Origin of the sequence: Microbacterium martis (genome assembly GCF_047246685.1) — a bacterium.
GTDB lineage: Bacteria > Actinomycetota > Actinomycetes > Actinomycetales > Microbacteriaceae > Microbacterium.
On sequence record NZ_JBFOKT010000004.1, the window covers coordinates 34,247 to 90,625 of the forward strand.

At 70.9% G+C, this 56,379-nt stretch carries 51 protein-coding genes and 1 tRNA gene (1 of these 52 running past the window's edge); 20 read left to right on the forward strand and 32 right to left on the reverse strand.

Features of this window, described 5'->3' with window-relative positions; genetic code table 11:
- Positions 1–101 precede the first annotated feature (101 nt).
- Entirely contained in the window at positions 102–470 is a 369-nt protein-coding gene (locus AB3M90_RS15145; RefSeq protein ID WP_412953464.1) for a LysM peptidoglycan-binding domain-containing protein, read from the reverse strand.
- Between the two features lie 288 nt (positions 471–758).
- On the opposite strand from AB3M90_RS15145, the gene lexA reads away from it, so the two are divergent.
- Entirely contained in the window at positions 759–1,445 is a 687-nt protein-coding gene (lexA, locus tag AB3M90_RS15150; RefSeq protein WP_412953467.1) for a transcriptional repressor LexA, read from the forward strand.
- Between the two features lie 11 nt (positions 1,446–1,456).
- Here lexA and metE read toward each other — a convergent pair whose 3' ends face one another.
- Positions 1,457–3,766: a 5-methyltetrahydropteroyltriglutamate--homocysteine S-methyltransferase gene (metE, locus tag AB3M90_RS15155; protein ID WP_412953469.1), complete on the reverse strand. Its 2,310-nt coding sequence runs from the start codon at positions 3,764–3,766 to the stop codon at positions 1,457–1,459.
- Positions 3,767–3,796: 30 nt separating this feature from the next.
- A complete protein-coding gene (locus AB3M90_RS15160) occupies positions 3,797–4,744 on the reverse strand; it encodes a methylenetetrahydrofolate reductase (protein WP_412953472.1) in 948 nt (315 codons plus the stop codon).
- A 188-nt stretch (positions 4,745–4,932) separates the two neighbouring features.
- On the opposite strand from AB3M90_RS15160, the gene AB3M90_RS15165 reads away from it, so the two are divergent.
- On the forward strand, positions 4,933–6,798 hold the full coding sequence (locus AB3M90_RS15165; RefSeq protein WP_412953475.1) for a S9 family peptidase: 1,866 nt from the start codon (positions 4,933–4,935) through the stop codon (positions 6,796–6,798).
- A gap of 8 nt (positions 6,799–6,806) precedes the next feature.
- On the opposite strand, the gene smpB is transcribed toward AB3M90_RS15165, so the two are convergent.
- The 3 genes from smpB to ftsE all read right to left on the reverse strand — a co-directional run bounded on the left by smpB (position 6,807) and on the right by ftsE (position 9,324).
- A complete protein-coding gene (gene smpB, locus AB3M90_RS15170) occupies positions 6,807–7,283 on the reverse strand; it encodes an SsrA-binding protein SmpB (RefSeq protein ID WP_412953478.1) in 477 nt (158 codons plus the stop codon).
- 77 nt (positions 7,284–7,360) lie between these two features.
- On the reverse strand, positions 7,361–8,275 hold the full coding sequence (ftsX, locus tag AB3M90_RS15175) for a permease-like cell division protein FtsX (RefSeq protein WP_412953481.1): 915 nt from the start codon (positions 8,273–8,275) through the stop codon (positions 7,361–7,363).
- Positions 8,272–9,324 (reverse strand): cell division ATP-binding protein FtsE, encoded by a 1,053-nt coding sequence (gene ftsE, locus AB3M90_RS15180; RefSeq protein ID WP_412953484.1) that lies wholly within the window; start codon positions 9,322–9,324, stop codon positions 8,272–8,274. Before ftsE ends, ftsX begins: the two co-directional genes overlap by 4 nt.
- Before the next feature lie 175 nt (positions 9,325–9,499).
- Between ftsE and AB3M90_RS15185 the strand changes: the two genes are divergently transcribed.
- Positions 9,500–10,531 (forward strand): DUF2510 domain-containing protein, encoded by a 1,032-nt coding sequence (locus AB3M90_RS15185; RefSeq protein ID WP_412953487.1) that lies wholly within the window; start codon positions 9,500–9,502, stop codon positions 10,529–10,531.
- A gap of 41 nt (positions 10,532–10,572) precedes the next feature.
- Positions 10,573–11,454, forward strand: a complete 882-nt coding sequence (locus AB3M90_RS15190; RefSeq protein WP_412953489.1) for a septum formation family protein — start codon at positions 10,573–10,575, stop codon at positions 11,452–11,454.
- Positions 11,455–11,475: 21 nt separating this feature from the next.
- Here the strand turns inward: AB3M90_RS15190 and prfB are convergent, their stop codons facing one another.
- Positions 11,476–12,585, reverse strand: a complete 1,110-nt coding sequence (gene prfB, locus AB3M90_RS15195; RefSeq protein WP_412953492.1) for a peptide chain release factor 2 — start codon at positions 12,583–12,585, stop codon at positions 11,476–11,478.
- A gap of 119 nt (positions 12,586–12,704) precedes the next feature.
- Here prfB and AB3M90_RS15200 point away from each other — a divergent pair, with 119 nt between their 5' ends.
- From AB3M90_RS15200 to AB3M90_RS15210, 3 genes are all read left to right on the forward strand, one after another.
- On the forward strand, positions 12,705–13,943 hold the full coding sequence (locus AB3M90_RS15200; protein ID WP_412953878.1) for an MFS transporter: 1,239 nt from the start codon (positions 12,705–12,707) through the stop codon (positions 13,941–13,943).
- Between the two features lie 101 nt (positions 13,944–14,044).
- Entirely contained in the window at positions 14,045–15,598 is a 1,554-nt protein-coding gene (locus AB3M90_RS15205; RefSeq protein ID WP_412953495.1) for an FAD-dependent monooxygenase, read from the forward strand.
- Between the two features lie 128 nt (positions 15,599–15,726).
- Positions 15,727–16,479, forward strand: a complete 753-nt coding sequence (locus tag AB3M90_RS15210) for an SDR family oxidoreductase (RefSeq protein ID WP_412953498.1) — start codon at positions 15,727–15,729, stop codon at positions 16,477–16,479.
- A 106-nt stretch (positions 16,480–16,585) separates the two neighbouring features.
- On the opposite strand, the gene AB3M90_RS15215 is transcribed toward AB3M90_RS15210, so the two are convergent.
- From AB3M90_RS15215 to AB3M90_RS15260, 10 genes are all read right to left on the reverse strand, one after another.
- Positions 16,586–16,921, reverse strand: coding sequence for a DUF2716 domain-containing protein (locus AB3M90_RS15215; protein WP_412953501.1), 336 nt, complete (start codon positions 16,919–16,921; stop codon positions 16,586–16,588).
- A 306-nt stretch (positions 16,922–17,227) separates the two neighbouring features.
- Positions 17,228–17,650: a pilus assembly protein TadG-related protein gene (locus AB3M90_RS15220; RefSeq protein ID WP_412953503.1), complete on the reverse strand. Its 423-nt coding sequence runs from the start codon at positions 17,648–17,650 to the stop codon at positions 17,228–17,230.
- The gene (locus tag AB3M90_RS15225) at positions 17,647–18,102 is read right to left on the reverse strand and encodes a TadE family protein (RefSeq protein ID WP_412953506.1); all 456 of its coding nucleotides are present in this window, start codon (positions 18,100–18,102) and stop codon (positions 17,647–17,649) included. Before AB3M90_RS15225 ends, AB3M90_RS15220 begins: the two co-directional genes overlap by 4 nt.
- Positions 18,071–18,472 (reverse strand): TadE family protein, encoded by a 402-nt coding sequence (locus AB3M90_RS15230; protein ID WP_412953508.1) that lies wholly within the window; start codon positions 18,470–18,472, stop codon positions 18,071–18,073. The genes AB3M90_RS15225 and AB3M90_RS15230 overlap by 32 nt, the downstream gene beginning before the upstream one ends.
- A 1-nt stretch (position 18,473) precedes the next feature.
- Entirely contained in the window at positions 18,474–18,695 is a 222-nt protein-coding gene (locus tag AB3M90_RS15235; RefSeq protein ID WP_412953511.1) for a hypothetical protein, read from the reverse strand.
- 21 nt (positions 18,696–18,716) lie between these two features.
- A complete protein-coding gene (locus tag AB3M90_RS15240) occupies positions 18,717–19,655 on the reverse strand; it encodes a type II secretion system F family protein (RefSeq protein WP_412953514.1) in 939 nt (312 codons plus the stop codon).
- Positions 19,652–20,509, reverse strand: coding sequence for a type II secretion system F family protein (locus AB3M90_RS15245; RefSeq protein WP_412953517.1), 858 nt, complete (start codon positions 20,507–20,509; stop codon positions 19,652–19,654). The genes AB3M90_RS15240 and AB3M90_RS15245 overlap by 4 nt, the downstream gene beginning before the upstream one ends.
- Positions 20,506–21,642, reverse strand: coding sequence for a TadA family conjugal transfer-associated ATPase (locus tag AB3M90_RS15250; RefSeq protein WP_412953519.1), 1,137 nt, complete (start codon positions 21,640–21,642; stop codon positions 20,506–20,508). The genes AB3M90_RS15245 and AB3M90_RS15250 overlap by 4 nt, the downstream gene beginning before the upstream one ends.
- Before the next feature lie 58 nt (positions 21,643–21,700).
- Entirely contained in the window at positions 21,701–23,671 is a 1,971-nt protein-coding gene (locus tag AB3M90_RS15255) for a pre-toxin TG domain-containing protein (RefSeq protein WP_412953522.1), read from the reverse strand.
- A 10-nt stretch (positions 23,672–23,681) separates the two neighbouring features.
- On the reverse strand, positions 23,682–26,531 hold the full coding sequence (locus tag AB3M90_RS15260; RefSeq protein WP_412953525.1) for a hypothetical protein: 2,850 nt from the start codon (positions 26,529–26,531) through the stop codon (positions 23,682–23,684).
- Positions 26,532–26,689: 158 nt separating this feature from the next.
- Between AB3M90_RS15260 and AB3M90_RS15265 the strand changes: the two genes are divergently transcribed.
- The 5 genes from AB3M90_RS15265 to AB3M90_RS15285 all read left to right on the forward strand — a co-directional run bounded on the left by AB3M90_RS15265 (position 26,690) and on the right by AB3M90_RS15285 (position 29,856).
- Entirely contained in the window at positions 26,690–27,493 is an 804-nt protein-coding gene (locus tag AB3M90_RS15265) for a glycosyltransferase family 2 protein (protein ID WP_412953528.1), read from the forward strand.
- The gene (locus tag AB3M90_RS15270; RefSeq protein WP_412953530.1) at positions 27,490–28,323 is read left to right on the forward strand and encodes an endonuclease/exonuclease/phosphatase family protein; all 834 of its coding nucleotides are present in this window, start codon (positions 27,490–27,492) and stop codon (positions 28,321–28,323) included. The genes AB3M90_RS15265 and AB3M90_RS15270 overlap by 4 nt, the downstream gene beginning before the upstream one ends.
- A complete protein-coding gene (locus AB3M90_RS15275; protein WP_412953533.1) occupies positions 28,320–28,901 on the forward strand; it encodes a DUF2238 domain-containing protein in 582 nt (193 codons plus the stop codon). Before AB3M90_RS15270 ends, AB3M90_RS15275 begins: the two co-directional genes overlap by 4 nt.
- 18 nt (positions 28,902–28,919) lie before the next feature.
- A tRNA-Leu gene (locus AB3M90_RS15280) sits at positions 28,920–29,001 on the forward strand.
- Between the two features lie 75 nt (positions 29,002–29,076).
- Positions 29,077–29,856 (forward strand): DedA family protein, encoded by a 780-nt coding sequence (locus tag AB3M90_RS15285; RefSeq protein ID WP_412953536.1) that lies wholly within the window; start codon positions 29,077–29,079, stop codon positions 29,854–29,856.
- Between the two features lie 18 nt (positions 29,857–29,874).
- On the opposite strand, the gene ku is transcribed toward AB3M90_RS15285, so the two are convergent.
- Positions 29,875–30,720 (reverse strand): non-homologous end joining protein Ku, encoded by an 846-nt coding sequence (gene ku, locus AB3M90_RS15290; protein WP_412953539.1) that lies wholly within the window; start codon positions 30,718–30,720, stop codon positions 29,875–29,877.
- A gap of 90 nt (positions 30,721–30,810) precedes the next feature.
- Between ku and ligD the strand changes: the two genes are divergently transcribed.
- Positions 30,811–32,805 (forward strand): non-homologous end-joining DNA ligase, encoded by a 1,995-nt coding sequence (ligD, locus tag AB3M90_RS15295; protein ID WP_412953542.1) that lies wholly within the window; start codon positions 30,811–30,813, stop codon positions 32,803–32,805.
- Between the two features lie 4 nt (positions 32,806–32,809).
- Here the strand turns inward: ligD and AB3M90_RS15300 are convergent, their stop codons facing one another.
- From AB3M90_RS15300 to murI, 4 genes are all read right to left on the reverse strand, one after another.
- Positions 32,810–33,730, reverse strand: a complete 921-nt coding sequence (locus tag AB3M90_RS15300; protein WP_412953545.1) for a cation diffusion facilitator family transporter — start codon at positions 33,728–33,730, stop codon at positions 32,810–32,812.
- A gap of 103 nt (positions 33,731–33,833) precedes the next feature.
- The gene (gene rdgB, locus AB3M90_RS15305; protein WP_412953548.1) at positions 33,834–34,433 is read right to left on the reverse strand and encodes an RdgB/HAM1 family non-canonical purine NTP pyrophosphatase; all 600 of its coding nucleotides are present in this window, start codon (positions 34,431–34,433) and stop codon (positions 33,834–33,836) included.
- Positions 34,430–35,167, reverse strand: a complete 738-nt coding sequence (gene rph / locus AB3M90_RS15310; protein ID WP_412953551.1) for a ribonuclease PH — start codon at positions 35,165–35,167, stop codon at positions 34,430–34,432. Before rph ends, rdgB begins: the two co-directional genes overlap by 4 nt.
- A 32-nt stretch (positions 35,168–35,199) precedes the next feature.
- Positions 35,200–36,036 carry a glutamate racemase gene (gene murI, locus AB3M90_RS15315; protein WP_412953554.1) on the reverse strand — a complete coding sequence of 279 codons (837 nt, stop codon included), beginning with the start codon at positions 36,034–36,036 and terminating at the stop codon, positions 35,200–35,202.
- A 98-nt stretch (positions 36,037–36,134) separates the two neighbouring features.
- On the opposite strand from murI, the gene AB3M90_RS15320 reads away from it, so the two are divergent.
- A complete protein-coding gene (locus AB3M90_RS15320; protein WP_412953557.1) occupies positions 36,135–37,460 on the forward strand; it encodes a nicotinate phosphoribosyltransferase in 1,326 nt (441 codons plus the stop codon).
- A 4-nt stretch (positions 37,461–37,464) separates the two neighbouring features.
- On the opposite strand, the gene AB3M90_RS15325 is transcribed toward AB3M90_RS15320, so the two are convergent.
- The 3 genes from AB3M90_RS15325 to AB3M90_RS15335 are packed head-to-tail and all read right to left on the reverse strand — an operon-like array spanning position 37,465 to position 41,076.
- Entirely contained in the window at positions 37,465–37,731 is a 267-nt protein-coding gene (locus AB3M90_RS15325) for a DUF3039 domain-containing protein (protein WP_028503536.1), read from the reverse strand.
- Between the two features lie 40 nt (positions 37,732–37,771).
- Positions 37,772–39,337 (reverse strand): hypothetical protein, encoded by a 1,566-nt coding sequence (locus AB3M90_RS15330; protein WP_412953561.1) that lies wholly within the window; start codon positions 39,335–39,337, stop codon positions 37,772–37,774.
- On the reverse strand, positions 39,313–41,076 hold the full coding sequence (locus AB3M90_RS15335; RefSeq protein ID WP_412953563.1) for an ABC transporter ATP-binding protein: 1,764 nt from the start codon (positions 41,074–41,076) through the stop codon (positions 39,313–39,315). The genes AB3M90_RS15330 and AB3M90_RS15335 overlap by 25 nt, the downstream gene beginning before the upstream one ends.
- 248 nt (positions 41,077–41,324) lie before the next feature.
- On the opposite strand from AB3M90_RS15335, the gene AB3M90_RS15340 reads away from it, so the two are divergent.
- Together AB3M90_RS15340 and AB3M90_RS15345 are read left to right on the forward strand one after the other, a co-directional pair.
- Positions 41,325–42,017, forward strand: a complete 693-nt coding sequence (locus tag AB3M90_RS15340; protein WP_412953565.1) for a phosphocholine cytidylyltransferase family protein — start codon at positions 41,325–41,327, stop codon at positions 42,015–42,017.
- Positions 42,018–42,100: 83 nt separating this feature from the next.
- On the forward strand, positions 42,101–43,093 hold the full coding sequence (locus tag AB3M90_RS15345) for a hypothetical protein (RefSeq protein WP_412953568.1): 993 nt from the start codon (positions 42,101–42,103) through the stop codon (positions 43,091–43,093).
- A 52-nt stretch (positions 43,094–43,145) separates the two neighbouring features.
- Here AB3M90_RS15345 and AB3M90_RS15350 read toward each other — a convergent pair whose 3' ends face one another.
- Positions 43,146–43,505, reverse strand: a complete 360-nt coding sequence (locus tag AB3M90_RS15350; protein WP_412953570.1) for a hypothetical protein — start codon at positions 43,503–43,505, stop codon at positions 43,146–43,148.
- A gap of 174 nt (positions 43,506–43,679) precedes the next feature.
- Here AB3M90_RS15350 and AB3M90_RS15355 point away from each other — a divergent pair, with 174 nt between their 5' ends.
- Together AB3M90_RS15355 and AB3M90_RS15360 are read left to right on the forward strand one after the other, a co-directional pair.
- Positions 43,680–45,293, forward strand: coding sequence for an acyl-CoA carboxylase subunit beta (locus AB3M90_RS15355; RefSeq protein ID WP_412953572.1), 1,614 nt, complete (start codon positions 43,680–43,682; stop codon positions 45,291–45,293).
- Positions 45,290–45,538 carry an acyl-CoA carboxylase subunit epsilon gene (locus AB3M90_RS15360; RefSeq protein ID WP_412953574.1) on the forward strand — a complete coding sequence of 83 codons (249 nt, stop codon included), beginning with the start codon at positions 45,290–45,292 and terminating at the stop codon, positions 45,536–45,538. The genes AB3M90_RS15355 and AB3M90_RS15360 overlap by 4 nt, the downstream gene beginning before the upstream one ends.
- 18 nt (positions 45,539–45,556) lie before the next feature.
- On the opposite strand, the gene AB3M90_RS15365 is transcribed toward AB3M90_RS15360, so the two are convergent.
- From AB3M90_RS15365 to AB3M90_RS15390, 6 genes are all read right to left on the reverse strand, one after another.
- Positions 45,557–48,592 carry an alpha-mannosidase gene (locus AB3M90_RS15365; protein ID WP_412953576.1) on the reverse strand — a complete coding sequence of 1,012 codons (3,036 nt, stop codon included), beginning with the start codon at positions 48,590–48,592 and terminating at the stop codon, positions 45,557–45,559.
- Between the two features lie 82 nt (positions 48,593–48,674).
- On the reverse strand, positions 48,675–49,874 hold the full coding sequence (locus AB3M90_RS15370) for an ROK family transcriptional regulator (RefSeq protein WP_412953880.1): 1,200 nt from the start codon (positions 49,872–49,874) through the stop codon (positions 48,675–48,677).
- Positions 49,875–50,126: 252 nt separating this feature from the next.
- On the reverse strand, positions 50,127–51,134 hold the full coding sequence (locus tag AB3M90_RS15375) for a hypothetical protein (protein ID WP_412953578.1): 1,008 nt from the start codon (positions 51,132–51,134) through the stop codon (positions 50,127–50,129).
- Positions 51,131–52,363, reverse strand: coding sequence for a sensor histidine kinase (locus tag AB3M90_RS15380; protein WP_412953581.1), 1,233 nt, complete (start codon positions 52,361–52,363; stop codon positions 51,131–51,133). Before AB3M90_RS15380 ends, AB3M90_RS15375 begins: the two co-directional genes overlap by 4 nt.
- Positions 52,353–53,012, reverse strand: coding sequence for a response regulator (locus AB3M90_RS15385; protein ID WP_412953583.1), 660 nt, complete (start codon positions 53,010–53,012; stop codon positions 52,353–52,355). Before AB3M90_RS15385 ends, AB3M90_RS15380 begins: the two co-directional genes overlap by 11 nt.
- Positions 53,013–53,053: 41 nt before the next feature.
- Positions 53,054–54,313 (reverse strand): class I SAM-dependent RNA methyltransferase, encoded by a 1,260-nt coding sequence (locus tag AB3M90_RS15390; protein WP_412953584.1) that lies wholly within the window; start codon positions 54,311–54,313, stop codon positions 53,054–53,056.
- Positions 54,314–54,336: 23 nt separating this feature from the next.
- Here AB3M90_RS15390 and AB3M90_RS15395 point away from each other — a divergent pair, with 23 nt between their 5' ends.
- Together AB3M90_RS15395 and AB3M90_RS15400 are read left to right on the forward strand one after the other, a co-directional pair.
- Complete coding sequence (locus AB3M90_RS15395) at positions 54,337–54,975, forward strand: Maf family protein (RefSeq protein WP_412953883.1); 639 nt, start codon at positions 54,337–54,339, stop codon at positions 54,973–54,975.
- 78 nt (positions 54,976–55,053) lie between these two features.
- Positions 55,054–56,379 carry the 5' portion of an acetyl/propionyl/methylcrotonyl-CoA carboxylase subunit alpha gene (locus tag AB3M90_RS15400; protein WP_412953587.1) on the forward strand. 441 nt of this gene lie beyond the right edge of the window, so only the first 1,326 of its 1,767 coding nucleotides appear in the window; it begins with the start codon at positions 55,054–55,056; its stop codon lies beyond the right edge, outside the window.

The following is a 56,379-nucleotide window of genomic DNA, read 5'->3' on the forward strand; positions in this document are numbered from 1 at the left end:
TCGAAGGAGGGTTCCTGAGCCTGTCGAAGGAGGGTTCCTGAGCCTGTCGAAGGAGGGTTCCTGAGCCTGTCGAAGGAGGGTTCCTGAGCCTGTCGAAGGACTCAGTCCGCGTACTCCGCGGGGATCGCCAGTTCCTGACCGATCCGGAGCTCGCCGCCGCGCAGCATGTTGAGGCGGGAGATCTCTCCGATGACGTCGCGCGGGTCGGCCGACGGGGCGACCGCGCTGGCGATGGACCACAGGGTGTCACCCGGGAGCACCGTGACGGTCTCGAAGGAGACGACAGCGGCCTGCTCGCCGGAGGCGAGGGCGCTTCCGCCACTGAGTGCGGCGAGTCCGATGCCGACGGCGAGAGGGACCGCTGCGAAGGCCAGGAGAACGGCACGACCACGTGCGGTCAGACGCAGCCGCGACCGCGCCGCCGGGCGCGCCGGGATGACCGCTGCGGTGCTGAGGCTGATGCTGCTCATGTCTGGCTCCTTGCCTGTTCTCGTCGACTCGGCCGACGATGACGTGGGCGTAGCGTTCGCATCCGCGTCTCGGCCGGGAGCCGTGGATGCGAAGCTACGTTCCGAAGATATCTTCGAGTTCGAACATCTGTCAACTGTTCTTCGAAACCGGGTTCGAGAATCCTGCGACACGCTCGAACAGATCTTCCAGATCGCGCGATTTCTCGGATACGGTTTCGATACGAACACCCCACCACGGGCCTCCGACATTCGAAGCGGAACGGTCGGAACGCGTACTGAAGGAGCACGATGAGCGAGAACTCAGCCCCCGAGCAGGAGGCCCCTCGGACGCGCCGGCGGAAGAGCCTCAGCCCGAAGCAGATGGCGATCCTCGAGGTCATCCAGACCGCCATCGCTCATCACGGGTACCCGCCCAGCATGCGAGAGATCGGCGACGCCGTCGGGCTCAAGTCGCTCTCGAGCGTGACCCACCAGCTCGGTCAGCTGGAGCTGAGCGGCTACCTGCGCCGCGACCCGGGGAAGACCCGCGCCATGGAGGTGCTGATCGATCTCCCCGGCACGAGCGGCGAGAACCCGGCCGACGTCGCCACCCCCGTCGGCGATGCGGCCCTCGTCCCGCTGGTCGGCCGCATCGCCGCCGGCGTCCCGATCACCGCCGAGCAGCAGGTCGAGGAGATCTTCCCCCTCCCCCGTCAGCTGGTGGGCAAGGGAGACCTCTTCATGCTGAAGGTGTCGGGCGACTCTATGATCGACGCGGCCATCTGCGACGGCGACTGGGTGGTCGTGCGATCGCAGAACAACGCCGAGAACGGCGAGATCGTCGCCGCGATGCTCGATGACGAGGCGACGGTGAAGACGTTCCGCCGGCGCGACGGGCACACCTGGCTACTACCCAGGAACTCCGCGTTCGAGCCGATCCTGGGCGATGAGGCCACGGTCCTCGGCAAGGTCGTCGCCGTGCTGCGCACTGTCTGAGGCGTCACCGCTCAGACGACCGCGCCGACCTCCGCTCGGACACGACGGGTCGCCTCGACGATGTTCCGCAGCGACGCCGTGGTCTCGTCATAGCCTCGCGTCTTCAGCCCGCAGTCGGGATTGACCCACAGGTGACGCGTCGGGATCTCCTCGACCGCGCGCCGCAGCAGCGACTCGACCTCGTCGACCGTCGGCACGCGCGGCGAGTGGATGTCGTAGACGCCCGGGCCGATGCCGCGATCGAACCCCGCCTCGGCGATGTCGGCCACGACCTCCATGCGACTGCGGGCCGCCTCGATCGAGGTGACGTCGGCATCGAGCGCGCGGATCGCGTCGATCACCACCCCGAACTCCGAGTAGCAGAGATGCGTGTGCACCTGGGTGGCGGCGGCGGCGCCCCCGGTGGCCAGCCGGAACGACCGCACGGACCAGTCGAGGTAAGCCGGCTGGTCGGCCCTCTTCAGCGGAAGCAGCTCGCGCAGAGCCGGCTCGTCGACCTGGATGACGGCTATTCCGGCCGCCTCCAGATCGGCGATCTCCTCCCGGAGGGCGAGCGCGACCTGGTCGGCCGTCTCGGCGAGCGGCTGATCGTCGCGGACGAACGACCAGGCGAGGATGGTCACCGGCCCCGTCAGCATGCCCTTCAGGTGCGCGGTCGTCAGCGACTGCGCGAAGGCCGACCAGGCGACGGTGATCGGCGCCGGGCGTGAGACGTCGCCCCACAGGATCGAGGGACGGGTGGCGCGTGAGCCGTACGACTGCACCCAGCCGTGCTCGGTCACCGCGAAGCCGTCGAGGTTCTCGGCGAAGTACTGCACCATGTCGTTGCGCTCGGGCTCGCCGTGCACGAGCACGTCGAGGCCCAGTTCCTCCTGCAGAGCCACGACGCTCGAGATCTCGCGCCGCAGGAACTCGTCGTAGTCCTCCCGGGAGATCTCACCGCGGGTGAATCGGGCCCGAGCCCGTCGGATCTCGCCGGTCTGCGGGAAGGATCCGATCGTGGTGAGGGGAAGCACCGGCAGACCGAGGGCCTCCTGCGCCGTCTCTCGTTCGGCCGACGCCACACGCGCGAAGTCGGCCTCGGTGAGCTCGCGGCCGCGCACCGCTCCGTCCCGCACCCCGGGCGCGTGCAGGCGGTCGGACAGAGCGGCGGAGGCCGCGTCGAGCTCGTCGGCGATCGCCGCGCGACCTGCGGAGAGACCGCGCGCGAGCACGCCGATCTGCTCGACCTTCTGGTCGGCGAACGCGAGCCACGAGACCAGGCGCGGGTCGAGCCGGCTCTCGTCGGCGACGTCGTGCGGCAGGTGCAGGAGCGACGTCGAGGTTCCGGCCGAGACCGGAGCGCCCAGACCCCGCAGCTCTTCGAGCCGGTCGAACGCCGCCGCGAGGTCGCCGCGCCAGATGTTGTGGCCGTCGACCACACCACCCACGAGCGTCTTGCCCGCGAGCCCCTCGGCGGCCTCCGGGATCCCGCCGCGGACCAGATCGACCGCGATCGCCTCGATCGGGGCCGCCGCGAGCACGGGGAACACGGCTCCGAGCTCGGCGTACGGCGCCGCGACCAGGATCGACGGACGCTCGGACGCCTCCCCGAGGACCGACAGCGCGGATGCCGCGGCATCCGCCAGCTGCTCGGTCGAGGCGGGCAGCGACTCGCTCACGAGCGCCGGCTCGTCGAGCTGCACCCACTCGGCGCCGGCCGCCCGCAGCCGTCCGAGCAGCTCGACGTACACCGGTACGAGATCGTCGAGTCGTGAGAGCGGGTCGAAGCCGTCAGGCGCGTCGTCCGACGCCTTCGCGAGCGCGAGCAGGGTCACCGGCCCCACGACGACGGGCCGCGTGACGAAGCCGGCCGCCACCGCCTCCGCGACCTCGCGCACGAGGCGCTCGCTGGAGAGGGAGAACACGGTGTCGGGCCCGATCTCGGGCACCAGGTAGTGATAGTTCGAGTCGAACCACTTCGTCATCTCGAGCGGGGCGCGATCGCCCTCGCCGCGGGCGATGGTGAAATACGCCGCGAGGCCGATCGTGCCGTCGGCCGACCGCAGGTCCTCGAAGCGGGCGGGGATCGCCCCCACCGTCGCCGCGGCGTCGAGCACCTGGTCGTAGAACGAGAAGGACTCGGGGATCGAGGAGTCGCCGCGCCCGAGACCGAGGGAGGCGAGACGGTCGCGGGTGGCCGCGCGCAGCTCGGCGGCGGCGCGCTCGAGCTCGGAGAGGTCGGTGCGACCGGCCCAGAACGCCTCGACGGCCTTCTTCAGTTCGCGACGGCGGCCGATGCGGGGATAGCCCAGGATGGTGCCCTCAGGGAATGCGGTCATGATGTGTCCTTTCGGCGGGGGTCGAGGGGATCAGTGCCGCAGGGCCGGGAGGATCCCGGCTTCCGCGAGCACGCTGAGCACGGTCTCGTGCTGGTTGAAGGCGTAGAGGTGCACGCCCGGTGCGCCGCCGGCGACGACGTCGCGGGCGAGGCGGGCGGCCCATTCGATGCCGATCTCGCGGCGCCCCTCCGGTGTCGGTTCGACGTCGAGGGCGACCGCGAGCTCGCTCGGGAGGTCTTCTCCCGTGAGTTCGAGCACGCGCCGCAGTCGCGCGGGCGAGGTGATGGGCATGATGCCCGGCAGGATCGGGATCGTCACGCCGGCGCGGCGCGCCCGCTCCACGAACGCCAGGTAGTCGTCGGGGTGGAAGAACAGCTGCGTGATGGCGAAGGTCGCGCCCGCCGCCTGCTTCGCGAGCAGCGACTCCACGTCGTGGGCGGGGCGGGTCGACCGCGGATGGCCCGTCGGGAACGCCGCCACCGCGATGTTCACCCGGCGTCGGGGGTCGACCCGGACGGCGCCCGGCAGGCCGGGCACCGGCGACTCCCGGTAAGGAGCGCGCTCGGCCTGGACGCGGTCGATGAGCTGCACCAGCTGAGCCGCGCTCTCGAGATCGCCGAGGAACCCCTCCGTCCTCCCGGCGGGCGGATCGCCGCGCAGGGCGAGGAAGCTCAGGATGCCGGCGTCGAGGAACTCGCGGATCAGAGCCGCCGCCCCGGTGTAGGTGTTGCCGACGCAGGTGAGGTGCGCGAGCGGCTCGACATCGGTGTGCTCGCGGATGAAGCGGAGCACGTCGAGCGAGCGTCCGCCGGCGGATCCGCCCGCGCCGTAGGTGACGGAGAGGAAGCTCGGCCCCGCCGCGGCGAGGTGGCGGACGGTCTGCTGCAGCGCTTCGTCGCTCGACTCCGAGCGCGGGGGATAGAGCTCGAAGGAGAAGGGCACCGGGTGGGTGCCGGAGGTCTCGTCGTCGGACGACATGTTTCTCCTGAGGACAGGGCGGGCCGGGCGGCCGCGCACGACGCAGTGGGGCATCATTCGCGGGCGGGTGCCGGGCTCGGCTGTCGCTCCACACCCGGTGGACCGGGCGTTCCCAGAAACGTAGAACACGGCGGCAGAGGCTCGCACGTGTGTGTCGTCGTGTGTCGAGCGCCGCCTAGGCTCGAGGCATGTCGTCTCCGTTCGGCTCCTGGTCCTCCCCCTTCACGGCCGCGTCCGTCGCGGCATCCGCCCCGCGCATCGACGGTGCACGGTTCGTCGGGAGCGCGATCTGGTGGGGCGAGTCGGTGCCCGCCGAGGGAGGGCGGATGACGGTCCGCAGCTCGGACGGATCGGAGATGCTGCCGGCGCCGTGGAGCGCGCGATCGCGGGTGCACGAGTACGGCGGCGGAGCATGGACGGCGGATGCCGACGGCATACTCTATTTCGTCCACGCGGGAGACCAGCGGATCTACCGGCTCACGGCCGGGTCCGAGCCGCGCGCGCTCACGCCGGCCGGCCCGGCGCACGGCGGATTGCGACTCCAGGACGGGCGGCTCCTGGCGATCCGCGAAGACCTCGACGCCGTTCCGCCGCTGCGCGCCGTCATCGAGGTTCCCGTCGACGGGTCGGCCGCCGACGACCCGACGGCGCTCCGCACCTTCGTGGAGAGCGACCTGTTCTTCGCGCACCCGGCGCTCTCCCCCGACGGCTCCCGCCTCGCGTGGGTCGAGTGGAGCGGCGAGCGGATGCCGTGGCAGAGCGCGCAGCTGGCGATCGCGGCGATCGACGAGGGCACCGTCACCCGCCCCGAGACGAGAGCGGCGCTGCAGCCGGAATGGCGCAGCGACACCGAACTCGTCTACAGCGACGATCCGTCCGGACGCTGGCAGCTGCACCGGCGAGAGGTCGATCGGTCGGGCGCCGCGCAGGCGGCCGAGCCGCTCACGACGACCGACGCCGACACGGGCTACGGACTCTGGGTGCTCGGCAACCGCTGGTACCGACCGCTCGCCGACGGTCGCACGGTGGCGGTGCGCACGAACGGCCGCGACGAGGTCGCGGTCATCGCTCCCGACGGCGCGACGACCGCGCTCGACGTGCCGTGCGACGGTCATGTCAGCGTCGACGACGTCTCGGGCCCGCGCGTGCTGCTCTCGGGGAACGGCTCATCGACCGCACCCGGCGTGTGGTGCGTCGACCTCGACAGCGGCGACATCTCGGTCGTCACGGGCGGCGCGCCGGTCGACACCGGGTGGATGCCGCCGGCGCAGCCGATCGAGATCGACGGCGGCCGGGGCGCGGTGCACGCCTTCGCGTACGCCCCGGCGCACCCCACCGCCTCGGCGCCGACGGGCGAGCTGCCGCCGTACGTCGTGTTCGTGCACGGCGGCCCGACCGCCCACGTCACGGGAGCCGCGTCCACGGCGATCGCCTTCTACACCAGCCGCGGCATCGGCGTGCTCGACGTGAACTACGGCGGCTCCACCGGCTACGGACGGGCCTACCGGGAGCGCCTTGACGGCGCCTGGGGCCTGGTCGACGTCGACGACGTCATCGCCGCCGCACGCGGCCTGGCGGATGCCGGACTCGCCGACCCTCGACGCATCGCCATCCGCGGAAGCTCCGCCGGCGGCTGGACGGTCCTCTCGGCCCTCGTGCGCGGCGGCGCCTTCGCGGCCGGGATCAGTCGCTACGGCGTCGCCGATCTGCGGATGCTGGCCGAGCACTCGCACGGTTTCGAGGAGCTCTACGTCGCGGGACTGGTGGGGCCGCTCCCCGCGGCCGAGGAGCTGTACGTCGAGCGCTCACCGCTGACGCACGCCGACCGCATCGACGTGCCGGTGCTGCTGATGCAGGGCGAGGACGACCGCGTGGTGCCGCCATCGCAGTCGGAGGCGATCCGCGACGCCCTCGCCGCGCACGGCGTCGATCACGAATACGTGCTGTACCCCGGCGAGGGCCACGGGTTCCGCAGCGCGACGACGATCGTCGACGCGCTCGAACGCGAACTGGCCTTCCTCGGGCGGGTGTTCGGGTTCACCCCGGCGCGCTGAGCCCCGGGCTATTCGCCCATGCGGTTGCGCGTGCGCATCGCGCGCTCGGCCTCACGCGTGTCCTGCCGCTCTCGCAGCGTCTGACGCTTGTCGTACTCGCGCTTGCCCTTCGCGAGGGCGATCTCGACCTTGGCGCGGCCGTCGGAGAAGTACAGCTTCAGCGGGATGAGCGTGTAGCCGCCCGCCGACACCGCGTGCGCGATCTTCGTGATCTCCTCGCGGTGCAGGAGGAGTTTGCGAATGCGCTTCGCGGAGTGATTGGTCCAGTGCCCCTGGGAGTACTCGGGGATGTGCACGGCGTCGAGGAAGACCTCATTGCCCTTCACGAACGCATAGCCGTCGCTGAGGTTCGCGCGCCCCTGGCGCAACGACTTGACCTCGGTGCCGGTGAGCACCATGCCGGCCTCGTAGGACTTCTCGATGGCGTAGTCGTGACGCGCGCGACGATTGGTCGCGACGACCTTCTCCCCGCGTTCCCTGGGCATGGTGCTCCTGCTCTCTCTCGTGGCCGGCGTCTCTGTCGCGGTCGGCGCCGCTGTCGCGGCCAGCCCACCAGCCTACCTCAGGTGCGCAGCCACCGACGGATCGCGAACCCGGCCGAGAGCGCCGCGAGCACGACCCCGATCCCGATCAGCACGGGCACCACGAGGGCGGCATCCCCCATGGTGACCCAGGTGGTGATGAACGGGACGCGCCCGCGGAGATAGCCGTCGACCCCGAAGTGCACCCCCGCGACGACGGCCGCACTGGCCAGGACCGAGCCGAGGAAGGCGGCGAACACGCCTTCGAGCACGAACGGCGTCTGGATGAAGCGGTTCGACGCGCCCACCAGTCGCATGATGCCGATCTCCTTCCGGCGCGCATAGGCCGAGAGCCGGATGGTCGTGCCGATCAGGAGCGTCGCCGCGATGAGCATGAGCACCGCGATGCCGACCGCGATGTAGGTCGCGACCGTGAGGGCCGAGAACAGCGGCTCGAGGTACTGCAGCTGGTCGCGCACCTGCTCGACGCCGGCCTGCCCGCTGAACGCCTCGCTCAGCACCTGCGACTGCCCCGGGTCCTTCATCGTGACGAAGAACACCTCGAACGCCTGATCCGGGGTGAGCACGCTCGCCTGGTCCTCGCCGAGCTGCTCGACCAGCTTCGCGTAGGTCTCCTCCTTCGTGTCGAAGGTCATCGAGCTGATGAGCGGCGAGAGCGCCTCGCCTTCGAGCTGGGCGCGCACCGCGGCCACCTGCTCCTCGCTGGCCGCACCGTCGACGCAGGTCTCCGCCTCGGAGACGTCGGAGCACATGTAGACCGCGACCTGGGCGCGTTCGGCCCAGTATCCGCGCATGACCCCGATCTGCGCCTGCATCAGGATGGCGGCGCCGACGAAGGTGAGCGAGACGAAGGTGACGAGCACGACGGAGATCACCATGGAGATGTTGCGCCGCAGACCCCCGAGGGCCTCGGTCAGGATCAGACCGATCCTCATGAGGTCGGCCCCACTTCCTCGTCGTCGTCGTCGGAGAGCCCGAGACGGTCGGCGACGCCGAGCTCGGCGACGTCGACCCGCGGCACCGCGATGGGGTGCGTGAGCGGCCCCGCGACCGGCTGCTGCTCCGCGACCGGCGGCTCGTCCGCGACCGGCTGCTGCTCCGCGACCGGCTCGTCGGGCGGTTCCACGATCGACCCCGGAGCGGATGCCGCCGTTCGGCGCTTCTCGGCGAGCTCCTCGGCGAGGGCGGCGCGGACGACCGAGAGATCGGCGGTCTGACGCTGGACCTCCTGCACCGCCGTGAGGGCGGCGGCCGCGGCCGCGCCCCGCACCTCCTCCGGAGCGAGACGCGGGATGTTCGAAGTGTCGCCGTAGCCGCCGTGCACCTCGTCGCGCACCATCTCGCCGTCGCGGAGCTCGATCACGCGGCGCTGCATCTGGTCGACGAACGCCGCCTCGTGGGTCGCCATCAGAACCGTGGTGCCGCCCGCGTTGATGCGGGCGAGGAGCTGCATGATGTCGACCGAGGTGGCCGGGTCGAGGTTTCCGGTCGGCTCATCGGCGAGCAGCACCTGCGGCCGGTTGACGAGCGCGCGGGCGATCGCCACGCGCTGCTGCTCGCCGCCCGAGAGCTCGTGCGGCATCCGCTTCTGCTTGCCGTCGAGACCGACGAGGGCGAGCGCCTCGGGCACGGCCTGCTGGATGAAGCCGCGCGAGGATCCGGTCACCTGCAGAGTGAACGCGACGTTCTGATACACCGTCTTCGACGGCAGGAGACGGAAGTCCTGGAACACCGAGCCGATGTGGCGACGGAAGTACGGCACCTTGCGATTGGCGAGCGAGCGCAGGTCGCGTCCGAGCACGGCGACGCGGCCGGCGGTGGGCACGTCTTCGCGGAGGATGAGCCGCAGGCAGGAGGACTTGCCGGACCCGGAGGCGCCGACGAGGAACACGAACTCCCCGCGCTGCACTTCGAAGTCGACACCGGACAGGGCGGGCTTCGACGTCCCGCGGTAGCGTTTCGTGACGTTCTCGAACCGAATCATGGCGATCCGAGCCTAAGCGCGCCCACGCGCCCCGCCGCCAGCGACACCCCGCACGGCCGACGGCGCAGAGGGCGGATCCGCCCGAAGATCGGCCGATCGATGTCGGCCCGCACTGCTATACATGAAGTGGCGTTCGCGGGTCTCCGCACGCCTGGAGCTTTCACAAGGGGGACACATGAGCACGCCTGCCGGGTGGTACGACGACGGATCCGGGCGCCAGCGCTGGTGGGACGGCCAGCAGTGGACCGAGCATTTCGCGCCCGAAGCCCCCGCCGCGCCGCAGAACGACACCACGCCGCTGGGCGAGAACGAGGCTCCGACCACATCGCTCGACGACACCGTCATCCGTCCGGAGACCCCCGACCCCTCGCCGACGGATTCCGGCGACGCTCCGGCAGCCGCCGGAGAGGATGCCGCTCCCGCCTTCGCGGTCGCGCCTCCGGCCGCGCCGCAGCCCGCGGCATCCGACCATCCCGTCGCTCCCCCGGCACCCGACTACCCCGTCGCTCCCGCGACACCCGACGCGTATCCGGGCGTGAGCGGCGGCTACCCGCCCGCGGCGGGCGGCTACGGCGCGACCCCGGCCTATCCGGGCGCCGCCGGGGCGAGCACCCCCGACGAGCCGAAGAAGGTCTCGGTCCTCGGCATCGTCGGACTCGGACTCGCGGTGCTCGGCACCATCCTCGTCTTCATCCCGGTGATCGGATTCCTCGGATTCTTCCTGCTGGCGGCCGCGTTCATCGTCTCGCTCATCTCGCTCTTCCTGAAGGGCAAGAAGTGGCCCGGCATCACGGGGCTCGCGCTCTCGATCGTCGGCACCATCCTCGGCGTGGTCATGGGATTCGTGTATCTGGCGATGTTCGCGGCCGGGGTCAACGAGGAGCTCGGCGACCTGCCCACCTCCGCCCCCTCCATCTCGGCCGAGCCTCTGGAGACCGGTGAGCCCGACGCCGGCGCCTCGACCGACCGCCCCACGGTGGAGGAGCTCGAGGTCGGCATCGCGGCGATCATCCAGTCGACCGGAACCGAGGGTTACACGCCCGAGAGCATCACGTGCTTCGCGGAGGAGTTCTACGCCTCCGACATCGATGACGAGACGCTGCGCGTCATCGCCTCCGGCGACGACGCCACGTTCAGCGATGCGGAAGCGGCACTGGCCTTCACCGACCAGTTCACCGACTCGCTGTCGACCTGCCTCATCCCCTGACGACTCGCCCTCACGACGCACGGGAAGGATCGGGGGAGGCGATGACGACTCCGGCGGGCTGGTACGACGACGGCTCCGGGAAGCGGCGTTGGTGGGACGGATCGCAGTGGACGATGCATGTGACCACGTCGGTTCCCGACACGCCCGAATGGACCCCACCGACGGCCCCGGCCATCCGTGCGGCGGCGACGGCGGGGGCGCCGGCGACGAGGAGAATCTCGGTGTTCGGACTCGTCGGCCTCATCGCGGCGGCGATCGGCGCCGTCCTCGCCTGCATCCCTCCGATCACGGTCGCGGGGTGGGCGCTCCTGGGCGCGGCGGTCGTCGTCTCTCTCGTCTCCCTGTTCCTCCCCGGGACGAAGTGGCCGGGCGTCACCGGTCTGGGCGTCGCCGCGTTCGGCACGGTCCTCGCCCTGGCCGTCTCCCTGTTCACGGTCGGGCTGCGATCGGTCGTGGAGGCCGCCGACGATGCGACGCAGCCGACGGCTCCGTCCGCCGCTCCGTCGCGCTCGCCGGCCCCGATGCCGACCGACGACCCGGCCCCTGAGGGTGCCGAGATGGTGCCCTTCGCGGAGCTCGAGGTCGGCGACTGCCTGCCACTCGTCGAGTACGAGTCCGACGAAGACATTTACGAGCTTCCCGTGCTGCCCTGCGATGTGCCGCATACGGATGAGGTGTTCTTCATCTATGAGCTCGACGACGGAGAGTTCCCCGGCGACGAGTACCTCACCGACAAGACGTGGGAGGACTGCCGCGCGCACTTCGAGGCGTTCGTCGGCGTTGCGTACGACGACTCCGAGCTCGACTTCTACAGCTACCAGCCGACCAGGAGCTCGTGGATCCGTGCCGGTGACCGCACGGTGCACTGCATCGTCTTCAGCTATGACGAAGTGACGGGTTCACTGGCGGGCGCGGGGCGCTGAACGCGGCTCGCGAGCGAGAGCTCAGTCGTCGTCCTTGCGCTTGCGCCAGCGGATGCCGGCCGAGATGAACCCGTCGAGGTCGCCGTCGAACACGGCGGCGGGGTTCCCCGACTCGTGGCCCGTGCGCAGGTCTTTCACGAGCTGCTGACCGTAGAGGAAGTACGAGCGCATCTGGTCGCCCCAGCTCGCGGTGATGTTGCCCGCGAGCTCCTTCTTCTTCGCCGCCTCCTCCTCCTTCTGCAGCAGAAGCAGGCGCGTCTGGAGAACGCGCATGGCTGCCGCACGGTTCTGGATCTGCGACTTCTCGTTCTGCATCGAGACCACGATGCCGGTGGGGAGGTGCGTGAGGCGCACGGCGGAATCGGTCGTGTTGACCGACTGACCGCCCGGCCCCGACGAGCGGAACACGTCGACGCGGATGTCGCCCTCGGGGATGTCGACCTCGGTCGCCTCCTCCATGAGCGGGATGACCTCGACCGCGGCGAAGGAGGTCTGGCGCTTGTCGGCCGAGCCGAACGGGCTGATGCGCGCGAGGCGGTGCGTGCCGGCCTCGACCGACAGCGTCCCGAACGCGTAGGGGGCGTCGATCTCGAACGTCGCCGACTTGATGCCCGCGCCCTCCGCGTACGAGGTGTCCATGACCTTCGCGGGATACTTGTGCTGCTCGGCCCAGCGCAGGTACATGCGCAGGAGCATCTCGGCGAAGTCGGTGGCGTCGTCGCCGCCCGCGCCCGAGCGGATCGTGATGATCGCGCTCCGCTCGTCGTATTCGCCGTCGAGGAGGGTCTGCACCTCGAGCTGGTTGATCACCTCGGTGAGCGCGGCGAGCTCGGTGCGCGCTTCCTGCGCCGACTCCTCGTCTCCCATCTCGTTGGCGAGGTCGACGAGCACCTCGAGGTCGTCGAGGCGCTGGGCGATGCCGGTGATGCGGGCGAGTTCCGACTGCCGGTGACTGAGAGCGCTGGTGACCTTCTGCGCGCGCTCGGTGTCGTCCCAGAGGTCGGGGGCGCCGGCCTCCTCGCTGAGCCGCGCGATCTCGTCGCGAAGGTGGGTGACGTCGACGACCTCGCTGATGTCGCCGAAGGTGTGCCTGAGCGCCTGGATTTCGGCGGAGAGATCTAGTTCGAGCATGACACCCCAGCCTAACGTGCCGTCCGCGCGCTCGGGAGACGCCGGAGGCCGGGGCGGCGCGGCGGGGGTAGCGTGAAGAGGTGAGCAGTGCATCGACGGTCCTCCGGCAGTTCGGGCCGATGGTGTACCTGCCGACGGTGCTCTTCGCCCTGGGCGAGGGCGCGGTGATCCCGCTGATCCCGGTGATCGCCGCGTCGATGGGCGCCGACGTGGCGTTCGCCGCGCTCGTGGCCTCGGCGCTGGTGGTCGGGCAGCTGTGCGGCAACCTGCCGGCGGGCTGGGCGGTCGGCCGCATCGGCGAGCGGTTCACCATGGTGATCGCCGGCACGCTGTCGATCCTCGCCGCGGTCGGCATGGTGCTCGCCCCCTCGCTCGGCGTGCTCGCCGCCTCCGTCTTCATCCTCGGCGTGTGCGCCGCGGCCTTCGGCCTGGCCCGGCACGCCTTCATGACCACCCGCGTGCCGGTCGCCTTCCGGGCGCGGTCGCTGTCGCTTCTGGGCGGCAGCTTCCGGCTCGGCGTCTTCGTCGGGCCGTTCGTCTCGGCCGGTCTCCTGCAGATCTTCGGCGACGAGGCCGCGGCGATCTGGTTCTTCCTCGTCTGCCTGGTCGTGATGGTCATGCTCGTGCTGTTCGGTCCCGACCCCGAGAAGACCACTCCGCCGATGACGTCGCCGGCGCGTCGCGGGTTCGCGGAGGATTCCGGGGAGGCGGTGAGCGGATCGATCCCCACCCTCGAACGCGTCGGCATCTTCGCGACCATGTGGCGCCAGCGTGTCGTGCTCGGTCGTCTCGGCCTGGCAGCGGCGTCGCTGTCGGCGGTGCGGTCGGCCCGTCAGGTCGTGCTCCCGCTCTGGGGGTTGTCGCTGGGCCTGGACGCCTCGACGATCGCCCTGGTCGTCGGCGTCTCCGGGGCGATCGACTTCGCCCTGTTCTACGCGAGCGGGCAGGTCATGGACCGCTTCGGCCGGCTCTGGGCGGCGATGCCCGCCATGGTGCTGATGGGAACCGGGTTCCTCGCGCTCTCGGTGACCCACGACGTCGACGCCGCGGTGCTCTGGTTCGGTCTTTTCGCCGGCGTGCTCGGCGTCGGCAACGGCCTGTCGAGCGGCATCCTGCTCACCCTCGGTGCCGACGTGGCCCCGAAGCACGAGCCGGCGGCGTTCCTCGGGTCCTGGCGGACCCTGACGGATGCCGGGGGTGCCGTCGCGCCGCTCCTCGTCGCCGCCGTCACGGCGGCGGCCGCGCTCCCGTTCGCGTCGGCGGCGATGGGAGTGGTGAGCCTGGCGGGCGCGCTCGGGTTCCTGCGCTGGATCCCGAAGTTCGTGCCGCGCATGCGCCCGCCCATGCCCGAGGAGTGAGGCGGATGCCGCCGTCGGCGCCGTCCTCGCGACATACTGGCTAGCGACGGCGGCCCGTGAGGCCCTCGCCCCGCACCTTCCGACAGAGAGCGAGCAGCACCATGGACGCTTCCGACATCTCCGACGGGCCGCACACACCGCCCGCGACAGACGAGGTCGTCGCCGACGTCCTCATCGTGGGCGCCGGGCCGGTCGGCCTGGTGCTCGCGACCGAACTCGCCCGGCGAGGCGTGCGACTGCGGATCATCGATTCCCTCCCCGCACCGACGACGGAATCCCGCGCGATCGTCGTCCATTCGCGATCCCTCGACCATCTCCGGGCGCTGGGCGCGTGGGAATCCGTGATGTCGCACGCCATCGAAGCGCACGGCATGCAGATGCACTCCGGCGAGAAGACGGTCGCCGAGGTCTCGTTCGACGACATCGCCGCCGTCTACCGCTACTCGGCGGCGCTGGCCCAGACCGACACCGAGGCGGCCCTGGCGGGCCGCTTGGCGGAGCTCGGTGCGACGGTCGAGCGGTCGACGACGCTGACCGCCTACAGCCAGGATGCGGAGGGCGTCGATGCCCGCGTCACCGCGGCCGACGGCTCGATCCGCACGGTGCGCGCCCGTTATCTGGTCGGTGCCGACGGAGCCCGCAGCGCCGTGCGTCACCTCACCGGTCAGAAGCTCGAAGGCTCCTTCGTCGGCGAGGACTTCCTTCTCGGCGATGTGGAGGGGGATCACGACTACGACCGGTCCCTGTTCCACACGTTCTTCTCCCCCGGTCAGTCGACGGGTCTGCTCTTCGCGCTGCCCGGCGACCGAGTCCGCGTCTTCGCCCAGCTGCCTCCCGGAACCGACCCGCATCGGCCGGCCACGGTCGACTGGCTGCAGGAGGCGCTGCTCGAGCGCGGCATCCGCCTGCGGATCCGCGAGTCGCACTGGATCACCCGCGTGACGCTGAAGCACGGCCAGGTGCCGCGCTACCGCGACGGCCGGGTGTTCCTCGCCGGCGACGCCGCGCACATCCACAGTCCCGCCGGCGGTCTCGGGATGAACACGGGGATGCAGGATGCGATGAACCTGGCCTGGAAGCTGCACGCGGCCCTGGGGGCGGTCGACGACACCGCGCTGCTCGACAGCTACCACGACGAGCGGCATCCGGTCGCCGCCGACGTGATCCGCTTCACCACGCGGCTCTCCGACGCGGGAACGCTCAGCAACCCCGTGGCACAGCGCGTCCGCAACGCGCTGCTGCACATCGGCCTGTCGATCCCGGCCGTCGAGAAGAGGATCGCCGGAACCGTCGAGCAGCAGAACGTGCGCTACCGGGACAGTGCGATCGTGACCGGCGAGGGGCGGATGCTGCGCCCCGGCGACTACCTCTTCCTCGAGGCCACGAGTGTCGCCGACGCCCTCGCGCAGCATCCGTCCCATCTCGCGATCGTGCTGCCGGGCCGCGGCGAACCGCCCCGCGCCGTTCTTCCCGCGTGGCTGAGCGAGCTCACCGTGACCGATGACGAGGCGGAGAGGCTGCGGCAATCGACCGGGCTGGCCGACGGCGGACTGCTCATCGTCCGGCCCGACGGCTACCTCGGCCACATCGGTCCCGACGTGCCGGCGGGCATCGACGCCTACGGCGAGCTCGTCGGGTACGCGACGGCGGGATAGCGGCTCTCAGGACGATAAGCGTGACCGACCTCACGTTTCTCCCGTCCACATCGTCGTGTCTGTGAGGGCGGTGATCGCCCGGGCAGCAGGAGAGTCCGTGCTGCGGTGGCGAAGGAGGAACCCAGAGGATGAGAATCGCGGTTGCCGGCGGGACCGGCACGGTCGGACGGCATGTGGTCGAGGCGGCACGCGGACGAGGACACGACATCGTCCTCCTGACGCGAGGCAGCGGCGTGGACGTGCGGAGCGGCGTGGGGATCGACCAGGCGCTCGCCGACGTCGACGTGGTCATCGACACGATCAACGCCACGACGCTGTCGACGAAGAAGGCGGTCGAGTTCTTCGAGACCACGACCCGGCGCCTGCTCGCGGCGGAGAAGCGCGCGGGCGTCGCACATCATGTCGCCCTGTCCATCGTCGGCATCGACGACACCGACACCTCGTACTACGCCGGCAAGCTCGCCCAGGAGCGCCTGGTACGAGCATCGGACGTGCCGCACACGATCGCTCGCACCGGGCAGTTCCACGAGTTCGCCGAGCAGATCGCCGCGCAGACGACCGTCGGGCCGGTGACCCTGGTGCCCAAGACGCTCACCCGTCCGGTCGCCGCCCGCGAAGTGGGGGCGCACCTCGTGGACGTCGCCGAGGGCGCGCCCTCCGATCGGGCGCGGGACCTGGTCGGGCCGCGCGATGAGTCGCTGGCCGACATGGTGCGTCGGATGTTCGCCCACGACGGCACCCGGCGGGCGGTGATCGAGGTGCGCTTCCCGGGGGCGTACGGTCGAGGATTGGCCTCGGGCGAACTCCGCGGCGGCAGCGGGAGGGACACGGCCCGCACGACGTTCGACGAGTGGCTGCGCACTGATCACACGCCTGTGTGAGCGCCGGCGGTGAGATACCGGATGCCCGGCTCAGCGCAGGGCCGTGCGGCTCAGCGCAGCCTATGGCTCAGCGCAAGGCCGTGCGGCTCGACTCCCGGACCTCGACTCATCGGTCTGTTCGCGCATCACAGGCAACCATGTACGCAATTCGCTGCCGAGGGTTCGAGTCATCCCGGGCCCGAACGGTGCCAGCTGGCTTCACATGGAATCCCTCGTGCTGCCAATCGAGTACGAGCAGCTCGACATCGTCGCCCAGCACGGCGAGGAACGCACGTCTCGCGCTGGCCTCGATAGCTTGAATCGACGCATCTGATCGTCCGGGGCGGTCCTCATCCCACACCTGACCGATCCCGAAGGTAACGGACGGCGATGGTTCTCGGATCGATTGCTCGGATCGACCACCCGTGGCCGAGAAATCGAAGCGGCGGTAGACGCGTCCCACGCATCACGGTTCTCTCGCTCAGGAAGGCGGCTCCACGCTCCGATCATCGGATCAGACTATCCTTCGTCCCGTTTCGGCAACTGTGGCGTCAGCGACGCCGCGCCGCGCGGACCCCTCCCCCGGTCGCTACAGCTTCGTGCCCTGGCTGCGCGCGTAGTTCGCCTGGATCCGGCGTGCCTCCGGAGATTCCGGGTCGAGCGGGCGCAACCGATCGGGCATGCGTTCTGCCGGCTCGACGAGATCATCGCTGTCGGGGTCGACAGTGCCGACGAGTTCTGGCGACGACCGCCGCCGCGCCGGCGAGACTCAGCGCAGGGCCGTGCGGCTCGTCGCCGTCGACCGCAGCTCGACGCCGTCAGGTATGAGCGGGGCGACCAGCGGTGGTCTCCACGGGGCTGAGACGGTGACCTGAGCCGAGACGCCGTCGGGTGTGGTCGCGCTGACGAGGCGGGCCTCACCGGGGAGCGCGACCAGCATCGCCGATGCCTGCTCGTGCACGCCGGCGTCGGTGAGCTGCGCGCGAGCCGCCGTGCCCTCGACCCGCAGCGTGAAGCCGTCGGCGCCGGCCAGCGCGGCCGAGTCGGCGAGCGCGTCGAGTCGCTTCTGCGCGACGTAGAGGTCGGTGGCGCACACGCACACGAAGATCAGGGCGAGCGCGAGCAGCGCGTAGCCGAGCGTGAGCAGGAGGACGCTCCCCCGCTCCGCGTCGGACGACGGGTCGACGCTCATCCGGAACCCCACGACCGCGAGATCTTCTGCACCGCTTCAGCTCGGAGGGGCACGGATGCGGCGCGGTCGAGGCCGAACAGCGACGGCACCAGCGGCAGCGCGACCCGGGTGTCGACGGTCACGATGAGCGTCGCACCCGGCGAGGGGCAGTCGGCGCCCGCCGGGAGGCACGTCATCGACACGTCGACCGCTTCCGGGTCGAGACCGTACTCCTGCACGATTCCGGCGAGCACGGCATCGCCGCGTTCGACCGCCGACTCCGCGCTCACGGCTCGGGCGACGGCTCTCGCGGTGTGCCGGGCGGCGGCCTCGGCCCCGAGGGTCTGCTCCTGGACCGCCCCGAGGACGATCACGAGGTAGACGAGCGGCACCAGCAGGATGACGCCGATCGTGATGAACTCGAGCGCCGCCGAACCGTCGTCATCCCTCGCCCAGGCTCTCCATCGGCGCATGGGCCTCCACCTCCCATGCGAACGCGATCCCGATCAGCCCGAGGACCGGGAGTGCGGTGCGGATGCGGACGACCACCGTCTCATGCCCGAGGGCGCGCGACGTGCCGACCGTGATGTCCTCGGCGTACGCGCCGCCGACGGCTCGCTCGATCACGCGTCGCGAGCGCTCCGCGCCCTCGGCGGGCGTCGTGTCGGCGAGGGCGGCGTGATAGGCGCCCTCGACCGCCGCGTCATGCACGACGTTGCGCACGTAGACGGCGAGAGCCAGCTGCAGCACCCCGAGCGTGAGCGCCGTGAGGAGCGTGCCCACGAGCACGAACTCCACGGGGCTCGACCCGCGATCGTCGGCGACTGCCTGCCGTCGCAGCATCTCAGAGACCGGAGACCCGCTGGATCGCCTGCTCGAACAGCTCGGTCAGCGCGGGACCGGCGACGGCCCAGATGAGGACCACGAGGCCGGCCGTCATCAGGGTCACGAGCACCCAGCCGGGAACGTCGCCGCGGTCGTCGGCGGCGAGGGCCCGCAACCAGCGCGCGGCGCGCGGCCAGGGGCGGGGAGGCGCCAGGCGGGTCAGGGGCGTGGAACGGGTCATCGGTCACCTTTCGTGCGGAACTCAGCCGATGCCGAGTCGGAGGATGAACAGGCCGGGGTAGATCGCGAAGAGCACGGACAGCGGGAGGATCAGGAACACGAGAGGCAGGAGCATCAGGATCTCCTTGCGACCGGCCTGTTCGATGAGGGTGCGTTTCGCGTCTTCCCGCGCATCGCCGGCCTGGGCCTGGAGCACTCCCGCCAGCGGCGCGCCGTGCTCCAGAGCGGCGGCCACCTGGTCGACGGCGCGGGAGAGCCCGGGAAGCTGCAGTCGAGACGCCATCTCGCTCAGCGCATCCGTGAGCGGCGACCCCGTCCCGACGGCGAGGACGACGCGACGGAGCTCGCCGGTGAGCTCCCCTGAACCGACCGCCGATACGCGCCGCAGCGCGTCGAGGAAGCCCTCGCCCGCCGAGAGGCACAGCGCCAGGAACTCGAGCGTGGTCGGCAACTCGTCGGCGAGCCGCGATCGTCGCGCCTTCGCCCGGGCCGAGAGCTGCATGTCATAGCCCACGACCGCCGCCGCGCCGGCGAGGAGCGGGATCAGGGCGACCGGAACCGACATGCGGCCGGCGAGGGCGAGAGCGATCACGGCGACGGCTCCGGCGCCGAGACCGGTCAGCAACCAGCCCAGCTGACGTCCTCGAAAGGCCACGGCGTCCATGCCCTCTCCCGCCTGCGCGAGACGCTGGCGCAGGGCCTCCCCTCCCCCCATCACCCGACCGAAGGTCCGCTGTGCGTGCTTCCACGCCGAACGCCGATCGACGGGGAGGAGACCGGCCGACGGAAGAACGCTGCGAGGCAGATCGTCGTCGGCGACGACGTCGCGCACGTAGGGCGCGATGCGCAGGGTGAGAGAGGCCGCCCGCCACCGCGGCAGGGCGGCGAGGATGCTGAGCACACCCGCCGCGAACATGCCGCCGACCAGCACGGCGCTTGCCAGGGCCGTGACCACGCTCACCCGAACCACCGCCGCGGCTCGGGAAGGCGACCGATGCGGATCATGATACGGAACGCGACGACCGAGACGACGGCGCCGACGCAGATCACGACCATCCCCTCGGGGGTGCCGTACGCCGATGCGCCCTCCGGGCGCATCACGAGCAGCCCGAGCACGACCCACGGGGCGACCGCGCCGAGCACGGCTGCGCCGCGGATCCACGACTGCCGCGCCTCGACCTCTCCCCGCAGCGCCGCGTCGGCCCGCACCGACGACGACAGCGCGCGCAGAACGGCGATCAGTTCGGTGCCCCCGACCTGGCGTGCCATCCGCAGCGTTTCTGCGATCCGATCGCCGATCGGGTCGGCCAACGACGTCTTGAGCCGGTCGAGACTGGTCTCGAAACGTCCCGTGGCGCGCAGATCACGCGCGAACACGACGAACGCCGGCCGCAGCATCGGCGGGGCCGACTCTGCGAGGCCGGCGACGGCGTCGGGCAGGGACAGTCCGACCCGGATGGCGGCGATCAGCAGATCGCAGACGTCGGGCCAGAGTTGCCGTCGCAGGCGGCGCAGTCGGATCCTCCGCCCGCGCAGCCACATGACCGGAGCCGCCGCCGCGGCGATCGCCGACAGGAGCACGAGCACGGGAATGCCCGACAGGAGCCACGACGCCGACGCGGCAATCGCCGCAGCGGCCATCATGGCGACGCCCACCCCGCGCGACGAGAGTGCGCTCAACCCGGCCTCCTCGACGAGCCGCGCGAAGCGCCCCGACCGTGCGTCCGGACGGGTGCGCTCCTGCGGCGGCCACATCCACGGAGACAGGCAGAGCAGGAGTCCGGCGGCGAGGAGCGATCCCAGCAGGTACGTCATGGAGCCACCCGGTGGACCGAGCGGGTGACGATACGCCCGTCGACGACCTCGCCCGTCGGGGCGATGATCTCGTGCACGCGCCGCCGGCCCGAGTCGTCGCGCGCGCAGTGGACCACCAGGTCGATCGATGCGGCGAGCGCGGGCGCGATGAAGGCGCGGTCGATGTTGCGGCCGGCGAGCAGCGGGAGGACGGCCAGCTTCTCCAGGGCTTCCCCGGCGGAGTTCGCATGCACCGTCGCCGCGCCGGGCACCCCCGTGTTCAGGGCGAGCACGAGGTCGAGCGCCTCGGCGTCGCGCACCTCGCCGACGACCAGGCGATCGGGACGCATGCGCAGGGCCTCCTTCACCAGCCTTCGCAGCGTGATCTCGCCCGTCCCCTCCAGACCTGCCTGACGGCCCTGCAGCGCCACGAGGTCGCGGCCGACGACGGCGAGCTCGAACGTCTCCTCCACCGTGACGATGCGCTGGAGGTCGGCGCACGCGGCGAGGAGCGCCCCGAGCATGGTCGTCTTGCCGGCGTGGGTCGCGCCCGAGACGACGACGCTCTTCCCGGCCCGCATCGCGTCGCGCAGCAGGTCGGCGACCTCGGCCGTCATCGCCCCCTGGGCCGACAGCGCCTCGAGCGTGCGGTATCGCGGCAGGAACTTGCGGATGTTGACGGCCCAGCCGCCGCGCACGACGTCGGCGATGGCGACGTGCAGGCGCGAGCCGTCGGGCAGCGACGCGTCGACGAACGGCTGGCTGATGTCGACGCGGCGTCCGGTGGGCTGCAGCATCCGCTCCACCAGATCGCGCACCGTGGCCTCGGCCAGCCGCAGACCGGTGGGCTCGGCGAGGCCCCCTCGCGCCAGGTGGACGCGGCCGTCGCCGTTCACCCAGATCTCCTCGATGTCGACGTCGTCGAGGAACGGCTGAAGCGCACCCAGCCCGCTGACCGCCGCCATCACCTCTCGCACGCACCGGAGCTCGTCGTCGATCAGAGCTCCGCCGCGCGCCAGCGCGTCGTCGTCGTGGCGACGCACCTCGGTCTCGGCGATGCGGCGAGCGGCCGCCGGGTCGACCGACGGATCGATGCCCTCGGAGCGCAGACGCGAGCGCACGCGCTCGGCGACGAGGACGGACGGTTGGCTCACCCCGGCATCCTCGCAACAAACGCCGCCTCGCCTCGCGGGTTATCCACAGGGCCCGCGACTACGGGCCGCCCACCGCCTTGATCGCCTCCTTCGTCAGGTCGTCGAGCTCCGCGGTGGTCACGTTCACGCCGAGCGCTTCGAAGTCCAGACCGACTCCGCCCTCGGCGACGGGCTTGCGCAGCGCCCGGACCATGCCCTCGGTCTTGACGTCCTTCGGGAACACGCCGAAGATCTTGACCTTCGATCGGCCCCGGATCCGCGCGAGATACTCGATGCCGCCGACGAAGATGCTCGGAAGCGAGCCGTCCTCGAACTGGTCGAGCCGCTCGATGTCCTTCGCCGCCTGTCCCCCCACCTCGCCGAGCTTGTACTCCCCCTTCACCTGGGCCCGGATCTGTTCGATCGTCGGAGCGGGCTTGCCGGTCGCCTTCGCCGTGGCCGTCGCGCGCTCCCATCTCGCGGCGACGACGTTCTCGAGGTGCGCCAGGTCGGCCTCGGTGGCCTCGCGGATGTACCGCAGGTCGCGGGCCGACGCCCGTCCCGCCTTCGCCTCGTCGATGGCGGCGATGTCGAGCACGCCCTCGATCCTGCGGATCACGTCGGCCGACCTCGAGCCGTACCACTCGCGCTTCACCTGGCCGGTCGGGATCAGCCCGGCGATCATGCCGTCGGTGAGCTTGGCTCCGCGCGAGTCGGTCAGGGTGTGCCCCGCGAAGTAGCGCAGCCGAGTCGTCCGGTCGGGAAGCCCGAGCGCGGCCGCTCCGTGCAGGTCGCCCAGGAGCTTGACCGTGCGCACCTCCTTGAACTCCTCGAGCAGCTGTCCCGCCCCCATGCGCACGTTCGTCGAACTCTTCGTCCGCGCGGCATCCGCGACCCGCTTCAGCGAGAATTCGTCGAGCTCCTTGATGGCCGGTCTGGCGCTCAGCACGCCTTTCAGCGCCGCGAAGACCTTCGACTCGGCCGCGCTCGTCACCGCCGGGGCGATCTTCCTGTCCGTGAGCGTCCGCATCGCCACGCCCACCTCCTTCGTGAGCGGCGCGGCGATCTTGCCCTCCGCGCGCGCCACCAGTCCCGCCTCCCGCAGCACGGCACCCACCTTCGGCGAGTTCGCGATCGAGAGCCGCTCCGCGAGCAGCAGGAACTGGCTCCAGCTCCCCCGGCCGTACATCGACGACAGCCGCGCCGCCGTGTAGGCGGCCTTGCCCGCCTTGATGATCCGGAAGGCGCCGGGCACGAGAACCGTCGCGGCCGCGAGCACCCGCTCGACATCGCTGAGCTTCCGGCAGAGCAGGTCGCGTCCCGTCCACGCCTGGATCAGCGTGAGCGCGTTGCCGATGTAGGGCAGGCACTCGACGGAGAACACCGCGGCCTCGGTGACCGTGTCGGCCTGCACGTCGGGTTCGTATTTGCGCACGGTGAGCCCGAAATCACGCGCGACCGCGATGGCGAGAACGATGTCCTGCCGCTCCTCCAGCAGATCGAGGACGATCTCCGACACGGACTTCCTGTAGAACGCGGGATCTCTGGCGTGGAGTCTCGTCCAGTCGTCCAGTGCCGCCAGGAACTGTGCTCTCAGTTGTGCCCCCAGCGCCGTCGGCGGCGCCGGCGGTCCCGAGAAGCCCGGCGGCACCGGACGCTCCTCCAGCTTCGGCTCCAGGAAGTACCGCTCCCCGCATCCCCCTCCGGTCGTGTGCGCCGACGGAGCGATGCCCGCGAGGATGCCCGGCAGCTTCGCGTTGATCTCGAGGATCTTCGCGAGCCGCTGATCAGCGGTCACCTCGGCGCCCGCGAGCTGCTGAGAAGCGCGCTTCTGGCAGTCCTGCGCCCACGCGACGTCGGAGGGCAGACCGAGCTTCCGTCCACGCATCTCCCACAGCTTGTCGAGGTTCGGGTCCTGCCGCAGATCCCAGGCCATGGTCTCGACCGTCCGCCGTGCGAGTGCGATGGCGAACGCGTCCTCGGTGGCGCTGGTGAGCTTGCGCACCAGCGTGTCCTCGGCCGACGCGTGCATCCTGCGCAGGGCGTTCATGCGCTCGGGATCAGAACTCGGGGAGCACGGAGTCGGCCTGCAGCCACACGAGGGTCGTGGGCAGCGTGAACTGCCACGGTGCGCCCTCCGGCGTCGCATTCTGCAGGTCGTCGGTTCGTCCGCGCACCTCCTCTGCGATGGAGCGGTAGAGAGGATCCTTGATGTCCGGTGGTGTGCCGCCGTCCCAGAGCTTCTTGCTGAGCGCCATGGGCGGGCAGGCGAGGAAGTAGCTGATGGATGCCGCGTACGCCGGCGACACAGGGAGGACGACGCGCGCCGATCCGGCCTGGAGGAACGACTGCATCTCGGGATCGGGGTCGGATGCCGTACTCGTCTCCACCCAGCGCTTCTTTCCGCCCCAGAAGTAGGGGAAGTACAGGTACGTCATCTGCGCCCATTCGAACGCCTGCTCGAAGAACTGGATGACGGGGCCGATGTCGAGGGCCCGCCCGATCCGCACCTCGGGAATGTGCGCGGGGACGTCGGGGGGATTCGTCATGGCGTCGAACGAGGAGAAATGCTGTCCGGTGAGAAGCGTGAGGCAGAGCTTCTTGAGCTCGTTCCGCTGGATCTCGCGGTTGGCGAGGGGGTTGGCGCCCGCGAACGAGTCGGGCTCCCGCGCCTCGATGAGGGCCACGGCCGCGTCGTACTCCTTGCGTTTGGCCTCGTACGCGGCGGAGATCTTCTGGAACGTGTCGGCCTGCCAGGCGGCGAACGCCCCGTCGGTCCGCTCGCACGACGCCGAGATGTTGAGCGCATACGCCAGCACGTCGTACGACACCACGCTGAGCGGCACCACCCCCTCGCCGACCTCGGAAACGGGGTCGGGCGACGAGGCCGTCCATTCCTTGCCGTCGGGTGCATCCGGATGAGGTTGGTTGATCAACGCGAACTTCTCCCCCGCGAGATGCAGGAAGAACTTCGGATGGTTGCGCACGATCAGGCTCGCGTTGACGACCCAGTCCTTGAGGACGTAGCCGGCGGGGACGAGGAACTCCTTGGGCTTGTCCGAGTGGGTGACGCCCAGCCCGATCCCGTCCTTGGCCATCGAGATGCCCGCATGAACGGTCTTCGCGGGCGGCGCGGCGACGCCGGCGACGTCGTAGCGAGCCACGTACTCACGGAAGCCGTCCTCGGTGATGTCACTGATCCTCAGCGCCTTCTTCTGCGTGTTGACGAGCGGAGGCGGGGGGACGACACCGGCCGGGAGACCCGCCTTCCGCGTCAGCGACGCCTTGTAGTAGGCGGCGGGCTCGGGAACGATGAACTCGAGCATCATCCGCACCCCGTAGTTGTGGATCTGCGCCGAGTAGAGCTTGTCCACCCACCGGTAGATGCCGACGACGTGCGTGGGGTCGTCGTTGGAGAACCGGTGCGTGTTCGTCTCCTCGACCTCGTGCGTCGTCTTCGTCGTCCGCTCGCTGCGCGTGCGCTTCTCGATCCGCGACCGCGACCTGTCGACGATCTCCTTCGCCACAGTGCTGCTCACCTGCTCCGACTCCTGCTTCGATGTCGCATAGGCGAAGTCCCCGTGGGCGGTCATCGAGACGAGCCCGTACGTCGCCGACACCGTCACGCCCGCCTCGACGCTCATGTCCTCCTGGATCGTCTTCTCCGACTCGCGCGTGAGTTCGAAACGCTCGGTGGACTGGGTGTCGCGCTCGGTCGTCTCGCCGGTGTCGACCGCGGTGAAGAGCGTGTCCTCGGATCGGTCGAGCACGCGGTGCTCGCGCCCGCGCGTCTCCTTCGCCATCACGTTCTCGATGTGCGCCACCTCGCCGGGCTGGTATCTCAGCAACGTCTGCTTCACGACCTTGAGGTCGCCGACGCCGAGAACGCGGATCCGCCCGGACACCTCTTCATCCTCGGAGGTCCCCGGGTCGGGCTCACCCAGGAGGAACGGAGGGATCCACGTCAGATCGATGCCCTTCTCGACCCCCGAGATGGCTCCCGCAACGACGCTTCGCGTGGCGGCGAGGCCCGACCACTCCGAGACCCGCTCCGTGAGCACGGCGAGGTGGTCGTCGAGGGTGGTCACCGCATTCGTCAGCGATCGCGGCGCCAGGTCCAGATCGGCGACGATGCGGTGCTCGGCCGTCGAGAGATCGCCCGGGAGGTCGGCGAACAGCCGCGATCCGCCCGTCGCGAGGCGGACCGAGACCTCGTGATCCGACCCCGCGGCCTCGGCGGCGACCGCATGCGACATCTCGCTCGCCTCGGCGAGGCGGGTGCGAAGGCGGGAGGCGGTGCCGATGTCGCGGAGCACGCGTCGCACCTGCTTCTTCGAGACGTCGGGCTCGTCGTCGCGCACGGACCGCTCCTCCGCCTCCGCGAAGGGGAGGAACTCCTCCGGCACTTCGGCGGCCGCCGTGAGGATCGCCACGGGATCGCCGAGCCGGCCGTCGCCGCGGCGCCGGAGGAAGCGCAGCACGCGCAGCGCCGCGAGGGGCTCCTCCGCGCGCTGCGCGTGCGTGGCGCCGAGCGCGCAGCAGCAGTAGTACGCGGTCCATCCGTCGTCTTCCGCGCGGCGCATCTGCGCAGCACTCAGCTCGGCCAGTCCCGACGAGGTCAGCACCTCGTCGATGCGCGCGTCGTCGGGTGGCTCGCCGACGCCGAAGAGACGGAGCAGACGCGCATGGGCGCGGACGTACGGGTCGAACCGCCCGCGGTCGACCGCATCGAGGATCTCCTGCGCCCGCACCCGGCTGCCTTCCAGGTCTCGGTGCAGCAGGCGCGCGGGACGCTCGCCTCCCTCGCGTTCGGGTGGCCGCTCGTCCGCGAGCGGCGAAGGCTCTGCAGCGAGTTGTGGTGGCCGCACGGCGACGAACCGGAAGACATCGACGGGGACCGCATCAGACATCGCAACTCCGATCGCTGACGACTGTCCGTCCGGGTCCCCGCGAAGCGAGTCGGAAGCCGAGCTCGAGCGCATCCTACTCTCCGGGCCCGCGTCCCGGCCAGGATTTTCCGCGCCGCGCCGTCCGTGCTTAACCTGAGGTCGACCGCCGAGGAGAACACGTGCATCGCCCCATCCCCGCCCGACCGTCGCTCAGCGTGTCGGTCGTGATCCCGGTGAAGGACGATGCGGCGCACCTGCGGCAGTGCCTCGCCGCCCTCCGCCGTCAGACCGTCGCCGCCGACGAGCTCATCGTGGTCGACAACGGCTCGAGCGACACGTCCGCCGATGTCGCCGCCGCGAACGGTGCTCGCGTGGTGCGCTGCGACCGGCCCGGGATACCGGCTGCGGCGGCAACCGGTTACGACGTCGCGAGCGGCGACCTGATCCTGCGTCTCGACGCCGACTGCCTTCCGGACGACGCCTGGATCGAGGGGGTGGTCGACGCCTTCGCGCAGCATCCGCGGATCGCCGTCTTCACGGGAGGCGCGCGATTCGTCGACGGCCCGCGTGCGCTGCGCTCCTCGCTCGCCGCCGCGTACCTTCTCGCGTACGCGGCGGCGACGCTGCCGACGCTGGGGCACCTCCCGCTCTTCGGATCGAACCTCGCCTTCCACCGCTCGGCCTGGCTGGCCGTTCGCTCCGGAGTGCACCGCGATGATCCCGAACTGCACGACGATCTCGATCTCGCCTTCCACCTCGGCGAGCGCCACCGCATCCGTCGCCTGCCGCAGGCCCGGATGGGCATCTCGATGCGTCCGTTCCTGAGCGGACGCGCGTTCCTGCGCCGCATCGTTCGCGGGTTCCGCACGGTGCTGAGGCACTGGCCGCAGGACTTCCCGCCGGTGCGATGGGTGCGTCTCGCCCTTCGCCGCATCCTGCGCCGGCTCGGGGTGGCGAAGCCGGCACCGATCGGTCGACGATGAGCGGGCCTCTGATCGGCCCGGCCGAGCCGCCCGCGCTGCACGTGATGACCTACAACGTCCGACGCCGGCTGGGCGCCCTCACTTGGCCGCCGGCCGACCGATGGTCTCGCCGGCGGCCTCGGCTGGCGGCTCTGCTGGCCGACGAGCGTCCGACGATCGTCGGCGCCCAGGAGGTGCTGCCCGATCAGGCCGAGGTCATCCGGGACGCGCTCGGGCCGGCGTACCGGTTCCTCGGCCACGGCCGGGCGCCGGGGCCGCGCGGGGAGGCGTGCCCGGTGTTCTATGACCACACGCGACTCTCGCTACGGGACTGGCGGCAGGTCGCCCTGTCCGAGCGGCCCGACGAGCCGGGATCGGTCTCGTGGGGCAGCGTGTTCCCCCGCGTCTACGTCTGGGCGACTTTCGTCGACCGGGTCACGTCACGCGAGCTCACCGTGGTCAACACGCACCTCGACGCCTTCTCGTCGCGCGCGCGACGGCGTTCCGCCGAACAACTGCACCGCGTCGTCGCCGGGATGCCGGGGACCGTGGTGCTGCTGGGAGACCTCAACGCGGAGCCCGGCTCGGCGCCCTGGCGTTCGCTGATGCGCGACCGGACGCTCGACGACGCCTGGCGGCGCGCCGAGCGTCGCCTCTCCCCCGAGTGGGGCACCTTCGGCGGCTACCGGCGACCGCGTGCCGGCCGCCGACTGGATGCCCTCCTCGTCTCGCCCCACGTGCGGGTGCACAGCGTCGCCGTCAACGCGCGCCGGGTCGACGGGGGATGGCCGTCCGACCACCTTCCGGTCCATGCCCTCGTCAGCCTTCCCGAACCGCCCGGAGCGTCATGAAAGAGAACTTCCTCCGTCCCCCGCAGGGCGCCGCCGAGTACACGGCCGACGCCCTCCGCGTGCTGGGTCTGCTGAGCGTCGTCGTCGCCGCGGTGTGGTCGACGGCGACGGATGCCGGCATCCTCGCCCTGGCGCTTCCCGCCCTCATGGTCCCCCGGATGCTGGGGATGCGCGCGTGGCTGGACATCGCGGTCGGCGCGACCGTGCTCGTGGCGGCCGGCAGCAACGTGCTCGACCTGTATCGCAGCGTCCCCGGCTGGGATCTCGTCGTGCACTTCGTCTGCACCGGGGCGATCGCGGCCACCGGCTACCTCGTGCTCGCCCGCTGCGACGTCGTCCCCGCGCAGAACGCCGCCGCGTTCCGCAAGCGCACCGGGATCGTCGTCACGTCGATCCTGGGCCTCGCCGTCAGCGCGGTGTGGGAGATGATCGAGTGGGCGGGCCGCACGTTCGTCACCGCCGAGATCTTCGTCACCTATCAGGACACCATCGGCGACATGGCCGTCGGGGGCCTGGGGGCCGTCGGCGCGGGCATCGTCGTCGCTCAGCTGAGCCTCGAACGGCCGGATCGGGCCTGAGTAGACTGTTCCCACCGCGCGGGAGTGGTGAAATCGGCAGACACGCAGGATTTAGGTTCCTGTGCCTCAGGGCGTGTGGGTTCAAGTCCCACCTTCCGCACGACGGGTGCTTCCGCATCCTCACCGTTACACCGCCGACCAATAACGACCGACGGGACTCCCAGTGCTCGAATCCATGCTGCACGCACCCTCCGCCCTCATCCCCTGGCTCGACCCCGCGACGATCATCGGTACCGCGGGGCCCTGGGCTCTCCTGGTGGTGTGCTTCATCGTCTTCGCCGAGACGGGGCTGCTCGTCGGGTTCCTCCTCCCCGGCGACACGCTGCTGGTGATCTCCGGACTGCTGTCGCATCCGCTCGCCGGCTCCGAGCACGGGGTGTTCGGCGTCAACGTCTGGATCGTCGCCCTGCTGATCGGTCTCGCGGCGTTCGTCGGCGGCGAGGTCGGCTACGTCATCGGCCACAAGGGCGGCCCCGCGGTGTTCGAGCGCAAGGAGTCGGGGCTGTTCAGCCGGAAGAACGTCGAGCGCACCAACGCGTTCTTCGAGCGGTTCGGCGGCATCACCGTGATCCTCGCGCGCTTCGTCCCGATCGTCCGCACGTTCGCACCGGTCGCGGCGGGCGTCGGTCACATGCCGTGGCGCAAGTACACGCTCTACAACCTCATCGGCGCGGTGATCTGGGGCTTCGGACTGACGATGTTCGGCTACCTCATCGGGTTCATCCCGCCGGTCGCGCACTTCGTCGAGAGCTACATCGACCTCATCCTGCTCGCCGCGGTCGGCGGCACGGCCCTGGTCACGCTGTGGCACTACCTCTCCGAGCGGCACAAGGCCAAGAAGGCCGCCGCGGCCGGCGAAGACGTCGAGACCGACGCAGCCGAGGCCCGCGAGCTGACCCTCGATCGTGAGGTGTTCGACCGGGCGCCCGACCTCGACGGCGACGGCACGCGCTGAGCGCGACGCCGGCCGAGATCAGCCGGTCTTCTTCGCCGGCTTCTTCGCCTTGGACGCGGGCTTCTCGCTCGCGCGCTTCTCCTTCGAGCGCGCGACGCTCTCGCGCAGCGCCTCCATGAGATCGATGACCTCGCCGCCCTTGGCGGAGGAATCCTCGTCGCCGAACGCGTCGGCGATCTCGAACCCCTCGCCCGCCTCGATCTTCGCGTCGATGAGCGTGCGCAGCTCCTTCTGGTACTCGTCGACGAACTCCTCGGGGTCGAAGTCGGTCGAGTAGCTGTCGACGAGGGAGGACGACATCTCGAGCTCCTTCTTCGAGATCCGCACGTCTTCGTCCAGGGCCGGGAACTCCGCCTGGCGGACCTCGTCGGCCCACAGCAGCGTCTGCAGCACGAGCACCTTCCCGCGCACCCGCAGGGCCGCGAGCCGCGTCTTCTGCCGCAGGGTGAATCGCACGATCGCCGTACGGTCGGTCTGCTCCAGGGTCTTGCGCAGCAGCACGTAGGCCTTGGGCGACTTCGAGTCGGGCTCGAGGTAGTAGGGCTTGTCGAGGGTGAGCAGGTCGACCTGGTCGGAGGGGACGAACTCGACGACGTCGATCTCGCGGCTCTTCTCCGACGGCAGCGCGGCGAGGTCGTCTTTGGTGAGCACGACCGTCTGGCCGCCCTCGACGTAGGCGCGATCGATGTCGGCGTAGGCCACCGTCTCGCCGCACACCTCGCAGGTGCGCTGGTAGCGGATGCGCCCGCCGTCCTTCTCGTGCACCTGATGCAGCGGCACGTCGTGATCCTCGGTCGCCGAATACACCTTGACCGGCACGTTCACGAGCCCGAACGTCAGCGCGCCCTTCCAGATCGTCCTCATGCCCCCAGTGAACACCAGCCACACCCGTCACGGCCAGCCCCTTGACGGCGGCGGAGTCGTCCCGGCGGCCGTCTGACTACGCTGGGATCCATGGCGGGCGAGGCTCAGGTGGTGCAGGTCGACGGCCGCCGACTGCGCGTGACCAACCTCGACAAGGTCGTCTACCCCGACACCGGCACGACCAAGGGCGAGATCATCGCGTACTACTCCGCGATCGCGCCGCTCCTGCTGCCCCTCCTCGACGGCCGGCCGGTCACCCGGAAGCGGTGGGTGGAGGGGGTCGGAACAGCGGATGCTCCTGCCGACGCGTTCTTCACCAAGCAGCTCGAACCCGGCGCCCCCGAGTGGATCCCCCGGCAGGCGATCCAGCACTCCGACGGCCCGAAGGAGTACCCGCTGGTCGAAGACGTCCCGGCTCTCGTCTGGCTCGCGCAGGTCGCCGCCATCGAGCTGCACGTGCCCCAGTGGCGGTTCACGCCCGCCGGGCTGCCCGGGCACCCCGACCGCCTGGTGCTCGACCTCGACCCCGGACCGGGAGTGGGGCTCGCCCAGTGCGCCGAGGTCGCGCGCATCGCCCGCCGCATCCTCACCGGCATGGGTCTGGAGCCGTTCCCGGTCACGAGCGGCAGCAAGGGCATCCACCTCTATGCAGCCCTGCCCGGAGAGCAGACCAGCGCCGAGATCTCCGCCGTGGTGAAGGAGCTGGCGCGTCTCATCGAGAACGATCACCCCGATCTCGCGACCAGCGTGATGGCGAAGGCGGTCCGCGGGGGCAAGGTGTTCCTCGACTGGAGCCAGAACAACGGCAAGAAGACGACCATCTCCCCCTACTCGCTGCGGGGCAGGGCGCAGCCGTGGGTGGCCGCGCCGCGCACCTGGGAGGAGCTCGACGACCCCGACCTCGCCCAGCTCGACATCGACGAGGTCCTCGCGCGTGCCGCCGCGGGCATCGATCCGCTCGCGCCGCTGCGGCCGCTCTCTCCGGTGGCTCCTGTATCGCCGACCACCCCGGCGCCCTCGCCCTCCGCGACCGTCGCACCCCTCCGTCGCCCGTCACGGCATCCCCGCGGCACGCCGGCCCCGACCTCGGGGACCACGGCGGCGACCGTGGCGCCGATGCTCGCCGAGAACGGCACTCCCGTCCGGGCGCGCACGCTCAGCGACCCCTCCTGGGTGGAGGTCAAGTGGGACGGCATCCGGGCCCTCGGCACCTGGACGGACGGACGGATGCTGCTGCACGCGCGCCGCGGCACCGACATCACCGCCCGCTACCCCGAGCTCACCGCCGACGGCGCTCCGTTCCTGCCTGCCGCCGACGCCGTGGTCGACGGCGAGATCGTCGCGTTCGACTCCCGCAACCGGCCGAGCTTCTCGCTGCTGCAGAACCGCATGCACCTGACGCGGCCGCGCGAGATCGAGCGCGAGGTGGTGCGCACCCCGATCGTCTACATGCTGTTCGACCTGCTGCGCCTCGACGGCCACGACCTCACCTCGATGCCCCTGCGTCAGCGGCGCACGCTGCTCGACGAGCTGGTGGCCGATCTCGATGCCCCGGTTCAGGTCCCCCCGGTGTTCGACGATGTCGACGCGGCCCTCGCGGCGAGCGAGCAGTTCGGACTCGAGGGCGTCGTCGTCAAAGACCCGGAATCGCGCTACCGCCCCGGTCAGCGGTCGCCGTCCTGGCTCAAGCTCAAGCACACCCGCATGCAGGAAGCCGTGATCGTCGGCATCCGTCCGGGCAAGGGCGGGCGGGAGAGCACGCTGGGTTCGCTGCTGCTCGCGGTCCCCGATTCGCCGGGGCGCTCCGGCTCGCGGCCGGAGCTGCGGTACGTGGGGCGGGTGGGGACCGGGTTCACCGACCGCATCCTCCGCGACCTGCTCACCCGGCTGGAGCCGCTGCGCGTGACGTCGGCACCGCTGGCCGGAGTGCCGGCGCCTGACGCCTCCGACGCCCTCTGGGTGCGGCCCGAGCTGGTCGGCGAGGTCGAGTTCGCCAACTGGACGCCCGACGGCGTGCTGCGGCACGCGCGGTGGCGGGGCCTGCGACCCGACAAGTCGCCGGGAGAGATCGTCGTCGAGCCCTGAGGCCTCAGGCGTGTCGCGGCTCGCAGTCCGACTGTTCGGCCGGCTCGATCTGGAACGTGGAGTGCGCCACGTCGAAGTGGTCGGCGAGGCAGGCCTGCAGGTCGGAGAGGAGGCGCGTCGATCGCCCGTCGGCGAGCAGCGCGGGGTCGACGCTGACGTGCGCCGTGAACACGGGCGCCCCGCGGGTGAGCTGCCAGACGTGCACGTCGTGCACGCCGATCACACCGTCGTAGCCGAGCAGATGCGTGCGGATCTCACTCACCGCGGTGCCCTTCGGCGCCGATTCGGAGAGCACCGAGAAGACTTCGCGCAGCAGGGAGATCGCCCGCGGGATGATCATCGCGGCGATGAGCAGCGACGCCACGGCATCCGCCTGCACCCAGCCGGTGGTGAGGATGACGACCGCCGCGACGATCACGGCGACCGATCCGATCAGATCGCCCATGACCTCGAGATACGCGCCCCGCACGTTGATGCTCGTGCGCTGCGCGCGGCTCAGGAGCCACATCGACACGGCGTTCGCGATGAGGCCCGCGACGGCCACGACGAGCATCAGGCCGCCGGCGACCTCCGCGTCAGCGGGATCGAGGAGGCGGCCGATGCCCTCGACGGCGACCCAGGCGGACAGGGCGATCAGGATCACGGCGTTGATCAGGGCGCCGAAGACCTCCGCACGCTGGTAGCCGAAGGTGCGCCGGTCGTCGGCGGGGCGCGCGGCGACCGATGCCGCGATGAGCGCGATCACCAGCGCCGAGGCGTCGGTGAACATGTGCGCGGCATCGGCCAGCAGCGCCAGCGAGCCCGTGAGGATCGCCCCGACGATCTGCACGATCATGACGGTCGCCGTCAGGGACAGCGAGATCGTCAGCAGACGTCTGCTGCTCGCCGAACGGATGCCGCCGGCCGCGGGCGCGTGATCGTGCATGTCCCCAGGCTAGACCGGCGACCGGAGGCCGCGGGGCGGTTCGGGCCAGTCGGGAAGGGTAACGAGAACCACTCTCAGCCCGATGCGCGCACCGGCGATCGGGTCAGAGTCCGGCCAGGAGCGGCACCAGAGCCGCGAACGCCCGAGCCCGATGCGACTGCGCCTGCTTCTCGTCGGCGGTGAGCTCCCCCACGGTCCTCTCCTGTCCGGCGGGCTGCCCGGCGGGGATGAAGATCGGGTCGTAGCCGAACCCGCCCGCGCCCGAGGCGGAGTGAGCGAGCCGTCCTGGCCACTCCCCGGACACGACAGATTCGTGACCGTCGGGGGCGACCAGGGCGATGGTCGACGTGAAGTGCGCGGTGCGGTGCGGGTCGGCGACGTCGCGCAGCTGATCGAGGAGCAGAGCGAGGTTGGCGGCGGCATCCTTCTTCTGACCCGCCCAATACGCCGAGAACACTCCCGGCGATCCGCCGAGCACGTCGACGCAGATGCCCGAATCGTCGGCGAGCGCGGCGAGACCCGTGTGCGCCGCCGCGGCCCGGGCCTTGATGAGGGCGTTCTCGGCGAAGGTGACGCCGTCTTCGACGGGCTCCGGACCGTCGTATCCGACCACCTCCAGGTCGGGGCGCGTCCGGGCCACGATCTGCTGGAACTCCGCGACCTTGTGCGCGTTGTGCGTCGCGAGCACGACCTTCACGGTCACGCGTCGGCCAAGGCGGCGAGCTGGCGTTCCTTCAGGTCGGCGCACCCGGCGAGGCCGAGCTCGAGCAGCGCGTCGAGCTCGCGCTTGTCGAACGGGGCGCCCTCCGCCGTGCCCTGCACCTCGACGAAGAGGCCCCGGCCGGTGACGACCACGTTCATGTCGGTCTCGGCCCGCACGTCTTCGACGTAGGCGAGGTCGAGCATCGGCTCGCCGTCGATGATGCCCACCGAGACGGCGGCGACCGAGTCGCGCAGCGGGGTGGAGTTCCTGCCGATGAACTTCTTCTCCCGGCCCCATTCGATCGCATCGGCGAGGGCGACGTAGGCTCCCGTGATCGCCGCGGTGCGCGTGCCGCCGTCGGCCTGCAGCACATCGCAGTCGATCACGATCGTGTTCTCGCCGAGGGCCTTCGTATCGACCACCGCGCGCAGCGCGCGACCGATGAGGCGGGAGATCTCATGGGTGCGTCCGCCGATGCGCCCCTTGACGCTCTCGCGGTCGTTGCGGCTGTTCGTGGCGCGCGGGAGCATCGAGTACTCGGCGGTGACCCAGCCCTTGCCCTTCCCCGTCAGCCAGCGCGGCACGCCGTTGGTGAAGGATGCCGTGCACAGCACCTTCGTGCCGCCGAAGCTGATGAGGGCCGATCCCTCGGCGTGCGCGTTCCAGCCGCGCTCGATGGTGATCTCGCGGAGCTGGTCGGTGGAGCGGCCGTCGGCGCGGACGATGTCGGTCATGTGCTTCTCTCGGTGGGGGCGGGCGAGTCGCGTCAGCGCGACTCGGAGACGGTCTCGGGGAGGGCGATGACGCCGGTCTGCACGAGCTGGACGTCGCGGACCTCGCGGCCCATGAGTCGGTTGGCGAGGGCGGTGAACTCGTCGGCGGAGGCGCCGGTGGCCTCGTACACGTACGAGGCGATGGCGTCGGGCGAGGCGAGCAGGCCGCCGCGGACGAGCTGGCGGTAGACGTCGCCGGCCGTCTCGTCGTCGCTCGACACGAGCGTCACCCCCTCGCCCATCACGTAGCTGATCGCGCCCCGAAGGAAGGGGTAGTGGGTGCAGCCCAGAACCAGCGTGTCGACATCCGCGTCTCTCAGGGGCGCGAGGTACTCCTCGGCGACGGCGAGGACCTCGGGGGTGCCGGTGATTCCCGCCTCGACGAACTCGACGAAGCGCGGGCACGCCGCGGTGAACACCCGCAGCCGCTCGTTCACCTCGAGCATGTCCTGGTAGGCCCGCGACCCGATGGTGCCCACCGTGCCGATGACGCCGACGCGGCCGTTGCGGGTCGTCGATACGGCGCGGCGCACCGCGGGGCCGATCACCTCCACCACGGGGATGTCATAGCGCTCGCGCGCATCGCGCAGCATGGCCGCGGATGCCGTGTTGCAGGCGATGACGAGCATCTTCACGCCCTGATCGACGAGGGTGTCGAGCACCTCGAGCGCGTAGCGCCGGACATCGGCGATGGGCTTCGGGCCGTACGGCGAGTGAGCCGTGTCGCCGATGTACACGAACGACTCGCGGGGCAGCTGGGCGCGGATGGCCCTGGCCACCGTGAGCCCGCCGACTCCGGAGTCGAAGATGCCGATCGGCGCGTCGTTCATGACTCCCCAGCCTACCCGCGACGTATCCGCCCGTGCCGCGCGACCCACGGGGTGCGGGCACCGCCGGCGTCGGCAAACGCCTCACTAAGCTGAACCGCATGACCTCGTCGACGGCGCTGCTCACGGATCGCTACGAACTCACGATGCTGGCGGCCTCGCTGCGCGACGGCACGGCCTTCCGTCCGAGCGTCTTCGAGCTGTTCTCCCGGCGGCTCTCCGGCGGACGACGCTTCGGGGTCGTCGCCGGCACGGGGCGCCTGCTCTCGCTGCTGCGCGAGTTCCGCTTCGGCGACGACGAGCTGCGGTTCCTCCGCGACGAGCAGGTCGTCGACGCCGCCTCGTTGAAGCATCTCGAGGAGTACCGCTTCACGGGCTCCATCCGCGGCTATCGGGAGGGAGAGCTGTATTTCCCCGGCTCCCCGATCCTCACCGTCGAAGGGTCGTTCGCCGATGCCGTCGTCCTCGAGACCCTCGCTCTGAGCGTGCTCAACCACGACTCGGCGGTGGCGACGGCCGCGGCGCGCATGAGCCTCGCCGCCGGCGAGCGCCCCCTGGCCGAGATGGGTTCACGGCGCGCCGCCGAGCGGTCGGCCGTGGCCGCGGCCCGCGCGGCGTACATCGCGGGGTTCGGCGCGACGAGCAATCTCGAGGCCGGTCGCAGCTGGGGCATCCCCACGATGGGCACCGCGGCGCATTCGTGGACACTGCTCCACGACTCCGAGGAAGACGCGTTCCGCGCGCAGGTCGAGAGCATGGGCACCGACACGACGCTGCTGGTCGACACCTACGACATCCGCCAGGGCGTCGAGACGGCCATCCGGGTGGCGGGCACGGGGCTCGGCGGTGTGCGCATCGACTCGGGCGATCTGCCCATCGTCGCGGCCGAGGTGCGCGCCCAGCTCGACGAGCTCGGCGCGACGTCGACCCGGATCACGGTCACCAGCGACCTCGACGAGTACGCCATCGCCGCCCTCGCGGCATCCCCCGTCGACGCCTACGGCGTCGGCACGTCGGTGGTGACGGGATCCGGCTACCCCACCGCGAGCATGGTCTACAAGCTGGTCGCCCGTCAGGATGCCGCGGGCGGCTGGGTCGGCGTCGCGAAGGCCTCCGCCGACAAGGCGTCGCAGGGCGGTCGCAAGGCCGCGTTCCGCACCCTCGCCGACGGCGTCGCCACCGCGGAGACCGTGGTCGTGTCGGACGGGTTCGAAGAGCTCGACACACCGGAAGAGCATGCTGACGGGCGGCCGCTGCAGGTGACCCTCGTCGAGGCCGGCGACATCGACAGCGCCTTCGAGGGTCCCGAGGGCACGGCATCCGCGCGCGCTCACCACCTGAGGGTGCGCGAGGAGCTCCCGGTGCGGGCGCTCGCGCTCAGCAAGTCGGACCCGGCGATCCCGACGGTCTTCGTCGAGGCGCGGTGAGTCGTCAGCCGACCATCGACTCGTAGATCTCCTTGCACGTGGGGCAGATCGGGAACTTCTCCGGGTCGCGACCCGGGGTCCACTTCTTGCCGCACAGGGCTCGCACCGGCTTCCCGGTGATCGCCGACTCGAGGATCTTGTCCTTCTTGACGTAATGCGAGAAGCGCTCATGGTCGCCCGGTTCGAGATTCTCCTCGCGGAGGAGCTCTTCCAGTTCGCGATCAAGCGTTGCCACGCCGCCCTGATCGGGGCTGTCCAGCGGAGTACTCATCCCGCGAGTCTAGCCGCGTCGCCGCGCCGACGGGCGGTCGTCATGCCGTCTCGACGAACTCCATCAGCCGCTCACCGCTGCGCTCGAAGATGCGTCCGCCCAGGGCCGCCCCGAGCGCGAGCACGACGAGACCCGAGAGCACGCCCACCCAGAAGGCGATCGGCGCGAAGGCGTTCCCGTCGATGATCGACGCGGCGAACAACCAGATCGTCGGCGCGCTGCACACGATCGCCCCCAGGAAGGCGACGGCGGGGCCGTAGATGCCCCGGGATGCCGGCCGCTGCGGCTGCTGGAACGGGCTGTCTCCCGGACGCGACACCGCGTAGGGCGCCACCACCGACACGATGCTCGAGATTCCGAGCGCCGAGAAGAGCAGACTCGCGGCGAGTCCGGTCAGCGGCATCAGCAGCCGCCAGTCCCCGATCATCAGGAGCGTCAGCGGCACCGACACCGCCAGCACGGGCACGGACACCAGGAGCACCGGGATCAGTCGGCCGAACCGGTCGGGAAGACCCCGCACGCCGCTGGCCACATGCGTCCACAGCGCCGTCGAGTCGTAGGCGACGTCGTTGTGCGGCAGCCATCCGAAGAAGAGCGCCATCAGCGGCACGGGGATGAGCACCGCGATCTCGAGCGGCACCCCCGCCACGAGCAGCGGCAGCACCGTGAGGACTCCGGCGACGGGGACGACGATGACGTTCATGATGTAGCGACGATCGCGCAGCCAGTAGACGAGACTGCGAGCCGCGATCGCGCCGAAGGCGTTCGACGGGAGAAGGCCGAACCATCCGAGCCCGGTGCGCTCCCGGGCGGCGACCGGACGTTCGGTGGTGGTGAGGAGCCGGCGCACCAGCCACGCCCACGCCGCTCCCACCGCCAGCATCGTCACCACCGCGACGATCCCGCCGACCCACGCGGCATCGGTCGACCCGGCCGCGAGGGCGAAGAGGGCGCCCGGTGCGGCGGCGAGCGGCGTGAAGCCGAACGTCGTGGTCAGCGCCGCCAGGGATGCGGGCACCTGTCCGTCCCAGCGCAACGAGGCGAAGAAGACCGCGACGGGAAAGGCGATCACGATGATGGCGAGGGCGAAGAGCGCCGTCAGCTCGCGCGAGCGACGCTCGGGCAGCAGCAGGGCGTTGATGGCCATGCCCACCCGCGCCGTCAGCATGGTCGTGACCACGCCGACGACCGTCAGCCCGACGGCCAGCGGCCACGGGGTCCCGAGCCGGACGGCGACGATGCACACGCAGACGTGGACGGCGAGGAGGGCCAGACTCGGCATGCTCACGAGGGCGGCGAGGGCGAGCACCCACGGCATCCGTCGTTCGTCGACTCCGAAGACCGCGAATCGACGCGGGTCGAGCTGGTCGACCGCCCCGACGAGGATGGGACCGACGAAGAAGCCCAGGAGCAGGGCCGCTCCGCCGAGAACGGTGACGGCGCGCGCGACGGCGACGGGAGCGTCGCCCAGGCTCAGCACCGCGACGCACACCGCAGCCGTGACGGCGACCACCGCGCAGAACATCACGATGGTGCGCCCCCGGCGTTCGCCGCGCAGCGATCCGATCAGCAGCGCGAACCTCAGTCGGAGAACGTGTGCAGCCATTCGAGCCCCTCCACCTCGCCGCTCGAACCGGCGAGCTCGACGAATCGCGCCTCGAGGGACTGCCCCGCCCGCACCTCGTCGATGGTGCCTTCGGCGAGCACTTCGCCGCCGACGATGATGGCCACGCGCGAGCACACCCGCTCGACGAGGTCCATGCCGTGGCTGGAGAGGATCACCGTGCCGCCGTGGGCGACGTAGGCGCGAAGGATGTCGAGGATCACCGCCGACGACACCGGGTCGACCGCTTCGAACGGCTCGTCGAGCACGAGCACGCGCGGCGAGTGGATCATCGCCCCGGCGAGCATGATCTTCTTCGTCATGCCGGCCGAGTAGTCGGAGACGACCCGGCTGAGCGCGTCGGCGAGGTCGAAGGCCCGGGCGAGGTCGGCGGCGCGCTTCTCGATGACGTCGGAGGCGAGGCCGCGCAGCAGGCCGTAGTAGTAGAGCAGCTGACGTCCCGTGAGCCGGTCGAACGTGCGCAGCCGATCGGGCAGCACTCCCATCACGCGCTTGGCCGCCAAGGGCTTCCGCGATTGATCGATCCCGCAGATGGTGACGCTGCCCTCGTCGGGACGCAGCAGTCCGGCGACGATCGAGAGGGTCGTGGTCTTGCCGGCGCCGTTGGGTCCGACGATGCCGTAGAACGAGCCCGCGGGAACGGTCAGATCGATCCCGTCGACCGCGCGGTTGTCGCCGAACTGCTTGACCAGACCACGGATGCTGATCGCCTCGGACGCCGAGGCTCCGCCTCGCTCGTCGCCGGTCGGCGCGGCATCGGCGGCGTCGGGCGCGCTCTCCCCCGGGACGACGAGCACAGGCTCGGCGGGCGCCGGCGCGGCAGGCGCCGGGTCGGCGGCGACGGGCTCGTCGATCACCGGCTCCTCGACCACCGGCTCCTCAGCGACCGGCTCCTCAGCGACCGGCTCCTCAGCGACCGGCTCCTCAGCGACCGGCTCCTCGACCACCGGCTCCTCGATCGGCGGGCGTTCCTCGTCGATCGGCGCCTCGACGACGGCATCGACCGGCGCCTCGACCATCGGGTCCTCCGCAGCGGCCCGCTCGGCTTCGGCAGCCTGCGCCGCAGCGGCCTTCGCCGCGGCCGACTTCGCCGCCGCGGACTTCGCTGCCGCGGCCTTGGCCGAGGTCGTCCGCGCGGTGGCGGCACGGGCGGTGCTCTTCGCGGCCGCCGACTTCGCGGCCGCCGACTTCGCGGCCGCCGACTTGGCGGCCGCCGTTCGCGCGGTCGTCGACCCCGCGGTGGCGGACTTGCCTGTCGCCGCCTTGGCGGCCGCTGCCGTGACCGCCGGCGTCGCCGCGCGTCCCGAGGCCGCAGGCTTCGAGGCCGTCGATCTCGCGGCAGCGGCGCGTGCCGCCGACGCGGTCTTCTTCTTCGTAGAGGGAGCCCCCGTCCGCGCCGCGGAATTCTTCGCGGCCGCTTCGCGAGCCGCCGTCGACCGCGCCGGGGCGATCCCCGCGGCGGCTGCCTCGTGGGGATCGATCACCAGTGCGGATGCGGGCTCGATCACCACTTCGCCGGTCGGGGCCGCCGCCGCAGCGCTCGTGGCCGTCTTCTTCGGCGCCGTCTTCTTCGCGGCGGCAGGGCGCTTCGCCGGCGCCTTCTTCGTCGCGGCGCGCGGAGCCGCGGCCTTCTTCGCAGAAGGACGGGGCGCTCCCGTCGTGTCGCGCGCGGTCTCGGAATCGTCCACCTGGTCGGTGCGGTCGTCAGGGGAGGAAGTCACCGTCCTACGGTATCAATGGGTCGCGGTCTGCCAAGGGCGGGGCGAAACATTCGCGAGTGCTCTCCTGATCTCTCGTCGACCGGCAGGCCGATCGCTACCCTGTGTGTTGAGTGTGTAGTCGGTCACGAAATGGCAACGGGGCATGCGATCACCGGGGCTTCCCAGGCGGAGTCGATAGCATGAATCCCGGCACGATGAGGTGTCTGGTCGGTGAACCGACCGTGAACACAACTTCCTTAGGAGCACTCGTGACTCTTCAAACCGTCATTCTCGCAGCCGGCATGGGCTCTCGCCTCGGCCGCGCCCTGCCGAAGCCGCTGACCGAGCTGAGCGACGGCCGCACGATCATGCGCCAGCAGCACGACAACATCCGAGCCGCCTTCGGTTCCGACGCGCGCATCACCACGGTGGTGGGCTACCGCGCCGAGACCATCATCGATGCCTTCCCCACCGCCAACTACGTCCACAACGAGCGCTACGACGAGACCAACACCTCGAAGAGCCTGCTGCGCGCTCTCGCCGCGACCGGCAAGAGCGGCGTGCTGTGGATGAACGGCGACGTCGTGTTCGACCCCATGATCCTGGGCCGCGCCGCATCGTTCATCGAGCGCGATCAGTCGTTCGTCACCGTCAACACCTCCAAGGTCAGCGACGAAGAGGTCAAGTACACCGTCACGGCCGAGGGGTTCATCCACGAGCTCTCCAAGACCGTCAAGGGGGGTCTCGGCGAAGCCGTCGGCATCAACTACATCTCCGCGGCGAACAAGAAGGCGTTCATGCGCCAGCTGCAGCGCGTCGACGACCAGGACTACTTCGAGCGCGGCCTCGAGCTGGCGATCGCAGAAGACGGCCTGCTGCTCGAGCCGATGGACGTCTCCGATCTCTACGCGGTGGAGATCGATTTCGCCGAAGACCTCGAGCGGGCGAACCTCTTCGTCTGATCCGCCCACCACGAGAAGCCCGGACCCGTCAAGGGCCCGGGCTTCTCGGGTTTTTCGAGGACGGGCTTCGTAGGATCGGGGTCATGGCCCCCAAGGTGCACAAGATCCACTCCCTCCCGGACGACTCCCCCTGGGACAAGGGCGTGCCGCCGGTCGGTTCCAGCGAGCACCCGATGATGGTGCGCGGACTCGACCGGGTGCTGTCGATCCAGCGTCCGCTCGTGCTCGCGCACATCCGCAGCATCCGCCTGCGCAACCCGCAGGCCACTCCGGCCGAGATCATCCGGATCCTCGAGAGGCGGTACCTCGCGGCCGTGACCACCGGTGGTGCCGCCGTGGGCGCGACGGCCGTCGTCCCGGGCATCGGAACCGGCGTCACCCTGGCGCTGTCGGGCGTCGAGACGGTGGGTTTCGTCGAGTCGACGGCGCTCTTCGCGCAATCGGTCGCCGAGGTCCACGGCATCGCCGTCGCCAATCCCGATCGCGCCCGCGCCCTCGTGATGACGCTGATGCTGGGCAAGGAGGGCGTCGATCTCGTCGGGCAGCTCGCGGGGCAGCTGGCCGGACGCGGCGGCAGCCGCTCGTCGTACTGGGGCGAGCTCGTGACCAAGTCGTTGCCCCGTGCCGCCGTCGGCCCACTCGTCGACCGGCTCAAGAGCATGTTCGTGCGGCAGTTCGCCGCGAAGGGCGGCGCATCGGTCATCGGCAAGGCGCTGCCGTTCGGCATCGGGGCCGCGATCGGCGGAGCGGGCAACCACATCCTCGGCCGGCGCGTGCTGACCACGTCGCACAGGGCCTTCGGGGCGGCGCCGATCGATCTGCCGATCGAGTTGGAACCCGTGGAGGGCGCCGAGAAGCTCGAACTGCGGATGCTGCGCGGCGCGCGCTACGCCGGGAACGCGCTGGCCGGTGCGGCCGGGACCGCGGCACGCGGTGTCGGCTGGGCCGGACGCCGGATCGGCGATGCGACCCTTCGCCGCGGACACCCCGCGGACGAGCTCGAGCGGCCCGATGCGCCGGGCGAGCTCGGCGGACACGACATCTCGGGAATCGACTCCGCGCAGCGCGAAGGCTGACGGCGGCGGCGCGGCCGGCCGGGACGGCGACCACCGCCCCGGCCGAACGGGCTCAACGGATCACGCGAACGGCCGACACCGTCGTCGCGGTGTCATCGCCCAGGTCGTGGACGGCGCCGGGGCGCACGACGTCGTTCGACGCCTTCGACGTGGTGTAGCCGGGGATGAAGCTGCTCTCGCCGAAGCCCGACCAGGCGATGCGGATCGTCGACGTCGAGTTGTTCACGACCTGGTCGAACGCGGTGCCCGGACGCACACCCGGGCCGACCTCCGCAAGGACCGTCCCGTCGAGCACGTAGCAGACGGCTCCGGCACGGCAGTCCGGGGCCGCCTGGGCCGGCACGGCTCCGAGGACGACGGCGCCTGCGGCGAGCGAGACGGTGCTGAGGGCGAGGGCAATCGTGCGCTTCATGGTTCTTCTCCAGTTGCTCATCGCCGGGCTCGGCGAGTCCGGTCGGAAGGAGAGACGGGCGCGGGCGCCGAATGGTTCATCCGCCACGACGCTCAGAGCATCGCCAAAGGATCGGCGGCCTCGTTGTGCCGAGCATCCAACGGGCGGACGCGACCCGACGCTAGGGTGGAATCCGTGACGGACAAGCCCGACCTCTTTACCACCGCCGGCAAGATCGCGGACCTGCGCGCCCGCTACACCGAGGCCGTCGTCGACGCCGAGGCGAAAGCGAAGGAGAAGCAGCACGCGAAGGGCAAAATGACCGCCCGTGAGCGCATCGAGCTTCTCGTCGACCCGGGCAGCTTCGTGGAGTTCGACGAGTACGTGCGTCATCGCACGACGGCGTTCGGCATGGACCGGTCCCGCCCGTACGGCGACTCCGTCGTCACCGGCGTCGGGACGATCCACGGGCGCACGGTCGCGGTCTACTCGCAGGACTTCTCGACCTTCGGAGGGTCGCTCGGCGAGGTCGCCGGGGAGAAGATCGTGAAGATCATGGAGTTCGCCCTCGCCGGCGGCATGCCCTGCATCGGCATCCTCGACTCGGGCGGCGCCCGCATCCAGGAGGGCGTCGTCGCCCTCGGCAAGTACGGCGAGATCTTCCGCCTCAACACGCGGGCATCGGGCGTCATTCCCCAGATCTCGATCATCATGGGCCCTGCGGCCGGTGGAGCGGTGTACTCCCCCGCGCTCACCGACTTCGTCATCATGGTCGACAAGACGAGCCAGATGTTCGTGACCGGCCCCGACGTCATCAAGACCGTGACCGGCGAGGACGTCGGGATGGAGGAGCTCGGCGGGGCCTACACCCACAACACGCGCTCGGGCGTTGCGCACTATCTGGCCGACGACGAAGACGACGCCATCGACTACGCGCGCACGCTGCTCGGCTTCCTGCCCGACAACAACATGGCGGAGGTGCCGTCGTACGAGACGGCGTTCGAGTTCGAGACGACGGATGCCGACCGCACCCTCAACACGATCATCCCGGACTCGGCGAACCAGCCCTACGACATCAAGTCCGTCATCGAGCACGTCGTCGACCCTTCGACGGGCTCAGGGCAGGCGAAGGGCGACTTCCTCGAGGTGCAGCCGCTGTTCGCACCGAACATCGTGATCGGCTTCGGACGCGTGGAGGGCCGCTCGGTCGGCATCATCGCCAACCAGCCGTCGCAGATGGCGGGAACGCTCAACATCGAGGCCGGGGAGAAGGCGAGCCGGTTCGTGCGCTTCTGCGACGCGTTCTCGCTCCCGATCGTGACCCTCGTCGACGTGCCGGGCTACTTGCCGGGCACCGATCAGGAGTGGACCGGCGTCATCCGTCGCGGCGCCAAGCTCCTGTACGCCTACGCCGAGGCGACGGTGCCCCTGGTCACCGTGATCCTCCGCAAGGCCTACGGCGGCGCCTACATCGTGATGGGCTCCAAGCAGCTCGGCGCCGACGTGAACCTCGCCTGGCCGACCGCCGAGATCGCGGTGATGGGCGGTCAGGGAGCGGTCAACATCCTCTACCGCGGCGAGATCCGCAAGGCCGAGGAGGCCGGCGAAGACGTCGCAGCCGTCCGCACCCGTCTCGCGAACGAGTACACCTACAACGTCGCATCGCCCTTCCTGGCCGCGGAGCGCGGAGAGCTCGACGGCATCATCGAGCCCGCGACCACACGGGTGTCGATCGCGAAGGCCCTGCGCGCCCTGCGCGGCAAGCGCGCCGAGCTGCCGCCGAAGAAGCACGGGAACATCCCCCTGTGAGCGACCACGAGACGCCACCGGGGGCCGCTGCGGAAGAGGCGCCTCCGGTGATGCTCGAGATCAGCCGCGGTGCCGCGACCGAGGAGGAGCTGGCCGCGCTCATCGCCGTGATCGGCGACGCGTACGCACGCGAGTCGGCCGATGCCGTCGCCGAGGAACCGCGCGTCTCGGCGTGGGAGCGCACGCAGCGCCCCCTGCGCAGGCCGTTGCGGCGAGGCATCCCCTGGGGGCGCTTCTCGGGCTGAGGGCCGCGATCGTCGGGATCAGCCGCCGGCGACCTCGAGGCGGGGCGCGCGGAAGCGGAGCGTGACGAGCTGGAAGGCACGCAGCTCGAGGTCGACGTCGGTCCCGTCGACCGCGCGGACGGCCGATCGGTCGACCTCCCGTTCGAGCAGGTCGGTCTCGCTCACCGCTTCGAAGCCGAAAGCCGTGGTCAGCCGCGCCGCCGCCCTCCCGCCGTGCGCCTCGTACAGTCGCACGATGACATCATCGCTGCGGTCCTCCGCCGCCTTCACGGCCTCGACGACCACGGCATCCGACGAGACGCTCAGCAACGGGGCCACCGGACCCGCTCCCGACATGCGTCGCGCAGGCAGGTTGAGGCGATAGCCCTCGCGCACGGCATCCGCGATCGTGGCGTCGGGCCGCACACTCACCCGGAAGGTGTGCTCGCCCTGGTCCGCCTCGGGATCGGGGAAGAGCGGCGCGCGCAGCAGCGAGAGCCGCGCGACCGTCACGGTGCCGCCGCCGGAGCGCGACGCGCGCGCGACGTCGTGCCCGTAGGTCGAGTCGTTCGCGATGGCGACGCCGAAGCCGGGCTCGCCGACGTGCAGCCAGCGGTGGGCGACCGTTTCGAACCGCGCCGCATCCCACGAGGTGTTCGCGTGCGTCGGACGATGCACGTGCCCGAACTGGATCTCCGAGGTCGCGCGGTCGGTGTGCACGTCGAGCGGGAAGGCGAGCTTCAGCAGCTTCTGCCGCTCGTGCCAGTCGACCGTGGTCTCGATGTCGAGCGCCCGCGCCTGCGGAGCGAGCGACAGGGTCTGCGTGATCCGTGTGCCCCCCAGCTCACGGACCACGCAGACGATCGCCGCCGACGGATGCGGGACGACATCGATCGACTCGACCTGCGTCACGTCGGTCACGTGACGCCGGTAGTGCTCGTCGATGTCCCACGCATCCCATCGCGTCGGCGTGTCGCGGTGCAGCTGGAGGAGGTTCCCCCGCTCCCCCGCTGCGATCGCGTTCCTCCCGGTCGCGCGGGCGACGAGAGAGGTCACCAGCCCCGCCCGGTCGATCGTCACCGTGAGGTGCTCGTTCTCGAGCACGAAACCGGCCGGCGTCTGCGTGATCGACGCCGCGGCCGTGGGCTCCTGCACGACGGCGATCCCCATCGCCGTCCCTCCCTCCTGGGCATAGGGTCCGGCGTCGGCGACGAGCTCGGCGTCTCCGGAGCCCGCCACCAGCGCGAGTGCCTCGGCGATGATGCGCTCGGCCGAGGCGAGCACCTCGGCGTAGCGTCGTTCGGCCTCGCGGTGCACCCAGCCGATCGAGCTGCCGGGGAGGATGTCGTGGAACTGCTGCAGCAGCACGGTCTCCCACGCGGCGTCCAGCTCGTCATACGGATAGGGCGCGCCGCGCAGTGCCGCCGCGGTGGCCCAGAACTCCGCCTCCCGCAGCGCGTGCTCGCTGCGACGGTTGCCGCGCTTCGTGCGGGCCTGCGAGGTGTACGTGCCGCGGTGGAACTCGAGGTACATCTCTCCCGACCACACCGGAGGAGACGGGTACTCGGCTTCGGCCGCCTCGAAGAAGCGGGCCGGCGTCGAGAGGGTGACCGTCGCCGAACCCTCGAGTGATCGGAGGCGCCGTGCGGCGGCGACCATCTCGCGGTTCGGCCCTCCGCCGCCGTCGCCGTAGCCGAACGGGACGAGCGACGTGTTCGCCGCCCCCTTCTCGGCGTACTGCCGCTCCGCGCGGGCCACCTCCTCGGCCGACAGCCGGGCGTTGTACGTGTCGACCGGCGGGAAGTGCGTGAAGATGCGGCTGCCGTCGATGCCCTCCCACAGGAAGGTGTGGTGGGGCATGACGTTCGTCTCGTTCCACGACATCTTCTGGGTCAGCATCCATCGGGATCCCGCCGCCCGAGCGATCTGCGGGAGGGCTGCGGAGTAGCCGAACGAGTCGGGCAGCCAGACGTCGAGCGGCTCCACGCCGAACTCCTCGAGGAAGAACCTCTTGCCGCGCACGAACTGCCGGGCCAGCGCCTCGCCGCCGGGCATGTTGGTGTCGGACTCGACCCACATGCCACCGGCGGGCACGAAGCGGCCGTCGGCGATCGCCGCCCGCATTCGCTCGTAGAGCTCCGGCTGGAACCGCTTCATCCAGGCGTACTGCTGCGCCGACGAAGCGGCGAACGCGACATCCGGATCCTCCTGCTGCAATGAAAGCACGTTCGAGAACGTGCGGGCGACCTTCCGCTGCGTCTCGCGCACCGGCCACAGCCACGCCGAATCGATGTGCGCGTGACCCACCGCGTGCAGCCGATGAGCCGAGGCGGATGCCGGCCGCGCCATCACCTCCCCCAGCACGGCGCGCGCGTCGGCGGCGGTGCCGGCGACGTCGTCGGGATCGGTGGCGTCGATCATCCGCTCCAGCGCACGGAGGATCTCGGCGCGACGCGGAGACGTCGGCGGCAGCTCGGTCAGAAGCCCGTGCAGCACGGAGACGTCCTGCAGAAGCTCCCAGACGGTGAGGTCGAGGATGCCGATGTCGGCCTGACGGAAGGTGTACAGCAGGTCTTCGCCTGCCGTCTCCCATTCGCCTCGCGGCGTCGGCCGGAAGTCGCGGAAGCCGTCGGCGAGATCGGGGTTCGCCGCCGCCTCCAGGTACAGGTCGATCGGGTCTCCGGGCGCGCCCTCGAGCGGGACGTAGGCGTTGCGCGGCTCGACCGCCTTGACGATCGAGCCGTCCGCGCGGTACACCGTGCCCTCGGCCTGGAAGCCCGGCTCCGCATCGCTGAAGCCCAGGTCGAAGATCAGCTCCGCGCGCCGCCCCTCGTCGACGCGCGGCACGACCCCTGTGACGTGCACCCACAGGGTGCTCCACGCCCGCCCCCAGGCGGTGCCGACGGCGAACGGCTCGAACCTCTGCGCGACCGCCTCGGCGAAGGGAACAGGTTCACCCGGCACCAGCCAGGCGCCGAGCTGCAGGGGCTCCGTCACCGCGTAGACCGCCGGATGCAGCCGCTCGCGCACGAAGCGCCGGATGCGCGCTTCGACGAGCGCGGAGTCGTCGTGCATGCGGGGTCCGATCGATGGGTGAGCCCAGATAGTACATCGATTGGACTTACCCTGTCGAGGGTTCCGACGACGGGACGCGGTGTCACTGATCGAGGAGGAGATCCGCCGTCCGCGGCGTGAGCACCGAGTCGAGAACCACGCAGCCCGCACCCACCGCGCCCCCGTCGTCGCCGACCACCGTTCCCGAGACGGGGAGCCCCCGGACCGCTCTGGTCGCGCTCAGACGATCGAGCCGCTCGGGGATCTCCCGCAGGTACACGTCGGCCAGACGGCTCCAGAACGGTCCTCCGAAGACCACGCGGTCGACGTCGAGCAGATTCGTGAGCACGGCGGTCAGCCGAGCCGTGTGCGCCGCGGCCTGCCGCACCACGCCCACGGCCGCCGCCTCGCCTGCGGCCGCCCGCCGGCAGAGCAGCGTGAAGCGCTCCTCCACGGCCTCGACGTCGCTGGCCTCGCGGTCATCGGGGAGCACGCCCGAGCGCTCGGCCTGCTCGACGATCGCCTGCGGCGTGCACAGCACCTCCACGCACCCCCGCGAACCGCACGGGCAGGCCGGGCCGTCGGGATCGACCACGATGTGGCCGATCTCGCCGAAGTTCTGCGTACTGCCCGGCACCGCCTCGCCGTCGCGCGCCAGGGCGGCCCCCAGACCGGTTCCCAGATAGACGAACACGAACGAGTCGTCGGATGCGTCGTGCCGCGTCCACAGCTCTCCGACGGCCGCCGCCGTGGTGTCCTTCTCCAGCGTGACGGGCAGGCCGGTCGCCTCGGCCAGCACCGAGCGGAGCGGCACTCGATGCCACCCCTGCAGCTTCGGCGGGTCGATGACGGTGCCCCGTTCGGGGTCGAGGGGCCCGGGCGCCGCGACCCCGATGCCCGCGACACGCGACCGATCGATCGCGGCGTCGTCGATCAGACCGTCGATCGCGCTCGCCATCGCCTCGACGATGCCTCGCGGCTCCTTCTTCGGCGCGCGCATGCTCGTGCGACGCACCACGGCGCCGGCGAGATCGAGGACGACGATGGTCATGACGGCGGGGTCGAGGTGCACCCCGACCGAGAAGCGGCTCTCCGGGACGAGGCGCAGCGTCACCCTCGGCTTGCCCGGACCGTTGATCGTGCGCCCGGCCTCGCGGATGAACCCTTCGTCGAGCAGTCGGCGGGTGATGTTCGTGACGGTCTGCGCCGACAGGCCGGTCGCCGTGGCGAGCTCGATCCGACTCAGCCCGTCGTCGGAGCGCCGGATCGCCTCGAGGATGACCGACTGGTTGAAGTCGCCCATCCGCGGAAGATTGGTGCCGCGACGCATTCGCATCCTCCGATCCTGCCTCATGGGGCGCCGACGCGTGTCCCCCAAAATACCTACAGACAACCCCGCACGGACCCATCAGACTGAGGGAGACGCTTCGCGTTCGGCTGGTCTCTCTGTCCCAGGGTAGACAGACGCTGATCAGCCACCGGCGGACGGTTTTCGGGTAACCGTTCCGCGTGGCGAGGGGTGGGCGGCTCGGCCGCCACCCCTCGCCCACTCTTCTCACATCGGCCCGGCTTCGCGCGGTATCTCGTGCCAGAGGTCGACGGAGTCGTCATCGCCCGACGAGCGCGTGCCCGCGCGGCCGACGACCGTCACAGCGATGCGCGGATCGCGCGCCGAGCGGATGATGAGCCGCCCCGCTTCGGCATCGGCGACCGTGGCGGCGAGCTCGTCGCGGATCTCGATGCGGCGATCCTCGCCGACGCCGTCGAGCCCGCCCTCGTCGAAGACCGTCACGACCACCCCGCGGCGGCGTGCTGCTTCGATCGCATCCCGCACCGCATCGTTGAGCAGGTCCGCGCCCCGGAGCTCGTCGCGCAAGCGTCCTTCGGCGAGCCGCGCCTCCAGGCGCTCGCGCTCGTCCAGCGCTCCTCGCGCGGCGACCACGCGGCTCAGCACCGGTCCGGCCACCGCCAGGGCGAACTGGGTCCGCAGCCGCCGCTCCCGCTGTCGCACCAGCTGCGTCGCGTGCCACGCCGAGACGGCCTGCTGGATCTCGGCGAGGCGCTCGGTGTCGCGCACGGCCCGCCCCCAGAACATCACGAGCAGCTGCGCTATCAGCACCCACATGATCGATCCCACGAGCCCGAGATTCAGTGCGACGGCCGGACCGAGGGAGACCGACGACGCCACGATGAGCACACCCAGGGTGATCCATCCCGCGAGCGGTCGTCGTCGGACGACCAGGACGACGCCCACGAGGCCCACGCCACCGATGTACCAGGTGGCGAAGGGCTCCGTGCGATCGGCGGAATGCAGCGAGAGCGTGACGAGGACGGGGATCAGGGCGCTCGCGACGACGGCGAGGACGGCCGTCCACTGCGGCATCCGCACCGACGTCGGGTCACCGAGGATCGCGAGGTTGACCACCGCCAGGTAGGCGGCGATGGCGAGCACCATGAGCAGAGGCGCCACCGGCTGCTCGATCCACCACACGGACCGCGCCACGAAGTACATCGCGAAGCCGACGGCGAGAGAGGTGGCGACGCTGCGGACCGTGCGGTTCACGACCGCTCCCAGCCGAGGGTGACGGTCGTTCCCTGCTCACCGGAGTCGATGACCGCCGTTCCGGCGACACCCGCCATGCGGGCGAAGATCGATGCACGGATGCCGAGGCGATCGGCCCCGATGTCGTCGAGGTCGAATCCGGGCCCGGTGTCGGAGATCGTGACGCGGATCCCCTCGTCGCCGTGCCCCTGCGCGACGATGTGCAGGCCGCGCCCGTTGGCGTGCGCGACGGCGTTGCCGATCGCCTGACGCGCCGCCAGCACCAGCGCTCGCGCTGCTCTGCCCGGGATCAGTCCGAGACCGCCGCGCTCCTCGACCACGGCGTCGGCTCCCAGCTCCGACAGCGACCGCCGCAGCTCGATCACGATCTGCGCGGTTCCCACCGGCTCGTCGCTGCCCTCCTGGGCGACGGCCCCCTCGGTGTTGGCGAGACGGGTCAGCGCTTCCCGCGCCATCGCCACGGCGAGTTCACGCGAGCGCTCGCCCTCGGCCCGCTCCCCGGCGATCAGGGCGGCGAGCACGCTGTCGTGCATCAGTGCCGACATCGCGACGCGCTCCTCCTCGGCCGCGGCGACGGCCGCAGCCGAGGCGTACGACGCGACGGCCTGCCCACGAGCCTCGTCGACACCGGCGGCGACCGACCGGAACATCCACCCCAGCGAGATCATGATCATGCCGAGGATGAGCGTGAACGAGACGTCGAAGGCGGTCGTCACCCAGAAGTCGCGCGAGAACTCGCCCTGCACCAGGCGCACGTAGCCGTAGACGATCGGAACCCCGATCGCCCATGCGAACTGGACGCGGATCGGGAACGCCAGCATCGCGGCGACGACGCCGACGTTCACCAGGAAGAAGATCCACGGCTGCGCCCCCGCCGAGTCGGACGGATCCACGATGGTCGGCCACGCGGCGAGCGCCAGCACGTACGCGACGGCGAAGGCGCCCGACGTCGCCCGCACCGCCCGGCCGGTCACGCAGGCGACGAGCATGACGGCGAGGGGCACGAAGACGACCACGAGCACGATGACGTGCGGTACGTCGCGCACGCTCGTCGAGCCGAGAGCCGCGATCAGTGCCTGCGCGCCGAGCGCGGCCGAGCCGATCGCCACGACGATCGACAGGATGCGCTCCATGCGCGTCCCCGTGAAGCGCTCGAACTCCGTCTCGGCGGCGCCGGGCGAGGGGATCTTGCTCCACGCATCGCGGATGCTGAGCGGCTCAGCGGGCACTCGAGGCCCCGTCGGCGGCCACGATGCCGTCCTCCATCGCCCGGCGCAGCAGGTCGACCTTGGTCGGTGCGGGACGCCCCACCTCGACGTACTTCACGCGGATGCGCGTGATGTTCTCCTTCGCGGTGGAGTAGGCGACGCCGAGTCGCTCGGCGACGGCCTTCAGCGGCAGTCCCGTGGCGTAGAGGCGGAGCACTTCGCGCTCGCGCACGGAGAGCTGCGCGTCGGCGAAGGCCCGGTCGCCTTCGACGGCGCTGGCCCACTCGACGTTGTTGAGGGCCTCGCCGTCTGCGACGGTGCGGATGGCGTCGAGCACGTCGTCGAGCGCCGAGGACTTGCTGACGACGCCGGCAGCCCCGGCCAGGAGGGCCTCTCGCACGGCCGCCGGCCGATCGGCGACGCTGTGGATGACGACGCTCGCACCGTCGCCCACGAGCGACCGGACGTTCTCGGTCACGGTCGTCCCGTCGCCGAGCGTGAGGTCGAGCACGACGACGTCGGCCGGTGCCTGCCCCGACGCTCCGCGCCACTCGAGGTACGACGAGACCGTGCTCCCCGAGAACACGACGCTCTGCCCGTCGCGCGCGCACGCCGCCTCCAGACCGAGGCGGACCGATTCGTGATCGTCGATGAGTGCGACCGTGCTCATCCGCCCAGCCTAGTGAGTGGCCGGTCGGCGCTCGCACGGGGTCAGCGGGTGAGGAGCGCGACGACCTCGAAGTGGTGCGAATGCGGGAAGAGGTCGAACCCGCGCAGCGTCGGCACCTTCCACCCCAGCGCCCGGAACGTTCCCAGGTCGCGCGCGAGGGCGACCGGGTCGCAGGCGACGTACGCGACCGCCGCGGGGGCGAGCGCGTCGACGGCCTCGACCACCGATCGCCCGGCGCCCGCTCGCGGCGGATCGAGGACGACGGCGCCCGTCGCGCCGCGACCGGCCGTCCCCTGCAGGAAGCGGTCGACGCGCGCCGTGACGGCGGTGACGTCGAGGGGTGCGAGGTTCTCCTGCGCGTGCCGCGTGGCGCGCCTGCTCGACTCCACGGTGACGATGTCGGTGGCACCCAGGTCGGCGAGCGTCGCCGAGAACAGCCCCACCCCGCCGTAGAGGTCGTAATGCGTCGCATCGGGTTCGACGTGACCGTCGAGCAGGCCGTACACGGCCGCGTCGAGAACGGATGCCGCGCGCGGATGCACCTGCCAGAAACCGCCGACGTCCACGCGGAAGCGCCGATCGCCCACCCGCTCCTCGACGACGTCCGGTTCGGCGCGGCGGCCGCCGCGCCGCGCGGGGCGCGCACCGTCGTCGTGGCGGATCATCCGCACCTCCCCGTCCCCCGGCTCGACGAGGTCGATTCGTCCCGGTGCGCCCCCGCGCAGCTCGAGCGCCGCCCGAGCGATGGCGGGACGCGCCAGCGGATGAGAGGTCACGGGGATCACGCGGTGGCTCCGCGCGGCGTACGGACCGACGCGGCCGTCGTCGTCGACGTGGAGCGTGACGCGGGTGCGCCAGCCCGTGCCGTCACCCGACTCCACCGCCTCGATCTGCGGGGCCTCCAGCCCGGGACCGGCGAAGCGGTCCAGCGCCTCGGTCAGCACCTGCCGCTTCAGCTCCCGCTGATGCGCGAGGGCGATGTGGCCCAGGTCGGCGCCGCCCGGGCGATCGTGCGGGTCGCGCGCGAGGTCGGCCTCCGGCCAGATGTGCGGGCGCCGGTGGGGCGAGGCGTCGAGCACCTCCACCGTCTCCGCTCGCCAGAAGCTGCGCGTGTCGGCGGTTGCGGGGGCGCTCTGAGACCCCGCGCCCGTCGAAGGGTCTGTCAGGCGGGCGCGCACGCGTTCGCCGGGCACCGCATCCGACACGAACACCACGCGGCCCTCGTGCCGCGCGATGAACGTGCCCCCGTGCGCGATGCCGGTGATGTCGAGCTCGAGCACGTCGGCTGCGGGGGAGGTCATCCTTCGAGGATACGGTGGTGGACATGCGCGTCTGCCTGGCCTCCACGTCTCCCGCCCGCCTGATGCTGCTGCGCCAGGCGGGGATCGAGCCCCTCACGCTCGCGCCCGAGGTCGATGAAGACGCGGTGGGCGCCGCGGCGGCCGCCGCGCGCGGAGCCGCCCTGCCCCCGGCCGAGCTCGTCCTGCTGCTCGCCCGCGCCAAGGCGGCCGACGTCGCGCATCGTCTCGCGACGCAGGGTTCATTCGACGGCCTCGTCATCGGCGGCGACTCGATGTTCGAGCTCGACGGTCGCGTCTACGGCAAGCCGTACACCGCGGAGGAGGCGACGCGGCGATGGCAGGAGATGCGCGGCGCCACCGGCATCCTGCATTCCGGCCACTCGGTGTTCCGGGTCTCCCCCGGTGTCGACCCGGTGGAGGCGACCGCGGTCGCCGAGGCGTCGGTCACCTTCGCCGACGACATCGACGACGACGAGCTCGCCGCGTACGTCGCCTCCGGCGAGCCGCTGCTCGTGGCCGGGGCCTTCACGGTCGACAGCCTCGGCGGCGCCTTCATCACCCGGGTGGACGGCGATCCCTCCACGGTGGTCGGCATGTCGCTGTCGACGGTGCGCCGCCTGGCGGGCCAGGTCGGCGTCCGCTGGACGGATCTGTGGTCGTAGACTCCACGCGACGTTTCCCCCGCTTTCTTGTGGGGAGTCGTCAAAGCGATCGCGGGCCTTCTCGCTAGGCTGGCAACCATGCCTGCTATCGCCAAGGTGCTCATCGCCAACCGCGGCGAGATCGCCGTCCGCATCATCCGCGCCGCCCGTGACTCCGGGATCGCCTCGGTCGCCGTCTACGCCGACCAGGACCGTGATGCCCTGCACGCCCGGCTCGCCGACGAGGCCTATGCGCTCGGCGGCGCGACCAGCGCCGAGACCTACCTGCAGATCGAGAAGATCCTGTCGGTCGCCCGCCGCGCCGGCGCCGACGCCGTCCACCCCGGCTACGGGTTCCTCGCCGAGAACGCCGAGTTCGCGCGCGCCGTCATCGACGCGGGGATGATCTGGATCGGCCCCTCCCCCGAGGCCATCGAGGCGCTCGGCGACAAGGTCACCGCGCGGCACGTCGCCGAGAAGGTCGGCGCGCCGCTGGCGCCCGGCACCCCCGGTCCCGTGTCTGGTGCCGACGAGGTCGTCGCCTTCGCGCAGGAGTTCGGTCTGCCGATCGCCATCAAGGCCGCTTACGGCGGAGGCGGTCGCGGGCTCAAGGTCGCCCGCGAGCTCGACGAGGTCGCCGAGCTGTTCGAGTCGGCCACCCGCGAGGCCGTCGCCGCGTTCGGTCGCGGCGAGTGCTTCGTCGAGAAGTACCTCGACAAACCCCGTCACGTCGAGACCCAGTGCCTGGCGGATGCCGCGGGCACCGTCGTCGTGATCTCGACCCGCGACTGCTCGCTGCAGCGCCGCCACCAGAAGCTCGTCGAAGAGGCGCCGGCTCCGTTCCTCACCGAGGAGCAGAACGCCCAGCTCTACGCCGCGTCGAAGGCCATCCTCAAGGAAGTCGGCTACGTCGGCGCGGGGACCTGCGAGTTCCTCATCGGGGCCGACGGGACGGTCTCGTTCCTCGAGGTGAACACCCGCCTGCAGGTCGAGCACCCGGTGTCCGAGGAGGTCACGGGCATCGACCTGGTGCGCGAACAGTTCCGCATCGCCGCGGGCGGGACCATCGACTACGACGACCCGGCCCCGCAGGGGCACTCGATCGAGTTCCGCATCAACGGCGAGGACCCGGGACGCGGCTTCCTGCCCCAGCCCGGCCCCGTCCACGTGTTCAAGACGTTCGGCGGGCCCGGCATCCGTCTCGACTCCGGCGTCACGGCCGGAGACGCGGTCTCGGGCGCCTTCGACTCGCTGCTGGCGAAGATCATCGTCACCGGCAAGGACCGCGCCGAAGCCCTCGAGCGCTCACGCCGCGCGCTCGACGAGTTCGAGGTCGCCGGGCTCCCCACGGTCCTGCCGTTCCACCGCAAGGTCGTGCGCGACCCCGCGTTCACGGCCGAGGGCGGGGAGTTCGGCATCTTCACG

Bases quoted from the DNA above. Each gene is read 5' to 3' on its own strand.
- AB3M90_RS15145 (WP_412953464.1), bottom strand. From the start codon at position 470: ATGAGCAGCATCAGCCTCAGCACCGCAGCGGTCATCCCGGCGCGCCCG.
- lexA (WP_412953467.1), top strand. From the start codon at position 759: ATGAGCGAGAACTCAGCCCCCGAGCAGGAGGCCCCTCGGACGCGCCGG.
- metE (WP_412953469.1), bottom strand. From the start codon at position 3,766: ATGACCGCATTCCCTGAGGGCACCATCCTGGGCTATCCCCGCATCGGC.
- AB3M90_RS15160 (WP_412953472.1), bottom strand. From the start codon at position 4,744: ATGTCGTCCGACGACGAGACCTCCGGCACCCACCCGGTGCCCTTCTCC.
- AB3M90_RS15165 (WP_412953475.1), top strand. From the start codon at position 4,933: ATGTCGTCTCCGTTCGGCTCCTGGTCCTCCCCCTTCACGGCCGCGTCC.
- smpB (WP_412953478.1), bottom strand. From the start codon at position 7,283: ATGCCCAGGGAACGCGGGGAGAAGGTCGTCGCGACCAATCGTCGCGCG.
- ftsX (WP_412953481.1), bottom strand. From the start codon at position 8,275: ATGAGGATCGGTCTGATCCTGACCGAGGCCCTCGGGGGTCTGCGGCGC.
- ftsE (WP_412953484.1), bottom strand. From the start codon at position 9,324: ATGATTCGGTTCGAGAACGTCACGAAACGCTACCGCGGGACGTCGAAG.
- AB3M90_RS15185 (WP_412953487.1), top strand. From the start codon at position 9,500: ATGAGCACGCCTGCCGGGTGGTACGACGACGGATCCGGGCGCCAGCGC.
- AB3M90_RS15190 (WP_412953489.1), top strand. From the start codon at position 10,573: ATGACGACTCCGGCGGGCTGGTACGACGACGGCTCCGGGAAGCGGCGT.
- prfB (WP_412953492.1), bottom strand. From the start codon at position 12,585: ATGCTCGAACTAGATCTCTCCGCCGAAATCCAGGCGCTCAGGCACACC.
- AB3M90_RS15200 (WP_412953878.1), top strand. From the start codon at position 12,705: ATGGTGTACCTGCCGACGGTGCTCTTCGCCCTGGGCGAGGGCGCGGTG.
- AB3M90_RS15205 (WP_412953495.1), top strand. From the start codon at position 14,045: ATGGACGCTTCCGACATCTCCGACGGGCCGCACACACCGCCCGCGACA.
- AB3M90_RS15210 (WP_412953498.1), top strand. From the start codon at position 15,727: ATGAGAATCGCGGTTGCCGGCGGGACCGGCACGGTCGGACGGCATGTG.
- AB3M90_RS15220 (WP_412953503.1), bottom strand. From the start codon at position 17,650: ATGAGCGTCGACCCGTCGTCCGACGCGGAGCGGGGGAGCGTCCTCCTG.
- AB3M90_RS15225 (WP_412953506.1), bottom strand. From the start codon at position 18,102: ATGCGCCGATGGAGAGCCTGGGCGAGGGATGACGACGGTTCGGCGGCG.
- AB3M90_RS15230 (WP_412953508.1), bottom strand. From the start codon at position 18,472: ATGCTGCGACGGCAGGCAGTCGCCGACGATCGCGGGTCGAGCCCCGTG.
- AB3M90_RS15235 (WP_412953511.1), bottom strand. From the start codon at position 18,695: ATGACCCGTTCCACGCCCCTGACCCGCCTGGCGCCTCCCCGCCCCTGG.
- AB3M90_RS15245 (WP_412953517.1), bottom strand. From the start codon at position 20,509: ATGACGTACCTGCTGGGATCGCTCCTCGCCGCCGGACTCCTGCTCTGC.
- AB3M90_RS15255 (WP_412953522.1), bottom strand. From the start codon at position 23,671: ATGAACGCCCTGCGCAGGATGCACGCGTCGGCCGAGGACACGCTGGTG.
- AB3M90_RS15260 (WP_412953525.1), bottom strand. From the start codon at position 26,531: ATGTCTGATGCGGTCCCCGTCGATGTCTTCCGGTTCGTCGCCGTGCGG.
- AB3M90_RS15270 (WP_412953530.1), top strand. From the start codon at position 27,490: ATGAGCGGGCCTCTGATCGGCCCGGCCGAGCCGCCCGCGCTGCACGTG.
- AB3M90_RS15275 (WP_412953533.1), top strand. From the start codon at position 28,320: ATGAAAGAGAACTTCCTCCGTCCCCCGCAGGGCGCCGCCGAGTACACG.
- AB3M90_RS15285 (WP_412953536.1), top strand. From the start codon at position 29,077: ATGCTGCACGCACCCTCCGCCCTCATCCCCTGGCTCGACCCCGCGACG.
- ku (WP_412953539.1), bottom strand. From the start codon at position 30,720: ATGAGGACGATCTGGAAGGGCGCGCTGACGTTCGGGCTCGTGAACGTG.
- ligD (WP_412953542.1), top strand. From the start codon at position 30,811: ATGGCGGGCGAGGCTCAGGTGGTGCAGGTCGACGGCCGCCGACTGCGC.
- AB3M90_RS15300 (WP_412953545.1), bottom strand. From the start codon at position 33,730: ATGCACGATCACGCGCCCGCGGCCGGCGGCATCCGTTCGGCGAGCAGC.
- rph (WP_412953551.1), bottom strand. From the start codon at position 35,167: ATGACCGACATCGTCCGCGCCGACGGCCGCTCCACCGACCAGCTCCGC.
- murI (WP_412953554.1), bottom strand. From the start codon at position 36,036: ATGAACGACGCGCCGATCGGCATCTTCGACTCCGGAGTCGGCGGGCTC.
- AB3M90_RS15320 (WP_412953557.1), top strand. From the start codon at position 36,135: ATGACCTCGTCGACGGCGCTGCTCACGGATCGCTACGAACTCACGATG.
- AB3M90_RS15325 (WP_028503536.1), bottom strand. From the start codon at position 37,731: ATGAGTACTCCGCTGGACAGCCCCGATCAGGGCGGCGTGGCAACGCTT.
- AB3M90_RS15330 (WP_412953561.1), bottom strand. From the start codon at position 39,337: ATGGCTGCACACGTTCTCCGACTGAGGTTCGCGCTGCTGATCGGATCG.
- AB3M90_RS15345 (WP_412953568.1), top strand. From the start codon at position 42,101: ATGGCCCCCAAGGTGCACAAGATCCACTCCCTCCCGGACGACTCCCCC.
- AB3M90_RS15350 (WP_412953570.1), bottom strand. From the start codon at position 43,505: ATGAAGCGCACGATTGCCCTCGCCCTCAGCACCGTCTCGCTCGCCGCA.
- AB3M90_RS15365 (WP_412953576.1), bottom strand. From the start codon at position 48,592: ATGCACGACGACTCCGCGCTCGTCGAAGCGCGCATCCGGCGCTTCGTG.
- AB3M90_RS15370 (WP_412953880.1), bottom strand. From the start codon at position 49,874: ATGGGCGACTTCAACCAGTCGGTCATCCTCGAGGCGATCCGGCGCTCC.
- AB3M90_RS15385 (WP_412953583.1), bottom strand. From the start codon at position 53,012: ATGAGCACGGTCGCACTCATCGACGATCACGAATCGGTCCGCCTCGGT.
- AB3M90_RS15390 (WP_412953584.1), bottom strand. From the start codon at position 54,313: ATGACCTCCCCCGCAGCCGACGTGCTCGAGCTCGACATCACCGGCATC.
- AB3M90_RS15395 (WP_412953883.1), top strand. From the start codon at position 54,337: ATGCGCGTCTGCCTGGCCTCCACGTCTCCCGCCCGCCTGATGCTGCTG.